Annotated in this window: 56 protein-coding genes, 1 tRNA gene and 4 pseudogenes (2 of these 61 only partly in view); 40 read left to right on the forward strand and 21 right to left on the reverse strand. The window is 51.7% G+C overall.

Annotated elements, in window-relative coordinates; translation table 11 throughout:
• The 22 genes and pseudogenes from H9L05_RS12200 to H9L05_RS12295 form a co-directional block, all read left to right on the forward strand.
• A pseudogene (locus tag H9L05_RS12200) lies at window positions 1-492 on the forward strand (TAT-variant-translocated molybdopterin oxidoreductase); it begins 2,548 nt to the left of the window's first position.
• Window positions 493-563: 71 nt separating this feature from the next.
• Window positions 564-2,030: an NrfD/PsrC family molybdoenzyme membrane anchor subunit gene (gene nrfD, locus H9L05_RS12205; RefSeq protein WP_223284394.1), complete on the forward strand. Its 1,467-nt coding sequence runs from the start codon at window positions 564-566 to the stop codon at window positions 2,028-2,030.
• Window positions 2,023-2,550, forward strand: coding sequence for a DUF3341 domain-containing protein (locus H9L05_RS12210; RefSeq protein ID WP_187310172.1), 528 nt, complete (start codon window positions 2,023-2,025; stop codon window positions 2,548-2,550). The genes nrfD and H9L05_RS12210 overlap by 8 nt, the downstream gene beginning before the upstream one ends.
• Window positions 2,550-3,278 (forward strand): c-type cytochrome, encoded by a 729-nt coding sequence (locus H9L05_RS12215; RefSeq protein ID WP_187731228.1) that lies wholly within the window; start codon window positions 2,550-2,552, stop codon window positions 3,276-3,278. The genes H9L05_RS12210 and H9L05_RS12215 overlap by 1 nt, the downstream gene beginning before the upstream one ends.
• 2 nt (window positions 3,279-3,280) lie before the next feature.
• Entirely contained in the window at window positions 3,281-4,306 is a 1,026-nt protein-coding gene (locus tag H9L05_RS12220; RefSeq protein WP_317174940.1) for a quinol:cytochrome C oxidoreductase, read from the forward strand.
• A complete protein-coding gene (locus H9L05_RS26125) occupies window positions 4,303-4,596 on the forward strand; it encodes a hypothetical protein (RefSeq protein ID WP_317174941.1) in 294 nt (97 codons plus the stop codon). The genes H9L05_RS12220 and H9L05_RS26125 overlap by 4 nt, the downstream gene beginning before the upstream one ends.
• Window positions 4,597-4,692: 96 nt before the next feature.
• Window positions 4,693-5,760 (forward strand): cytochrome c oxidase subunit II, encoded by a 1,068-nt coding sequence (locus H9L05_RS12225; RefSeq protein WP_187731229.1) that lies wholly within the window; start codon window positions 4,693-4,695, stop codon window positions 5,758-5,760.
• A gap of 66 nt (window positions 5,761-5,826) precedes the next feature.
• Window positions 5,827-7,644, forward strand: coding sequence for a cytochrome c oxidase subunit I (locus H9L05_RS12230; RefSeq protein ID WP_187734257.1), 1,818 nt, complete (start codon window positions 5,827-5,829; stop codon window positions 7,642-7,644).
• Window positions 7,645-7,808: 164 nt separating this feature from the next.
• A complete protein-coding gene (locus H9L05_RS12235) occupies window positions 7,809-8,621 on the forward strand; it encodes a COX15/CtaA family protein (protein WP_262892515.1) in 813 nt (270 codons plus the stop codon).
• Window positions 8,612-8,884 carry a hypothetical protein gene (locus tag H9L05_RS25035; protein ID WP_262892699.1) on the forward strand — a complete coding sequence of 91 codons (273 nt, stop codon included), beginning with the start codon at window positions 8,612-8,614 and terminating at the stop codon, window positions 8,882-8,884. Before H9L05_RS12235 ends, H9L05_RS25035 begins: the two co-directional genes overlap by 10 nt.
• Before the next feature lie 52 nt (window positions 8,885-8,936).
• The gene (cyoE, locus tag H9L05_RS12240) at window positions 8,937-9,788 is read left to right on the forward strand and encodes a heme o synthase (RefSeq protein ID WP_187731230.1); all 852 of its coding nucleotides are present in this window, start codon (window positions 8,937-8,939) and stop codon (window positions 9,786-9,788) included.
• A 12-nt stretch (window positions 9,789-9,800) separates the two neighbouring features.
• Window positions 9,801-10,388, forward strand: coding sequence for a cytochrome c oxidase subunit 3 (locus H9L05_RS12245; protein ID WP_187731231.1), 588 nt, complete (start codon window positions 9,801-9,803; stop codon window positions 10,386-10,388).
• Window positions 10,389-10,409: 21 nt separating this feature from the next.
• Window positions 10,410-11,183 carry a cytochrome c oxidase subunit 3 gene (locus H9L05_RS12250; protein WP_187731232.1) on the forward strand — a complete coding sequence of 258 codons (774 nt, stop codon included), beginning with the start codon at window positions 10,410-10,412 and terminating at the stop codon, window positions 11,181-11,183.
• Window positions 11,184-11,257: 74 nt separating this feature from the next.
• Window positions 11,258-11,599 (forward strand): cytochrome C oxidase subunit IV family protein, encoded by a 342-nt coding sequence (locus tag H9L05_RS12255; protein WP_187731233.1) that lies wholly within the window; start codon window positions 11,258-11,260, stop codon window positions 11,597-11,599.
• A 3-nt stretch (window positions 11,600-11,602) separates the two neighbouring features.
• A complete protein-coding gene (locus H9L05_RS12260; protein ID WP_187731234.1) occupies window positions 11,603-12,280 on the forward strand; it encodes an SCO family protein in 678 nt (225 codons plus the stop codon).
• Window positions 12,252-12,808 (forward strand): annotated as a pseudogene (locus H9L05_RS12265) (DUF420 domain-containing protein). The gene H9L05_RS12260 and the pseudogene H9L05_RS12265 overlap by 29 nt, the downstream one beginning before the upstream one ends.
• 40 nt (window positions 12,809-12,848) lie before the next feature.
• Window positions 12,849-13,100, forward strand: coding sequence for a hypothetical protein (locus H9L05_RS12270; RefSeq protein ID WP_187731235.1), 252 nt, complete (start codon window positions 12,849-12,851; stop codon window positions 13,098-13,100).
• A gap of 128 nt (window positions 13,101-13,228) precedes the next feature.
• A complete protein-coding gene (locus H9L05_RS12275) occupies window positions 13,229-13,729 on the forward strand; it encodes a hypothetical protein (RefSeq protein WP_187731236.1) in 501 nt (166 codons plus the stop codon).
• Entirely contained in the window at window positions 13,720-16,953 is a 3,234-nt protein-coding gene (locus tag H9L05_RS12280) for a sensor histidine kinase (protein WP_187731237.1), read from the forward strand. Before H9L05_RS12275 ends, H9L05_RS12280 begins: the two co-directional genes overlap by 10 nt.
• Window positions 16,954-17,078: 125 nt before the next feature.
• Entirely contained in the window at window positions 17,079-18,059 is a 981-nt protein-coding gene (locus H9L05_RS12285; RefSeq protein WP_187731238.1) for a hypothetical protein, read from the forward strand.
• Window positions 17,984-19,468, forward strand: a complete 1,485-nt coding sequence (locus tag H9L05_RS12290; protein WP_187731239.1) for a hypothetical protein — start codon at window positions 17,984-17,986, stop codon at window positions 19,466-19,468. Before H9L05_RS12285 ends, H9L05_RS12290 begins: the two co-directional genes overlap by 76 nt.
• On the forward strand, window positions 19,420-20,628 hold the full coding sequence (locus H9L05_RS12295) for a hypothetical protein (protein WP_187731240.1): 1,209 nt from the start codon (window positions 19,420-19,422) through the stop codon (window positions 20,626-20,628). Before H9L05_RS12290 ends, H9L05_RS12295 begins: the two co-directional genes overlap by 49 nt.
• A 6-nt stretch (window positions 20,629-20,634) precedes the next feature.
• On the opposite strand, the gene H9L05_RS12300 is transcribed toward H9L05_RS12295, so the two are convergent.
• The 4 genes from H9L05_RS12300 to H9L05_RS12315 form a co-directional block, all read right to left on the reverse strand.
• Entirely contained in the window at window positions 20,635-21,291 is a 657-nt protein-coding gene (locus H9L05_RS12300; RefSeq protein WP_187734361.1) for a hypothetical protein, read from the reverse strand.
• Window positions 21,177-22,304, reverse strand: coding sequence for a family 20 glycosylhydrolase (locus H9L05_RS12305; RefSeq protein ID WP_187731241.1), 1,128 nt, complete (start codon window positions 22,302-22,304; stop codon window positions 21,177-21,179). The genes H9L05_RS12300 and H9L05_RS12305 overlap by 115 nt, the downstream gene beginning before the upstream one ends.
• Window positions 22,289-22,735 carry a glycoside hydrolase family 20 zincin-like fold domain-containing protein gene (locus H9L05_RS12310; protein ID WP_187731242.1) on the reverse strand — a complete coding sequence of 149 codons (447 nt, stop codon included), beginning with the start codon at window positions 22,733-22,735 and terminating at the stop codon, window positions 22,289-22,291. The genes H9L05_RS12305 and H9L05_RS12310 overlap by 16 nt, the downstream gene beginning before the upstream one ends.
• Before the next feature lie 138 nt (window positions 22,736-22,873).
• Window positions 22,874-24,412 (reverse strand): bifunctional GNAT family N-acetyltransferase/carbon-nitrogen hydrolase family protein, encoded by a 1,539-nt coding sequence (locus H9L05_RS12315; protein WP_223284946.1) that lies wholly within the window; start codon window positions 24,410-24,412, stop codon window positions 22,874-22,876.
• Window positions 24,413-24,940: 528 nt separating this feature from the next.
• Between H9L05_RS12315 and H9L05_RS12320 the strand changes: the two genes are divergently transcribed.
• Window positions 24,941-25,156 carry a hypothetical protein gene (locus H9L05_RS12320; protein WP_187731244.1) on the forward strand — a complete coding sequence of 72 codons (216 nt, stop codon included), beginning with the start codon at window positions 24,941-24,943 and terminating at the stop codon, window positions 25,154-25,156.
• A gap of 80 nt (window positions 25,157-25,236) precedes the next feature.
• Here the strand turns inward: H9L05_RS12320 and H9L05_RS12325 are convergent, their stop codons facing one another.
• From H9L05_RS12325 to H9L05_RS12365, 10 genes are all read right to left on the reverse strand, one after another.
• Window positions 25,237-25,893 carry a CoA transferase subunit B gene (locus H9L05_RS12325; protein ID WP_187731245.1) on the reverse strand — a complete coding sequence of 219 codons (657 nt, stop codon included), beginning with the start codon at window positions 25,891-25,893 and terminating at the stop codon, window positions 25,237-25,239.
• An 81-nt stretch (window positions 25,894-25,974) separates the two neighbouring features.
• On the reverse strand, window positions 25,975-26,718 hold the full coding sequence (locus H9L05_RS25040; protein WP_262892516.1) for a serine hydrolase domain-containing protein: 744 nt from the start codon (window positions 26,716-26,718) through the stop codon (window positions 25,975-25,977).
• Entirely contained in the window at window positions 26,643-27,308 is a 666-nt protein-coding gene (locus H9L05_RS25045; protein WP_262892517.1) for a serine hydrolase domain-containing protein, read from the reverse strand. Before H9L05_RS25045 ends, H9L05_RS25040 begins: the two co-directional genes overlap by 76 nt.
• A 73-nt stretch (window positions 27,309-27,381) precedes the next feature.
• A complete protein-coding gene (locus H9L05_RS12335; protein ID WP_187731246.1) occupies window positions 27,382-28,077 on the reverse strand; it encodes a CoA transferase subunit A in 696 nt (231 codons plus the stop codon).
• A gap of 66 nt (window positions 28,078-28,143) precedes the next feature.
• Window positions 28,144-29,097 (reverse strand): bifunctional riboflavin kinase/FAD synthetase, encoded by a 954-nt coding sequence (locus tag H9L05_RS12340; RefSeq protein WP_187731247.1) that lies wholly within the window; start codon window positions 29,095-29,097, stop codon window positions 28,144-28,146.
• A 28-nt stretch (window positions 29,098-29,125) separates the two neighbouring features.
• Window positions 29,126-29,938: a tRNA pseudouridine(55) synthase TruB gene (gene truB, locus H9L05_RS12345; protein ID WP_187731248.1), complete on the reverse strand. Its 813-nt coding sequence runs from the start codon at window positions 29,936-29,938 to the stop codon at window positions 29,126-29,128.
• Window positions 29,935-30,723 (reverse strand): undecaprenyl-diphosphate phosphatase, encoded by a 789-nt coding sequence (locus H9L05_RS12350; protein ID WP_187731249.1) that lies wholly within the window; start codon window positions 30,721-30,723, stop codon window positions 29,935-29,937. Before H9L05_RS12350 ends, truB begins: the two co-directional genes overlap by 4 nt.
• 3 nt (window positions 30,724-30,726) lie before the next feature.
• Entirely contained in the window at window positions 30,727-31,050 is a 324-nt protein-coding gene (locus tag H9L05_RS12355) for a DUF3098 domain-containing protein (RefSeq protein WP_187731250.1), read from the reverse strand.
• Window positions 31,051-31,110: 60 nt separating this feature from the next.
• On the reverse strand, window positions 31,111-32,010 hold the full coding sequence (locus H9L05_RS12360) for a cell division protein FtsX (RefSeq protein WP_187310194.1): 900 nt from the start codon (window positions 32,008-32,010) through the stop codon (window positions 31,111-31,113).
• A 122-nt stretch (window positions 32,011-32,132) separates the two neighbouring features.
• Complete coding sequence (locus tag H9L05_RS12365) at window positions 32,133-36,698, reverse strand: translocation/assembly module TamB domain-containing protein (protein ID WP_187731251.1); 4,566 nt, start codon at window positions 36,696-36,698, stop codon at window positions 32,133-32,135.
• Window positions 36,699-37,049: 351 nt separating this feature from the next.
• On the opposite strand from H9L05_RS12365, the gene H9L05_RS12370 reads away from it, so the two are divergent.
• The 9 genes and pseudogenes from H9L05_RS12370 to H9L05_RS12400 all read left to right on the forward strand — a co-directional run bounded on the left by H9L05_RS12370 (window position 37,050) and on the right by H9L05_RS12400 (window position 43,738).
• On the forward strand, window positions 37,050-38,654 hold the full coding sequence (locus H9L05_RS12370) for a DUF4394 domain-containing protein (RefSeq protein WP_187731252.1): 1,605 nt from the start codon (window positions 37,050-37,052) through the stop codon (window positions 38,652-38,654).
• 244 nt (window positions 38,655-38,898) lie between these two features.
• A pseudogene (gene tsaD, locus H9L05_RS12375) lies at window positions 38,899-39,910 on the forward strand (tRNA (adenosine(37)-N6)-threonylcarbamoyltransferase complex transferase subunit TsaD).
• Window positions 39,911-40,066: 156 nt separating this feature from the next.
• Window positions 40,067-40,480, forward strand: coding sequence for a thioesterase family protein (locus H9L05_RS12380; RefSeq protein ID WP_187731253.1), 414 nt, complete (start codon window positions 40,067-40,069; stop codon window positions 40,478-40,480).
• Between the two features lie 28 nt (window positions 40,481-40,508).
• A complete protein-coding gene (gene smpB, locus H9L05_RS12385; protein WP_084446556.1) occupies window positions 40,509-40,979 on the forward strand; it encodes an SsrA-binding protein SmpB in 471 nt (156 codons plus the stop codon).
• Between the two features lie 179 nt (window positions 40,980-41,158).
• A pseudogene (locus H9L05_RS25050) lies at window positions 41,159-41,239 on the forward strand (hypothetical protein); the annotation flags it as partial.
• 380 nt (window positions 41,240-41,619) lie between these two features.
• Window positions 41,620-41,913, forward strand: coding sequence for a C40 family peptidase (locus H9L05_RS23625; RefSeq protein WP_262892518.1), 294 nt, complete (start codon window positions 41,620-41,622; stop codon window positions 41,911-41,913).
• A 127-nt stretch (window positions 41,914-42,040) separates the two neighbouring features.
• Entirely contained in the window at window positions 42,041-42,532 is a 492-nt protein-coding gene (locus tag H9L05_RS12395) for an HNH endonuclease (protein ID WP_187731254.1), read from the forward strand.
• Between the two features lie 142 nt (window positions 42,533-42,674).
• Complete coding sequence (locus tag H9L05_RS26130; protein ID WP_317174942.1) at window positions 42,675-43,028, forward strand: hypothetical protein; 354 nt, start codon at window positions 42,675-42,677, stop codon at window positions 43,026-43,028.
• The gene (locus H9L05_RS12400) at window positions 43,025-43,738 is read left to right on the forward strand and encodes a fatty acid desaturase family protein (RefSeq protein WP_317174943.1); all 714 of its coding nucleotides are present in this window, start codon (window positions 43,025-43,027) and stop codon (window positions 43,736-43,738) included. Before H9L05_RS26130 ends, H9L05_RS12400 begins: the two co-directional genes overlap by 4 nt.
• Window positions 43,739-43,960: 222 nt before the next feature.
• Here the strand turns inward: H9L05_RS12400 and H9L05_RS12405 are convergent, their stop codons facing one another.
• Window positions 43,961-44,626, reverse strand: coding sequence for a hypothetical protein (locus tag H9L05_RS12405; RefSeq protein WP_187731255.1), 666 nt, complete (start codon window positions 44,624-44,626; stop codon window positions 43,961-43,963).
• A gap of 58 nt (window positions 44,627-44,684) precedes the next feature.
• Between H9L05_RS12405 and rpsA the strand changes: the two genes are divergently transcribed.
• The 4 genes from rpsA (at window position 44,685) to H9L05_RS25055 (ending at window position 49,991) form a co-directional block, all read left to right on the forward strand.
• Complete coding sequence (rpsA, locus tag H9L05_RS12410) at window positions 44,685-46,808, forward strand: 30S ribosomal protein S1 (protein ID WP_223284396.1); 2,124 nt, start codon at window positions 44,685-44,687, stop codon at window positions 46,806-46,808.
• Window positions 46,809-46,993: 185 nt separating this feature from the next.
• Window positions 46,994-47,064, forward strand: a tRNA-Cys gene (locus H9L05_RS12415).
• A gap of 288 nt (window positions 47,065-47,352) precedes the next feature.
• Complete coding sequence (locus H9L05_RS12420; protein WP_262892519.1) at window positions 47,353-49,014, forward strand: cyanophycin synthetase family protein; 1,662 nt, start codon at window positions 47,353-47,355, stop codon at window positions 49,012-49,014.
• Entirely contained in the window at window positions 49,011-49,991 is a 981-nt protein-coding gene (locus H9L05_RS25055; protein ID WP_262892520.1) for a glutamate ligase domain-containing protein, read from the forward strand. The genes H9L05_RS12420 and H9L05_RS25055 overlap by 4 nt, the downstream gene beginning before the upstream one ends.
• Before the next feature lie 82 nt (window positions 49,992-50,073).
• On the opposite strand, the gene H9L05_RS12425 is transcribed toward H9L05_RS25055, so the two are convergent.
• Window positions 50,074-51,021, reverse strand: a complete 948-nt coding sequence (locus H9L05_RS12425) for a hypothetical protein (RefSeq protein WP_187731256.1) — start codon at window positions 51,019-51,021, stop codon at window positions 50,074-50,076.
• Window positions 51,022-51,152: 131 nt separating this feature from the next.
• Between H9L05_RS12425 and H9L05_RS26135 the strand changes: the two genes are divergently transcribed.
• From H9L05_RS26135 to kdsA, 3 genes are read left to right on the forward strand one after another with little or no spacing between them, the layout of a single operon-like run.
• Entirely contained in the window at window positions 51,153-51,476 is a 324-nt protein-coding gene (locus H9L05_RS26135) for a class I SAM-dependent methyltransferase (RefSeq protein ID WP_317174944.1), read from the forward strand.
• The gene (locus H9L05_RS26140) at window positions 51,428-51,751 is read left to right on the forward strand and encodes a class I SAM-dependent methyltransferase (protein ID WP_317174945.1); all 324 of its coding nucleotides are present in this window, start codon (window positions 51,428-51,430) and stop codon (window positions 51,749-51,751) included. Before H9L05_RS26135 ends, H9L05_RS26140 begins: the two co-directional genes overlap by 49 nt.
• A gap of 14 nt (window positions 51,752-51,765) precedes the next feature.
• Window positions 51,766-52,590, forward strand: coding sequence for a 3-deoxy-8-phosphooctulonate synthase (kdsA, locus tag H9L05_RS12435; protein WP_187731257.1), 825 nt, complete (start codon window positions 51,766-51,768; stop codon window positions 52,588-52,590).
• A 27-nt stretch (window positions 52,591-52,617) separates the two neighbouring features.
• Here kdsA and H9L05_RS26145 read toward each other — a convergent pair whose 3' ends face one another.
• The 3 genes from H9L05_RS26145 to apaG all read right to left on the reverse strand — a co-directional run bounded on the left by H9L05_RS26145 (window position 52,618) and on the right by apaG (window position 53,921).
• The gene (locus tag H9L05_RS26145) at window positions 52,618-52,872 is read right to left on the reverse strand and encodes a hypothetical protein (protein WP_317174946.1); all 255 of its coding nucleotides are present in this window, start codon (window positions 52,870-52,872) and stop codon (window positions 52,618-52,620) included.
• A 41-nt stretch (window positions 52,873-52,913) separates the two neighbouring features.
• Window positions 52,914-53,351: an O-methyltransferase gene (locus tag H9L05_RS26150; protein WP_317174947.1), complete on the reverse strand. Its 438-nt coding sequence runs from the start codon at window positions 53,349-53,351 to the stop codon at window positions 52,914-52,916.
• Between the two features lie 183 nt (window positions 53,352-53,534).
• Window positions 53,535-53,921 (reverse strand): Co2+/Mg2+ efflux protein ApaG, encoded by a 387-nt coding sequence (gene apaG / locus H9L05_RS12445; RefSeq protein WP_133272011.1) that lies wholly within the window; start codon window positions 53,919-53,921, stop codon window positions 53,535-53,537.
• Between the two features lie 107 nt (window positions 53,922-54,028).
• Between apaG and H9L05_RS12450 the strand changes: the two genes are divergently transcribed.
• Window positions 54,029-54,694, forward strand: a complete 666-nt coding sequence (locus tag H9L05_RS12450; RefSeq protein WP_187731258.1) for a uracil-DNA glycosylase — start codon at window positions 54,029-54,031, stop codon at window positions 54,692-54,694.
• Window positions 54,695-54,778: 84 nt separating this feature from the next.
• On the opposite strand, the gene lepB is transcribed toward H9L05_RS12450, so the two are convergent.
• Both lepB and dapB read right to left on the reverse strand, forming a co-directional pair.
• On the reverse strand, window positions 54,779-55,939 hold the full coding sequence (gene lepB / locus H9L05_RS12455) for a signal peptidase I (RefSeq protein ID WP_187731259.1): 1,161 nt from the start codon (window positions 55,937-55,939) through the stop codon (window positions 54,779-54,781).
• A 149-nt stretch (window positions 55,940-56,088) separates the two neighbouring features.
• Window positions 56,089-56,783, reverse strand: partial view of a 4-hydroxy-tetrahydrodipicolinate reductase gene (gene dapB / locus H9L05_RS12460; RefSeq protein ID WP_187731260.1) — the 3' portion only. Its footprint extends 25 nt past the window's final position; the window shows 695 of its 720 coding nt (coding positions 26-720); its start codon lies beyond the right edge, outside the window — the gene reads right to left on this strand; the stop codon is at window positions 56,089-56,091.

The raw sequence follows: 56,783 nt of genomic DNA on the forward strand, positions 1-56,783 counted from the left end.
GAAGGCTTAAATCAGATGACCTACAACCGTTGTGTAGGGACTCGCTACTGCGCTAATAACTGCCCTTACAAAGTGCGGCGCTTTAACTGGTTCTCTTACTACACAAACGAAAAGTTTGAAGCAGTGAACGGTCATATGTTCACTGACCTTGGTCGCATGGTTCTGAACCCCGATGTAACCGTACGGGCACGCGGTGTAATGGAGAAGTGCAGCTTCTGTGTACAGCGGATTCAGCTTGCTAAGCTTGAAGCTAAAAAAGAGCGTCGTCGTCCGGTGGATGGTGAAGTAGTAACTGCTTGCGCTCAATCTTGTCCTACTCAAGCTATCATCTTTGGTGACTTACGTGATCCAAATTCACGTGTATCACAAGTTACTCGTCGTGAGGATGGGGAGCGTGGCTTCCACGTACTCGATGCCATTAACGTGCAGCCAAACATCACGTATCTGACTAAGATTCGTAATGTGGAGCCAAACAAAGAGCTAACAGTCTAGAAACAGCGAAGGGACAAGGGATTATATCACTGGTAAAATAGCTCGTCTCGCCACTTTTTACATTCAATATTATGCAGCACGTATCGCCAGTAAGAGAGCCGCTCGTTACGGGGGGCAAAACTTACCACGACATCACGCAGGACGTGTGCCGCCAAGTGGAAGCTAAGCCAAACATCCGGTGGATGGCAGCTCTGAGCGTGGCGCTCTTTTTTCTAGGTATCTTTTTCTATTCTGTATACCGCACCTTATGGTATGGTATAGGAGAATGGGGCCTGAATAAAACAGTTGGCTGGGCTTGGGACATCACCAACTTTGTATGGTGGGTAGGCATCGGCCACGCTGGCACCCTGATTTCAGCTGTATTGTTACTATTCCGTCAGAAATGGCGGAGTTCGATTAACCGCGCAGCCGAGGCAATGACCATCTTCGCTGTAATATGTGCGGCCATGTTCCCAGTATTACACATGGGCCGCCCTTGGTTAGCTTATTGGGTATTCCCATTCCAGAACACTTTCGGTTCTCTATGGGTAAACTTTAACTCTCCTCTTCTGTGGGACGTTTTTGCTATATCCACATATTTCTCCGTTTCACTGGTTTTCTGGTATATCGGTCTCATTCCCGATTTTGCTACAATTCGTGATCGGGCTAAAGGACCTATAGCTAAGCGCGCTTATGCGTTGCTAAGCTTTGGTTGGAAGGGATCGGCTAAAGCTTGGTCACGTTATGAGACTGTGTCTCTGATATTAGCAGGTGTTGCTACGCCTTTGGTACTCTCAGTACACACTATTGTATCAATGGACTTTGCCACCTCTGTAGTACCAGGTTGGCACACTACTATTTTTCCTCCTTACTTCGTTGCAGGAGCCATTTTCTCGGGCTTTGCAATGGTGTTAACACTGATGCTGATCACGCGAGTAGTATTTAAGCTTGAAGATTATATTACAATAGAACACATCGCTCTCATGAATAAAATCATGATGATCACAGGTTCCATTGTAGGTGTTGCATATATCACTGAATTCTTCATCGCTTGGTATTCACAAGTTGAATTCGAACAATATGCATTTATCAACCGGGCTACAGGACCGTATTGGTGGGCATATGCATCTATGATGACTTGCAACGTAATTACACCTCAGTTGGTATGGTTCCGTCGCATCCGTTACAGCATTCCGGCAACGTTCATTCTTTCTATTATCGTGAACATCGGTATGTGGTTCGAGCGCTTCGTAATCATTGTTACGTCTCTACACCGTGATTATTTGCCTTCAAGCTGGGTGATGTTCTCTCCAACATGGGTTGATATTGGAATTTATGTAGGTACGCTAGGCTTGTTCTTTACTCTTTTCCTTCTCTTCGCTAAATTCTTCCCAGTAGTGAATATGGCTGAAGTAAAGACTATTCTTAAGTATGGGGTTGATAATGGCCCAACCTACACTGGTCATCATGGTCATGCCCACCAAGTTGCTCCAGCTCATCAACCCGTTGCACCTGCAATACCAGCTTCAGCTCCCGTAAACTATAACAAGCATGACTAAGCGCTTCGCCCTCGGAATCTTTGACGACGAGGACGTGCTATTGCACGCCATCGAGAACATCCGCGCCGCTGGGGTTAAGATCCACGATGTGTTCTCTCCTTACCCTGTTCATGGTATTGACGACGCTCTCGGAATTGAGCGCTCACGCTTACCAATTGCAGCATTCTTCTTTGGTCTGACAGGCTTATCATTTGCTCTGTGGATGCAGATTTATATGCTGGGTTTCGACTGGCCAATGATCATTGGTGGCAAACCTCACATCGCTTTACCAGCATTTATTCCTGTGAGCTTTGAAATGACAGTTCTTTTCTGTGCCCACGGCATGGTACTTACCTTCTTCACAATTAGTAAACTATATCCACGTTGGAAGGTGCCAGTGATGGACGTGCGTGCTACAGACGATAAGTTTGTAATGGCAATAGAATTAAAGGATGATGCTTCTGAATTGAGCCGCTTAACTCAATTACTCCGTGAAAACGGTGCGTCAGAAGTCAACGAAAAAGAAATGACCCAGAAATAATGATGCACTGGCTGAAAGTAAGTCTTCAGGGGTCTACGATGCTCTTTGCTGCAGTATTAGCTACTAGCTGCAATCGTGCTGATGTTCCGGCTATCCAATATGCCCCCGAAATGTATGAGCCCATTCCATATGAAGCGCTCAAACAAACAAACGTCAATGTAATTAACCCAATGGGTACCAACCAACGTGTTCCAGTTGTAGGAACCGTTCCATTGGGTAAACTAGATTACTACACACATATACCTAAGGATAGTGTTGGTATTGCGGAACGCGTGTTACGTAATCCTTATCCTTATTCAAAGGCTAACCTAGAAGAAGGAAAAGCACTCTATACTAGAGTTTGCTCTCATTGCCATGGTGAAGACGGAAAAGGCCAGGGCCCTGTAGGCATTAAGTTTAAGGGTGTGCCGAGTTACTCTGCAGGCGCTTACAAAACAATGAATGATGGGCATATTTATCATGTCATTCAATGGGGACGTAACCGCATGATGCCACATGGCTCCATTGTTAATCCTGAAGAACGTTGGAAAATAGCCATGTACGTTCGTGTACTACAACAAGGTGAAGGCCCTGATGGGTTAGCCAAATTAGTAGACATTAGTCAAGATTCAACTGAGATGACTGATCGTGCTAACCAAAGTCCAATAGAAGAGGCTCAGGCTGACAAAGCATCGAAGACCCCAGGACAAGGTGGTACAGAAGCAAGAAACGGAACGGCGAACCAATAAATATGGCAACTCTGACGCACCAAGACAGTGTTACGGCTGAACATTTACAACTGCCGCCTAGCACTCGTAAAAAATTTATTGCAATAATTGCGGCGGGCATTATCCTGTTGATAATTGGAGCAGTATTAGCTGCTCTAGGAATAGGAGAGGAGCATAGTGCTGCTGCTGGGCATGAAGCTGGGACTGGTGCAGGAGCATCTGCTGAACATCACGAAGGAAGCCCTGTCTGGGTTAAGCGAATCCTTGTTAGCCTATGGCATAGCAATGTTTACTTCATTGGTATTGCTGTGATCGGCACATTCTTCGTCGCACTACAATATGTAGCTTATGCTGGTTGGTCAGTACTAATCAAACGTATTTCTGAGGCATTGAGTGCATGGCTGCTACCTGGCGCTATCATTATGCTTATTGTGTTCTTTGTTGGTCGTCACGACCTGTTTCATTGGACGCATGATGGTATTATGACCCCTGGTCATGAAAATTACGATGCTATTGTTGCTGGCAAAAGCGGCTTCTTGAACCTGCCATTCTATGTTATCCGAATGGTCATATACTTAGGTATTTGGTGGTTCTTCTCTGAAAAACTTAGAAAACTTTCGATTGAAGAAGACCTAAATGGCGGAACAGAATATTTCCACAAAAGCATTAATGTCGGTGCTTTATTTCTAGTTCTATTCGCTGTTTCTTCATCCATGGCAGCCTGGGACTGGGTTATGTCAATCGATGTACATTGGTTTAGTACAATGTTTGGGTGGTACGTATTCGCAAGCTGGTGGGTATCTGGATTGGCAGCTGTAACACTTACCGCTATCTACTTAAAGCAAGCCGGTTACTTACGATTTCTGAATGCCAACCATTTACATGATCTAGGCAAGTTCATGTTTGGCTTTAGTATCTTCTGGACATATATCTGGTTCTCACAATTCATGTTGATATGGTATGCCAACCTGCCAGAAGAGGCTGTTTACTTCAATCAGCGCTTGGGGGCTTTAATGGCCATTACACTTGGATCTTCTATTTCAATTTGATTATCAACTTTGCTTTCCCATTTCTGGTGATGATGACACGGGATGCAAAGCGTCAAATGATCATGCTGAAAATTGTATGCATTGCCATCCTGATAGGTCATTGGTTTGATTTCTACTTGATGATAATGCCTGCAACTATGAAAGGTGAAAGCGGGTTTGTAATTGAAATAGGCATCGCACTGATCTTTTTGGGCTCTTTCCTGTTGTTGTTTACGAAGCGTTTGACTCAGGCTTCGTTGGTGCCTGTGAATCACCCTTTCCTCGATGAAAGTGTGCACCACACGACCTAAAATTGATTTGAGTGTTGGGTGATAAATCACCTATGTAAATAGTGTCATCGCTGTTTACACATTCAAAAATGCTGTACTCACATCTATCCCTAGATAATGATTGCTCTTGGTATCTTACTGGTATTGGTGCTGCTTCTGGTCGTATTCGGCTTGTTGTTCCGCCTCCAGATCCTTACTTCCATCTTTTCTGGTAGCCTGACCCGCGAAATCGGTATGAGCAACCGCGTTAATGCCATCCTAATGATCGTCTTCATGGTGGTCGGCGGAGGCGCTTTCGCTTGGTCGTTCATCGACAACTACGCCAAGATGAATCCTCCTATTGCATCCATTCATGGGTATGCGGTGGAAAATATGTTTTGGACTACGATGATCATTTTGGGCGTAGCGTTTACACTTACCCATCTTATGTTGTTCATCTTCTCATATCGCTATCAGCATAAGGATGGACGGAGAGCCTTTTTCTTTTCTCACAATAACAAGATTGAGATTATCTGGACACTGATTCCGGCCATCGTAATGGCTAGCCTCGTGTTTGCAGGTTGGAAAGAGTGGACTAAAATTACCGGTCCGGCTCCTAAGGATGCCATTGTACTTGAAGTAATGGGCAAGCAGTTCAACTGGCTGGTACGCTATCCTGGACGTGATCAGAAATTAGGTGTTGTTAACTATCGCCTGATTGATGCTACAAACGAGTTCGGATTCGACTTGAATGACAATAATGCCATGGACGATTTTACTGTAAATGAAATCCATGTGCCGAAGGGCCATCCTGTGCTGTTAAAGATTCGCTCACGCGATGTACTACATGGAGTTTATATGCCAAACTTCCGGGTTCAGATGTACGCAGTACCGGGTATGCCAACCAAGTTTTGGTTTACTCCTACGAAGACAACGGATGAGATGCGTGCTCAGTTGGGGAATCCAAAATTCAATTATGAGTTAGCATGTTCCCAGATCTGTGGTCGTGGTCACTTTGCTATGAAAGCAATCATAGTTGTAGATGAGCCTGACGATTATGTAGCTTGGTTTGCTCAGCAAAAGTCATTCGCAGAGCAGAATCCTGATGTTTTAGCTAGCTTCAAACAGAAGTCAGATAAACTTGTTAAAAGCAAGAATACTGATGCTGCCGCTGTCATGAATCAGACTACCAAAGCTTCGCTTTAACTTACCTTATAACGCACGCTCCACTGTATGGCTGCTAATATTCCCACCAACGCTCCAGTGCATGGAATGCCCGTAGTGCCTCATATTGAGCACGACGAGCATATGCATCATGATGAGCATCACGAGCAAAGCTTCCTGACTAAATATATTTTCAGTCAGGATCATAAAGTAATTGCTAAGCAGTTTCTTATAACTGGTATTTTCTGGGCCATTTTGGGAGGAGCGCTTTCTAGTCTCTTCCGGATTCAATTAGGCTGGCCGGAGTCAACTATGTCATGGCTAACACCTGTACTTGGCAAATGGGTTGAAGCTGGTAAGCTCAATCCAGAATTTTATCTAGCACTTGTTACGATGCACGGCACTATCATGGTGTTCTTTGTGCTAACTGCTGGATTGAGTGGTACATTTTCCAACTTCCTGATCCCATTGCAGATTGGAGCGCGTGATATGGCTTCAGGGTTCATGAACATGCTATCGTACTGGTTTTTCTTCGCTTCCAGTATTATCATGTTTATCTCAATTTTTCTTGAGACAGGGCCTGCTTCCGCTGGTTGGACAATCTATCCCCCATTGAGTGCATTGCCTCAGGCAATTCCAGGTTCAGGAGCTGGTATGACGCTTTGGCTTGTGAGTATGGCGTTGTTCATCATATCTCAGTTGCTGGGTGGGGTTAACTATATTACTACAGTGATTAACCTGCGGACTCGTGGAATGTCGATGTCCAAGCTGCCGCTTACGATTTGGTCATTCTTTTTGACAGCGGTATTAGGGTTGCTTTCATTCCCCGTTCTGTTTTCAGCAGCTCTATTGCTGATTTTTGACCGCTCGTTTGGCACTAGTTTCTTTTTGTCGGATATATACATTGCTGGTCAGGCACTAAGCAACACTGGTGGTAGCCCTATTCTGTTCCAGCACTTGTTCTGGTTCTTGGGTCACCCAGAGGTGTACATCGTTATCATGCCTGCCATGGGTATGGTTTCAGAGATTCTTGCAACCAATTCACGTAAGCCTATTTTCGGTTACCGTGCTATGATTGGCTCGTTGCTAGGTATCTCTCTGCTGTCATTTGTAGTATGGGCCCACCATATGTTTGTGACGGGCATGAACCCGTTCTTAGGGTCAGTATTCATGTTCTTGACATTGATTATTGCTGTACCATCCGGTGTAAAAGTGTTCAATTGGCTGGCTACGTTGTGGAGAGGTAATATTCGCTTCACTACGGCTATGTTGTTTTCCATTGGCTTCGTATCGTTGTTTATCTCAGGTGGTTTGACCGGAATTATTCTGGGTAATGCTGCTCTGGATATTCAGATGCACAACACATATTTTGTAGTAGCTCACTTTCACCTTGTAATGGGTAGCTCAGCATTCTTTGGCCTGTTTGCAGGTGTGTATCACTGGTTCCCAAAAATGTTTGGACGCATGCTTGACGAGAAGCTGGGCTACGTTCACTTTTGGCTCACCTTCATTGGCGTATACTTGGTATTCATGCCGATGCACTACGTTGGTATCGCAGGTTTCCCACGTCGCTATTACGCCTTCACAGGATTTGATAGCTTCAGCCAATTTGCTGACTTAAATAAGTTCATCTCAGCTGCTGCCATCTTTGCTTTCATTGGTCAGTTCGTATTCATCTTTAACTTCTTTTATAGCATCTGGCGTGGCCGCCGTGCTACGGAGAACCCGTGGAATTCGAACACCTTGGAGTGGACTACTCCAATCAATCCTGGTCATGGCAACTGGCCCGGCGCTATTCCCGCAGTACACCGCTGGCCTTATGATTATAGCAAGCCTGGCGCTGAGAAAGACTTTATTCCCCAGAACGTACCGTATTCACAGACGCAGTCGTCTAACCTGCCGAATGAGCGGGAGATGGCGGAATAATTGCCCCCAGTAAAAGAGAAAGAGCCGCTGTATTTACGGCGGCTCTTTTTTATTAGAAGGGAAGTTCAGTGTCGGCTGGTCGACCTGAATTTCCCTTCTTTTTTGGGCAAAAACTCAGTTCTGATTGTTATATATCAAAACAGACTCGACAACCTCTGAGCATAATGATTCCTGCTTTCGTGCGCCGATTTCGCTTTATTGGTATCCTGACAGTTGCTGCTGTTTATCTGCTAATTTTAGTAGGTGGAGTGGTAAGAAGTACTGGTTCGGGAATGGGCTGCCCTGACTGGCCCAAGTGTTTTGGCACCTGGATACCACCTACTCACATAAGTCAGCTCCCTTCTGATTACAAAGAAATTTATACTGCCCAACGAGTAGCCAAAAACAAACGACTGGCTGCTACACTGGAGCGATTTGGATTTGCGCAGGTAGCCGGCGACATCTTCGCGCACCCAACACAGTACATTGAAACGGATTTCAATGTTACGAAAACGTGGATTGAGTATTTGAACAGATTGTTGGGAGCCCTGATTGGAGTGTTTGTCTTTATAACAGTAGTTTTTGCCTTGCCTTATTGGCGACTCGATAAAACTGTGTTATGGCTTGCCTTCGGAAGTTTTATTCTGGTAGGGGTGCAAGGATGGTTGGGTTCATTGGTTGTCTCCACGAACTTGCTGCCTATAATGGTGACTATTCATATGGGGTTAGCACTCGTGATTGTGGCTATGCTCCTGTATGCTGTCGATCGTTCTCAGCAATCCGCTGAACGAACGGAAACAATACCATTCTCTCCTGTCTTAGCAGCTGGGCTATGGGTAGTGGTTTTGCTCACATTTGGCCAGATTGTACTTGGTACGCAAGTGCGTGAAGAAGTAGACTTGGTAGCGTCATCGATGAACTATAGTAATCGTGAAGGCTGGGTTGAGCAACTGGGGGCATTTTTAAGGTACACAGGACGTTCTCCTTGGTGTTATTGATTCTTAATATCTATGTCGCTTACCAACTGTACCAGTTACCATCTAGGCGGATACATACATTAACTACCGCAATGCTTGGCTTCTTGGGTTTGGAGATTCTGGCTGGTATTATTCTCGCTTATTTTGCGGTGCCCGCCGCTGTGCAGCCTGTACACCTTACAGTAGCTACATTATTGTTTGGGGGGCAATTTCTGTTGTTGGTGGCTTATCATAGAAGGGCTAAATCAGTAGTGAAGCCCGCTTATCCGCATGTTGTTGCGTAACTTTGCGGCCCCGTTTGACAAAGTTCAGGCGGACGTTTTGTACCCATCCTTGATGACGAAACTCAAAGCTTATTTTCAGCTGCTCAAATTCCGGCTTTCCATCACTGTTGCCTTCTCAAGTGCTATCGGTTACCTTCTTGGGGTACACGAATTAGACTGGAGTCGGGCCTTGCTGGTAATGCTCGGTGGGTTAGCTGTAACAGGTTCGGCCAATACAATTAACCAGATTCATGAACGGGACCTAGACAAGCTCATGAAGCGCACCGCTAAGCGACCTTTACCAACGGGAGTACTCAGTATTCCGGAGGCTTGGGTATTCGCATTGGTCTTAGGAGTGGCAGGTTTAGGCCTATTGGCTTATTATTTCAACCCATTGACTGCGGCCCTCTCTCTGCTGTCGCTCATCTTATACGGCTTCATTTATACGCCCCTTAAAACCATTTCACCAATCTGTGTTTTCGTGGGGGCCATTCCAGGCGGTATGCCGCCACTCATTGGTTGGGTCGCCGCCACAGGGGTGTTAGGGGTAGAGGCTTGGGTGTTATTTGGTATCCAGTTTATGTGGCAGTTTCCGCACTTTTGGGCCATCGCCTGGGTTCTAGATGAGGACTACAAGCGTGCGGGATTTAAGATGCTTCCTACTCCGGGGGGCAAGGATTTGCGCACCGCTTTCCAGATAATGACCTACACGCTTCTGCTGATTCCACTAAGTCTATTGCCTCTTCAGTTTGGGATGGCCGGCAAAGTATCAGCCATGATTGCGGTTGTGTGTGGAGTATTATTTCTCATGCAGACTTTTTACCTGATGCGCACCTGCTCCAAAAAAGCGGCGATGAACATCATGTTTGGGTCTTTTCTGTACCTGCCAATCGTTCAGATTGCGCTGGTATTCGACAAACTATAAAGCTTTTGCTGTATGCATCCTTCTGAAACGCTTACCGACAAAGAGACCGGCACCGGCTTGCATCCGCTGCGCTTACTTCTCATTCTGCTAATCATCAGTATTCTTATGATGTTCGCAGGCTTAACCAGCGGCTATATTGTGCGCCGCGATGAGGGTAACTGGCTGGAGTTCGATCTGCCTACCGGACTATTATTTAATACGATCGTTATTGCCATTAGCTCTGCTACCATGCAGTGGGCTTGGTTTTCCGCCCGCAATGACAATTTGCGTCAGGTCAAAATCGGAATGCTGATCACCCTGGCTTTAGGGATACTTTTTCTGATTGGTCAGTGGCAGGTATGGAGTGAATTAGTGAGCAATAGAGTATACTTTGGTGGGGCTGATTCCAATCCGTCGGGCTCTTTTATGTATGTGCTCACAGGACTTCACGGATTTCACTTAATCACTGGACTTATTTTTCTCGTATTGGTAGTGGTTAAGAGTCTGCGCTATCAGGTGCATTCTCGCCAAATGTTAGCCATTACGAATGGAACTATCTATTGGCACTTCTTAGGAGCGCTTTGGTTGTACTTGTATTTGTTCCTACTTTTGAACCACTGATTTCGTCCTTACCCGCTTTATATGGCCACTACCTCCACGACACAGACTCTATCCTCGCCATCTACCCAAGAGCAGCCACGCACTGGCACCTGGGACGGGGGCAATGAGCCCTTCAAGGCTAGCTATGGCAAGCTGATGATGTGGTTCTTCCTGTTGTCGGATGCCTTTACGTTTGCTGCCTTTCTGACTACCTATGGCTTGATGCGTCATCGCCATTTGGCCTATACCGGCACCAACGAGGCGTTTGAGTTCTCAACAGCTTATTGGCCTATTCCGGATAAAGTATTTAATGCTTTTCCTGGACTCCACGGTATAGATCTACCTCTTGGATTCGTGGCTCTAATGACCATGATTCTTATTTTTAGCTCTGTTACAATGGTATTAGCTGTTGAGGCTGGCCATCGTATGGATAAGAAGGATGTTCAAAAGTGGCTGTTATGGACCATTTTGTTCGGTATCACCTTCATAAGCTGCCAAGCTTGGGAGTGGTCTCACTTTATTGCCGGAACAGATGAAGGTACGTTAATGGAAGATGGGACGCGGTTCTTTGGAGCTAACTTGCAAAGAAATCAGTATGGCCCAGTGCTTTTCGCCGACTTGTTCTTCTTTATTACCGGCTTCCATGGTACTCACGTATTTAGTGGGATTTGCTTACTGATCTGGTCATTTATTGCTACTACTAACGGTACCTTCGAAAAAAGAGGCCATTATGAGATGGTAGAAAAGATCGGTTTGTACTGGCACTTTGTAGACTTGGTATGGGTATTCGTGTTTACCTTCTTTTACCTCGTTTAATACCTCAGAAGCTAAAACCCTAATAAAAACGATTTGCGTTTGATCGTTTGAGTTAAGATCTAAATTCAAAAGTTATGGCTCAACATAGCAGCAACCAGCCGCCACAGCTAGGCGAAATCCCAAAGCCTAATACAGGCTGGATATGGAAGACATTCTGGGTACTTGTAGGTATTACAGCGCTTGAGTTCGTGTTCGTGTTTCTTATGGATCCGGGCACTCTGCGGAATACAATCTTCATTATTCTCACAATTTTCAAGGCTTTCTTTATTGTAGCCGAATTCATGCACTTGAAGCATGAAACTAAAGGACTGATCTGGACTATTCTTATTCCAATGGGTCTCCTGATTTGGCTATTAGTAGCTTTAGTCAGTGAAGGCTCTTATGTCGGAGAGTCAATTCAAAACGCGCTCAACTAAGTAATGAGGCCCAAACAAACATTGTTTCTGGGCCTTATTCTTTTGGTACCGGTACTGGCTTTCTTGTTCCTCAAGTCATTCGGTACAAACCGTTTCGCGCTGCCAACTTACCTGCCCGACAGTGTTGATTCAACACAGGTCGACGGTAAGTGGCAGCGCGATACTGTTTTTCACCAATTGCAGGATTACAGCTTTCCTTCTCAAACGGGAAGGATTATAGGCCAAAAGGATCTGAAAGATGGTCTTTATGTAACCAGTTTCTTTTACACAACCTGTCCCCAAGACTGCGCACAGCGGAACAGCCAGCTTACGCGTGTACAGGAGAAGTTTCGCCTTGAGCCAAGAGTTCGGCTGGTTTCTTATACCGTAAACCCAGCGCAGGATTCAGTATCTGTGTTAGAGCGCTATGCCGAGCGATATGGAGCTATTGCGGGCAAATGGTTTTTTCTAACTGGTGACAAAAACCAGCTCAACCGGTTATTGACGGAAGAGTATCGACTTCCTGCTCTTACGGGAGTGGCGCCTACAATACAGCATAGTCAGCAGTTGTTCCTAGTAGATCGCAACCACCGGGTACGGGGCATTTATGACGGTACGAAAGCGAGGGAGATTGACCGCCTGATCACCGAAATTACCGTGTTGCTTTACACCTATGACCACAACAACGAACCCCGCACTTAAACCGGGCGATTTTACTAAGTACAAAATCATCCTCGGTATTCTGGCGGCTGTTGTACCTCTGCTAGTCGCAGTCCTGCATTATTTCCCCAATGCTTTCCGTATTCCAGGCGCAGAAGTAAAGTTTTTGCCTGCCCTAAATGCCGTACTTAATTCGCTAACGGCGTTATGCTTATTACTAGGTTTCTACTTTATTAGAAACAGACAAGTAGCTCGTCACCGAGCCATGATGGCTACTGCTTTCACGCTGGGGGCATTTTTCTGCTCTCTTATGTGGTATACCACTCTCAGGTAGATTCTACTCGGTTTGGGGGAGTGGGGACTATACGATATGTGTACTTCTTTCTTCTGCTTACACATATTGCTTTAGCAGTCGTAACAGTAGGGTTAGTGTTGTTCACGCTTTACTTTGCTTTGACGGAGCAGTTCGTCAAACACCGTAGGATAGCTCGCTGGGCTTTTCCAGTTTGGCTGTATGTATCGGTCACGGGCGTTATCGTGTACTTTATGATCTCGCCTTATTACACCTAGCAATAAAGAAACTTTGTCTTCTTAAATGTGTTGAAATAGTATGAAAAAGGCAGCTATTACCGGTTTGTTTACCTTCTTATTGGGCTTATTACTTTGTATAGCCCCAATTTCCGCACAAGCTCAATGCTCGATGTGTAAAACGCAAGTTGAGTCGGCGCGGGGCGATAAAGATGAGTACGATGCTTCTGGCTTAAACAAAGGAATATTGATGCTTATGACGGTGCCCTATGTGCTGATGGGGGTTGTCGGGTTTATTTGGTATCGGCATAGCCAAGCAAAAAAACAGGGCTAAGAAGCACTGATAATCTAGTGTTGATAGAGAGCATAGCTTTTAATAGAATAGGAAATGCCGCCGAATGGCGGCATTTTTGTTGAAACCCTATTCTCATCTGTGGTGGTGCTTTAGCATCCTGATTGCCTTTGAAGCTAGTTCGTTCCTCCCCGCTGGTTTTGCTGTTAGCTGCCACGCTTTGCTTCGTAGCGGCTTATCTGAGCAATCGATATGGCCAAGTGCCGGAGGTGTTATTGCGTGCCGAAACGACGCGTCTGCAAAACCTGGTAATTGAAGCCCAGCGCACTGCCGAACGCGAAGCCGACGAAGTGGCTGAGCGCTTGCAGGGTCAAGCACTCAATTTTAACTCCCTTATTGGATTAACGACTTACCCTTGCTTCGTATTTGAGGGCGAGAAGCTATTGTATTGGTCGGACCATACGATCCGGCCGGAGGTAGCCAATGCAGGCCAGGACTTCCGCGAGAAGCTGGTAGATATGCGCTTTGGGCAATATCTGGTATTGCGCCGCTCCGTTGGGCGGCACGTTATTCTCACGTATGTTCCTCTGGAAAAGCGGTATGGCATCAGCAACCGTTACCTGCGCGAGGGCGCCGAGCAAGCTCTGTTCCGGGGGCAAATGTGCGGTTAGTTGTCAATAACAATCCCCGATTACCGCGCCTGTTTTCTGAAGAAGGTGATTACCTCTTCTCGATAGAAAGCTCTGCGCCCGATCCTGTAACGGGTAAATACCTGCCGGTAGCTTTTTTGCTATTGGGTTTCGGGTTGTATCTGGCGGGTTGTCTCCGGTTGGCAATCGGGTTGTTCTCCACCGGTCGGGTATTTGCCGGCGTCGGTTCCGTCGTACTGTCGCTCATGGCAATGCGAGCGGCTCTGCTGTTTTTAGGGCTTCCTTTCTCATTGGTAGAAGTGCCCTTGTTCGATCCACGCTTGTATGCGGCTTCGTGGCTTTCACCCTCACTAGGCGACTTGCTAATCAACGCCTTCCTGTTTGTGGCCTTGGCGTATTATGCCCTGTTGTTGTTTCGGCGCTTTGGAATAGTGCGCCGGGTGCGGCAAATCCGCCGTTTTTACTTGCTTTTCATCATTGGTACCGCGGCAGTACTGAGCTTCTATGGCTTATTACAGCTACTGTTTAGTTTCTATTCCAATAGCTTCAATAACTCTCAGCTAGTACTCGATGTGACCCAAAGTATCGATGTATCGGTATTCAAGGGGTTGTTGTGTCTGGCTATCATTCTGCATACCGGCAGCTATCTGGTTGGGTTTTATATGCTGTCGCAGTTGTTCATAGCAGCAGTTCGGCCAGCTACACGCAGTGCAGGTATTATCTTGTTAGGGCTCGCTACGCTTACAATTCTGCCTTTGGGGCTTGCCTTTGGCCTGACCAACGGGATCCTGTTTGGGCTCACCCTGCTTTTCTTCTTCATCGTACGGCTAACGGGTCTGCGCCAAGTAGCGTCGGTGGTGCCTTATCAGGTCTATCTGTTTATCTTCCTGATGCTGGGGGTGAGCTCGGTAGTAGGTGCTTTGGCTTTATATGAGCATTTTGATCGTCAGCTGGTTATTAATAAACAGCGTATTGCTAGCAATCTTCTGGTCGATAATGACTTGCAGGGCGAGTACCTGTTAGCAGAGCGCTCCCGGCAGATGGCCGCCGACCCATTGATTCAGACCATGCTGGCGCGCCCCTTTGCCAACCAAGATGTGGTGCGTCAGAAGATCGTTAAGTATTATCTCCGTGACTATTTCGATAAATATGAAATTGTAGTCACGCTCTTCGATCCTGCGGGGCGCTCGTTGGATGGGAACGAGGAAACGCTGAATCTGCCTCAGCTGCGGCGGCGCCTTTTGCGCACGGCGCTATCCACTGACCATCCCGACCTGTATCTGATTCACAACAGCAACTCCTTTAGCTCGCGCCGCTATGTGGCTTTTGTGCCGGTAGTTACTTCCACAGGCGGTACAAGCACCGTGCTGCTGGAGCTTTCGCTTAAAAAGCTGACAGCCTATAGCGTGGTACCTGAGTTGCTGGTCGATCAGAAGTTTTTCCAGCCTGGCCTGGGCTCTGACCTAAGTTATGCCGGCTACGAAAACGGACGGCTAGTATATAAGGAAGGCGACTTTGACTACGTAAATCAGCTTACCCCAGCTCAACGGCAGGATCCGCGCCTGTTTAGTATAGGATTGTCTGTTGAGGGCTTCCATCATCTGGCTGTTCGTGGTGCACAGCGTCGCATGGTAGTCGTAACGACGGCCACTTATGCTTTCAACGACTGGCTGGCCAATTTCTCCTTTCTCTTCCTGCTACACACTTTCTTTAGCTTGTTGGTAATAGGAGGCTACATGCTGGCGCGCGGGCAATACTTTCAGGTCTTTCGTACCACGTTCAGCACCAAGATTCAGCTGTTTCTCAACTTCGGTATTCTCGTTCCGCTCCTCATTGTGAGTATCGCCACGGCTAGCCAGGTTACGTCGTCGTATCAGCGGGATTTGCGGCGTACGTATGAGCGCAGGGGCAAAACGGTGCAGGAAAACCTGCTGAAAAATCGGGCGCTGCTGGCCGACTCCTCCGGCCGGGCCGCCCTTATTGATTTGGCCGAAAACGTATCAGATCTGACCGAAACGGATCTTAACCTGTATGGTGCCGATGGCAGCCTGCAAGTGAGTAGTCAGCCTTTGATTTTTGAGTCAGGATTGCTGAGCACCTTAATGCATCCGCGGGCGGTAGCCGAATTGGCAGAGAAGGGGCAGCCACAAGTGCTACTCACCGAAACGGCTGGTTCCCTGTCCTTCAATACGCTGTATCTGCCACTGCGAGCAGTAGTGCGGCCCGGCCGCCCCGACGTGGTCGTTGGCTACGTCGGTATTCCATTCTTCGATTCCGAGAAAGAGCTTGATAATAAGCTTATTGAGCTGATTTCGACCATTCTGAACATCTTCACGGTGATGTTCATCATCTTTCTGGTGCTGGCTTTTGTCGCTTCCCGTATTCTGACGGCTCCGCTCAAGATCATCACGGAGAAGCTTAAGCAAACCACGCTTACGGGGCAAAATGAGATGCTGGCCTATGAATCGTCGGATGAGATTGGGCTGCTGGTACGGGAATACAACGCCATGCTACTGAAGCTAGAGGAAAGTAAGCAGGAACTGGCAACCCAAGAAAAGGAAGCCGCGTGGCGCGAAATGGCCCGCCAAGTAGCTCACGAAATCAAGAATCCGCTGACGCCGATGAAGCTTTCCCTGCAGTATTTGCAGAAAGCCATTGCGGAGCGCCGCCCAAATACGGAGGAGCTGATTGGCAAAATATCCCAAACGCTCATCACCCAAATCGACGTGCTCAGCGACATCGCTACGTCATTTTCTACCTTCACCAACCTGCCAGCTATGCGCCCCGAGCGGCTGGATGTAGTGCCCATTCTGCGGCGTTGCGTGAGTTTGCACAAAGGCGGAGTGGGAGAAGGCAGCATCCGGTTGAAAGTGCCCGCCGACGCGAAGAACGGCCGGTATATTGTTTTTGCCGACGAAAACCTGCTGGTGCGTACCTTTAACAACTTGCTGATCAACGCGCTGCAGTCGGTGCCAGAGGGACGGAAGCCGCAGATAAATGCCAGCTTGGAGCCGCGCGGAACCGACCGCATCGTGATTTGTATAGCCGATAACGGGGCCGGTATTTCCGAGGAGGTGCAGGCGAAGGTATTTGTGCCCAACTTCACTACCAAGACGTCCGGGTCGGGAATTGGCCTAGCTGTTGCCCGGCGAGGAATTGAAAGCGCTGGGGGGCAAATTTGGTTTGAAACGGAGGAAAATGTGGGTACGCGGTTCTGTATAGAGCTACCGTTGGCACCGGAATAAACGTTGGTTGTAGTCCTCCACTTCTTTTGCCCGCGCGTTACGCCCTATTCTGGTTTAACGGCACGAATCTGGCGGCTTCGCACGTTGTGGAGCTGAAAAAAGCCCCCGCTTGAAACATATCTAGCATGAGTAGCAGCATTACGCAAAGTCTTCCGCGTTTCAGCCTGCTACTCACGTTTTTACTGTTGGCTCAGGTGGTAGCGGCTCAGCAAATTGGGCCGCCGTCTACGCGCCGCTGCCGCTGGGTGCGCCTGCTACCCAACCGCGACACCACCAACTTTTCGTTGCCCGATACCCTAACGATTGTTCCGGCGTCGGTAACAGCGAATGGGCGCTCCGTCGGCTACAACCCAAACACGGATCAGTACCGCATTATCCGGTCTTCCCGTCGGTTTCCAGCCCCCGATCCTGGCCAACCAGATATTGTGTTTCAGCCCACTGGGCCCGATTCGGTGCTGGTCTGTTATCGGGTACTGCCGCTACGGCTGGCGACGCCGGTAGCTCGTCGCCCGCGAACGCTTATTGACAGCGTCAATTTTGCCCCCCGGTCATTCGGCTACAACGATTTTGCGGTGAAAGAGCAGATTCTGGCAACGCCAGGCATCAACAAAACGGGTAGTCTGGCGCGCGGCATTTCCTTCGGCAATACGCAGAATGTCTTTGTGAACTCGGCGCTGAATCTGCAGCTGGAGGGCAAACTCACTGATCAGATTAATCTCACGGCCGCTATTTCAGACCAAAATGTGCCGTTTCAGCCCGAAGGCAATACCCAGCAGCTGCAAGAGTTCGACCGCCTTTATATTACCCTTACGCATCCGCGCTGGAGCCTGACAGCCGGCGACGTAGTGCTGCGCAACCGCCCCGATTATTTTCTGAGGTTTTACAAAAACGTGCAAGGGGCTGCTGTGGAGGCGAAACTAACCCAAGGTGCCGGCAAGCGTAGCGTAACCACTGCCGCGGCCGGCGTGGCCAAGGGCAAGTTTGCCTCCATCGAATTGCCCCCCTGGAAAATGTTCAGGGCCCATACCGTTTGCGCGGCACGAATGGCGAGCAGTTTATCGTGGTTCTGGCTAATTCGGAGAGGGTATACCTCGATGGTCGGCTGATGACGCGGGGCTTCGATTTCGATTATATTATTGACTACAACCAAGCTGAAGTCACGTTTTCGCCCCAGCACCTGATTACCCGCAACTCGCGCATCCGGGTTGATTTCGAGTATTCTGATTTCAACTACGCTCGCTCCCTATTCGATCTGAGCCATTATCAGGAGTTGGGAAAGCTGAGCTTACATCTGAATTACTACCGTGAGTCCGACAACCCCGACAACTCACCTAACCTGATTCTGAACGAAACCGATCGTGAGCTGCTGCGCAATATCGGCGACAACGTGAGCTTGGCAACCACTCCCGGCGCCGACTCAGTTGCCTACGACCGCCGCCAGGTGCAGTACCGCCGTGAAGTGCTGACGTTGCCCGGTGAGGAGCCCATTCCCATATTTGTGTACAGCACCGACTCCACGCGCGGCGTGTACAATGTGCGTTTTACAAGCGTGACTCAGAACGAAGGAGATTATATTCTGAGCACCAGCGCGGAGAATATCAACGCCAATGGCCGCGTATTTCAATACGTAGGAGCGGGAAGGGGAAACTACAGGGCAGAGCGACGTTTGCCCACCCCCCTGCAAAAGCAGCTCGTGACGGCCGGTGCCAGCTACCGCCTCGATTCGACCAGTACCGTGTTCATGGATCTGGCTTCATCCGAACTGGATTTGAACCGGTTTTCGCCCCAGTCGGATCAAGGCCGCGCTTTCCGGGTGGGCTACGCAGTACTGGATAAGCCTGTAAATCTGCCATTTATGAAGCAATACAAGCTGCGCTCTACGCTAGACTATGAGTACAGCAGCCGGCAGCTTGCTCCTATCGACCGCTACCGCGATATCGAGTTTGACCGCAACTGGAGCACCGCAAGCACGGTGCAAGGCAATGCCGCTTTCAGGCCCGCCCGCGAGGATAATATTTTTAACTTCTCGGCTGGCTTAGTAAAGAATGAAAAGAATGCTTTTTCCTACCGCCTAAGTCGGCGCTACCGGGCAGGTGAGGTGAGCGGAGTGCAGCACTGGGTGGACGCAGCCCAGCAAATTGGCGACGTGGAGTTGCGTGGGGGGCTTTTTGTGTTGAACTCGCAGGCGGGAGCGCGCCAGTCCAACTGGGCGCGGGGCGAGGCAACAGCCCGATTTGTTCGGGGGCAATTGTGCCGGGCTACGCGTATCGTTTCGACAAAAACAGGGTGTCGCTGCCCGATGGCACTTCGCTCACGTCGGCCAACTACTTCGACGAACATTCTGTGTTTGTGCAAAGCCGCGATAGTGCCACCACGCGCTTTCGCCTCGACTATACCTACCGCCGCGACCAAGCGCCACTCAATGACGAACTGCGCACCCGCGGCCGAGCCCAAACGTGGCAAGGAATGTTTGCGAGTCGCTTGGGCAAAAACCAGGATTTGTCGGTGCTGCTAACCTACCGCGACCTAGCCGCCCGCGACAGTGCTCGCCAACGCACCGTGCTGGGTAAGCTCGACTGGAACGCTTCTCTCTTCAATAATCTGCTGCGCTCAGAGCTAAGCTATAGTGTAGCTACGGGTCGTGAGTTGCGGCGCGATTACTCTTTCTTGCCCGTACCCAACGGCCAGGGCACGCACTTTTACGCGGGCGATGCCAACGCCAATAACCGGCAGGATAAGGAGGAATTTTTTGAGGCCCAAACGCCTGATGCGCAGTATCGGACGCATATCAAGGTGTTTTTGCCCACCGATGATTACATCATCGCCTTCACCAACCGCTTCAGCTACCGTCTCACTAGCAGTTTGCCCCGACAATGGCGCGATCAGCCAGGCATCCGCGGTTTCGCTGCCCGGTTTACTAGCATCAGCACTGTATCGTTGGATCGGCGCACTACCGAGCGCGACCTGAGTTCTCGTCTCAATCCATTTGCCTTTCAGACCGAAGATCAGTTTTTGCTCTCGCTGAATAAGCTTCTGCGTAATACGCTGTATTTCAATCGTTCCAATCCCATTTTTGGGGCTGAGTTCACGGTGCAGCAAACCCAGCAAAAGGCGCTTCTCACCCAAGGCACCGACATTCGCAATCTGGCCAGCCAGTCGGTGTTGTTGCGGCGGACGCTGGCGCAGTCATTCACGAGCCGCCTCATCACCACCCGCAGTATTCGCGAAAACACGTCTAACTACCTCGAAACCCGTAATTTTCGGGTGCTGCTCTATGAAGTTGCGCCCGAGCTGAGCTACCAGCCGAGCCCGGCCCTGCGCTTTACCGGCACCTATCTGCATTCCAACAAACGCAACACCTTTGCCGGGCCTGATGAGAATACCCGTGGCGTTTTCGACGAACTAGGAGTGGAAACCCGTCTGAGTCAGGTGAGTAAGCGCACCCTTACGGCGGCCACGCGGTACGTGCGCATCGATTTTGAAGGCAATCAAGCTTCGGTTGTAGCTCTGGAAATCCTGAATGCTCTGCGCCCCGGCAACAATCTGACGTGGAATGTGAACGTGGAGCAGCGGCTGAGCAATGGTCTGAACGTGACGTTAGCTTATGATGGCCGCAAGCCCAATGGGCTGAGCGCCGTGCATACGGGTCGGATGCAGGTATCGGTGCTGTTTTAGTGCAGCTTATTTGCTTTCAATCAACTTTCGTACGCTTGCTATCATTGCCAGTTCCGCTTGTCCGGCCGGTGCTTTGGCAGCATCGAGTTGCTTGAGCGCTGCGGTTTGCCAGGCAGTTGAAGGCTTTTCGCCTTTTTCCATTTGCCGTAGCCGCACCAGAGCCAGCGCCGAAATACTACTTAGCTGCGCCGACAAAGGCGCGTATTCCTGCAAGCTAGGCTGAGCCAGAAGCATCGGGCGCACAAGGGCGTCATTCAATTGCCATTGGCGCAACGATGTCGCAACGGCTACGGCGGCCACTTTAGATTCGGCAGTAAGCGCAGAACCAGTCTGGGGGGCATTTTGACGCAGCTGCAACAGTTTATCGACTGCCACGCCGAACTCGCGAGCCGCATCCGACTCAGCTGGCGCGGCATCGACCAGCCGGTTTAAGGGCGTCTGGGTTGTGTACTTCATACCCTGAAAGTGACGCTTATATTCCTTCACGGGCTCCAGTACGCTGGCAAATGTGCGTAGCGGAGCCACCTCCCGACCTGCGGCCAACTGAGTCAGGATTTTCTCCGGCGCACGCTTATGCTGGAGGCCCAGCGTTTCGAGCAGGGTAGAAATGCCCCCAGCCGCCGGTACATATCCGGTACATCCTTCACCATAGCCGGCGACCAAAGCCGTTCAGCAATAGCGGCCGCGCGTGGCCAAATGCGACTATCGACAATAACTGAATCCGCAAACTCGGCCCACATTGTGGCCTCACCGCCCAGGATGCGCTGCTTTTCAACGGCCGTAAGCGGCGCGTCGGCGGGCAGCGGATCGTTGAGGTAATGTGAAGCAGCACTGTAGTTTAGGTCGATGTAATAGCCATTGGATAGGATAGTGGCGTGGCCGGCTTTTGCGGCTTCATAAAGACCCTTGCGGCCACGCCAGCTCTGAATAACGGCGCTGGGGGGCAAACCCGGACCAAGTATCTCGTCCCAACCCACCATCTTCTTACCCCGCGCCGTTACCGATTCCAGAATGCGCCGATTAAAATAAGTCTGTAAGGCATGTTTGTCGGGCTGGCCTTTGGCGGTCATGAAGCCTTTCTGCTTCATAAACTCCACGATGCGCGGGTTGCGCCGCCATTGCCGGCCGTCGTTCTCGTCGCCGCCAATGTGAAAATAAGGGTCCGGATAAAGCGCTCCCATTTCCCCAATTAAGGTGTCAAGAAGTTGGTAGGTCGTTTCCCGGGTGGGGTCCATAGCAATGTTAAGCACTCCCCAGCGCTGCGCCACGCCATACGTTGAATCGTTGCTGGCCAGCACGGGGTAAGCGGCCAGCCAGCTGGTAGCGTGGCCGGGCATATCGAACTCCGGGATAACCCGAATGCCGCGGGCCGCGGCGTAGCGTAATACTTCTCGCACTTGCGCCTGGGTATAATACTGCCCTTCGCTTCCTACTTCGTGAAGGCGGGGCAATGTTTTGCTTTCCACCCGAAATCCTTGATCATCTGATAGATGCCAGTGCATGACGTTGAGCTTCACCGCCGCCATACCATCCAGGTTGCGCTTAATCACAGCTACCGGCATGAAGTGTCGGGCAGCATCGATGAGTAGGCCACGCCAACCAAATCGGGGCTGATCGGTGATGTCTACTTCGGGGAAATAGAAGTTCTTTTTATCCTTGGTCAGCAGCTGACGCAAGGTTTCCAGCCCCGCAAGGCACCTAAGCTAGTAGGCGCGTCCAGCGCAATGCCCGCCGGAGTTACGCGCAGACTGTAGCGCTCCTCATCGCCGGCCTCCATATGCCCCACCTGACCGTAGCGGATGGTAAGATCGGCGGCACCGGAAGAAGTAAACTCAGGAGCTAAGCGCTTTGCATCTGTTTGCTGAATTAGCCAGGTGCTCATGCGCTGGGCAGCGGCTCGTACAGCCGAATCGGGAGTAGCAGGGGCGTTAAGCTGTATGCGCCAGGTATTTTTCAGGGCGAAACGGCTTGCTCCCCATTTTACCTGGGCGGGCACTGGCAATAAGCTGCGCGTCTCCGCCGCCGACGGTTGGGCGTAGCTATTATTGCTGAAAAGCAGTAAGAGACAGGTAAGGAAAGCGAAAGATAAAGAGTGGTGACGAAGCATATGGACAGTAGCAGATAGGTGTCAAAATTAACCAGCTTATTTTATCTCAGCTGTTTGTTACGCATTCTAAGCTTTTTGAATAGAAAAAGCCCCCACATAGTATTGTGGGGGGCTTTTTCTATAAGTATTCAACGGTAGTTACCCAGCCGCTATAGCCTTGCGCTTGCCTGTGCGGGGCGCACGCTCTTCGCCTTGGCTTAGCAGTTCGTCATCACGATCGGCTTTCTTTACCACCCAACTCACGGAGTACAAATCCTTGCGACGGTCGCGGAGGTTACGCACGGCGCCGCTGCTGTTCAGGTCCTTAAGCAAGTCCAGGTCGAGGTCAGCAATGAGGGTCATCTCCGTATTCGGCGTGGCCTCGGCCACAATGGCGTCGTGGGGGAATGCGAAGTCGGAAGGGCTGAACACGGCCGATTGCGAGTACTGAATGTCCATGTTCTCGACGCGCGGCAGGTTACCCACCGAACCCGTAATAGCTACATAGCACTCATTCTCGATGGCGCGGGCCTGGGAGCAGAGCCGCACACGCTGGTAGGCGTTCTTGGTGTCAGTCCAAAAAGGAACAAACAGGATTTTCATGCCTTCATCGGAGAGCATGCGGGCTAACTCAGGAAACTCCACATCGTAGCAGACGAGGATACCGATTTTGCCAAAATCCGTTTCAAAACACTTGAGCTTATCACCACCGCGCATACCCCAGTAGCTGGCTTCATCGGGCGTTACGTGGAGCTTGTATTGCTCGTCCATGGTGCCATCGCGGCGGCAGAGGAAAGCCACGTTGTGCAGCTTGCCATCTTCATACACAGGCATGGAGCCGGCCACGATATTGATGTTGTAGCTTACTGCCAGCTCCATCATTTTCGCTTTGATGGGCTCTGTGAAAGCAGCCATGGCCCGGATAGCTACCGAGGGCGAATCCTCGTTGGTAAGCGCCATGAGCGGGGCATTGAAGAACTCCGGAAACATCACGCAGTCCGACTTATAGCCACTGACGGTATCTACGAAGAACTCGATTTGCTGCAATAGGTCTTCGAGGCTGCGGGTGGCGCGCATTTGCCACTGTACAATGCCAATGCGCACATTGCTTTTCTGATTGCCAATCAGCTTCTCTTCTTCCTCATAGTACACGTTTAGCCATTCCAGAAGCGTAGCAAAAGCTTTCGACTCAGAATCATAAGGCAGGTAGCCGCGAATGATTTTGCGAACGTGAAACTCGTTGGAAAGCTGGAAAGTCAGGATTGGGTCCGTGATTTCCTTGTTACGCACCATTTCCACGTACTTGGCTGGGGTCATTTCGTCGGCGTAAGCCGCGTAGCCCGGAATTCGCCCCCCAGCCACCATCGCACGCAAATTTAGGTTCTCACAGAGTTCCTTGCGAGCATCATAAAGACGCCGACCCAGCCGTAGGGAGCGGTACTCAGGGTCCACGAATACGTCGACACCATAAAGGGTGTCTCCATCAGGGTTGTGGGTGTCAAACTTACCGTTGCCAGTGATTTTGGCGTAGGTATGGCGGTCTCCAAAGTCGCTGTATTGCACGATAATAGCCAAAGCGGCGGCTACTAAAGTGCCGTTGTCTTCGATGCCAATTTGTCCCTCTGGAAACTTGCGGATCAAAGCGGAATACTCGTCAGATGACCAAGAGCCCTCCATGTTGGAGTACACCTTATCCATGATGCCTTTCACTGCCTTAAAGTCGGAGCGGCGCAAGGTCCGGAGTACCAACTTGTGAGCTGGTACGGCTGTCGGCGTAAGCAGCTCGGGAATTGGCAATGATGGTTTGTCCGTAATTTTTTTGGCGTGGCTGCCACCAGTGCCAGCCTTACCGTTTGAACTTGTTGCCATAGGTATTATGTGGTTTTGTAAACGCAATCGAAAGGCCAGTATCCTATTGGAAATATACTGTTAGAACGTGGCTTGTGGGTAGGGTACTCTGCTTTGGGCCCTAAGGTTTATAGAAGGGCCTTCCAAAACCGGAAAGATTGCCACTATTGCTAAGGCTCAGCTTGGAAGTAAGCCTACTTCCTTATCAGTGCAGCTTAATAAATGAAAGCGGAGTTAAGAACAGCCAATGGCCTAAAGAAAGATAAGCAGATGCCGCGGGAGATAACTACAAGGTGCAAAGATTCGTTTCGGGTAGTAGTGATTCACTCTTAGCACCCTAGCCTTATGCGCGCTGTCCGCTTCCTTCTTCTGTTCTTTGTGCTTGCGTCCGTTGGGGCGTGTACTTCAGATCCTGCCGCTTCCGATGCGCCAACAAACGGCGCCGATATGACGCCAGCTGCCACTTCCAACGATACATCAGCCGTTGCTGAACGCGTTGATTCAGCCGGGCCAGTGCCCGACATGCCCCAGAATGTACGTTCCGAGGAATATTCTGCCCCACCCCGCAAAACGACGACAACTGGAAACCAGTAACGCTACACGTTGGTAGTGCGATAAATAGCAAAAGCGGGCTTTACCCGCTTTTGCTATTTATCGCACTACCAGTTATCAGACTATAATTGCATTTCCGGCACGCCGCCCTCGGGTACTACGAGTTTGCCGGCTGTTGCAGCTTTAATTTGTTCTACACTCACGCCGGGTGCTCGTTCACGGAGCACAAAGCCATCCGGCGTAACATCGATTACGGCCAACTCCGTTACAATTTTCTTCACGCAGCGCAAACCAGTAATCGGCAAGGTGCAATCGGGCAATAGCTTGCTACTGCCATCTTTGGCCACGTGCTGCATGGCTACAATGATGTTTTTGGCGGAGGCTACCAGATCCATGGCACCGCCCATGCCTTTCACCATCTTGCCCGGAATCTTCCAGTTGGCGATGTCGCCGCGCTCGGATACTTCCATAGCTCCCAAAATGGTCAAGTCCACGTGCTCGCCGCGAATCATGCCGAAGCTGTCGGCGGAGCTGAAGAGGCTGGAGCCGGGGAGCGTGGTTACGGTTTGCTTGCCTGCGTTGATGAGGTCAGGATCTACTTCGGCCTCGGTAGGGAAGGGGCCCATACCCAGCAAGCCATTTTCGGACTGTAACTCGACGTTGATGCCTGCCGGAATATAATTCGCTACCAGCGTGGGAATGCCGATGCCAAGATTGACGTAATATCCATCGCGCACTTCCTGAGCGATGCGTTTAGCGATGCCGTGTTTATCAAGCATAAGAAGTGTCATGAACCACTGATTCGACGGATGAGTCGGAGTCGCGGATTATGTGGGTGGGAAAGTGGGAGGGTTACAGAATTACTTCGCTGCGGGAGCCGCCACCGCAGCGGGAGCCATCTGCTGCGGTGCCAGCGACTGATAAACAGCCGTTTTGAACTTGTCGGCCAGGGCGCGGGCCGTACCGCTGGGATACTTCTGGGTATAAATCAGGGCCACTAGTTTTTCTTTAGGGTCGACCCAGTAGGTAGTGCCAAAAATGCCCCCCCACTCGTATGAGCCTTCCGATAAGCCGGGCTGTTTTGCAGCCGCGCTCTGGGCGGTAGTGACGCTGAAACCCAGGCCGAACTTATTGCTGCCTTGGTTTATTTCACCCATTTGGTTCTGAGTTATCAAGGCCACCGTGGCAGGCTTGAGCAGGCGGCGGCCGTTGTGCGTGCCGTTGTTCAGCATCATTTGCAGAAAGACAGCATAGTCATCTATGGTTGATGAGAGGCCCGCACCGCCTGAAAAGTACGTGCCTGCCTCTTTGGGATAATCTGGTATCATGCCTTGGCGCGGACGCATAGGCACGGTGGTTTTCGTGGCTGCATCCTCGGTGTAGAGCTTGGCCAGCCGCGCTTGCTTACTGGCCGGCAGGTAGAAATAGGTGTCCCGCATACCCAGCGGCTCGAAAAGTCGCGTGCGCAGGTATTGGTCCAGCGACTGGCCCGACAGTACCTCAATCAAGCGGCCCAGCACGTCTACGCTCAGCCCGTAGGTGAACCGCTCGCCCGGCTGGTGCATGAGCGGCAGCGGCCCCAGCGCGTCCATGGACTTAGCCAAATTGCCCCCGGCGTGCCGATGCCGCTTGGAATGTTTGCCTTTGCATAAATGGCTTGTGCTTCCTTGCTGCCGATTACCGGATAGCTGATGCCCGACGTGTGCGTAAACAACTGCCGGATGGTGACTTCGCTTTTGGCCGGTACGGTGGTGTACGTGGAGTCCTTCTCATTGAATGTTGCCAGCACTTTGGGGTTGGCGAAGGCTGGCAAATACTTCGAAATGGGGTCGTCGAGCTGAAACTTGCCTTCGTCATAGAGCAGCATCAGGCCCACGCTGGCCACTGCTTTGGTTTGGGAGGCAATACGCATAATGGCATCGGGGCGTAGTGGGGTTTTGGCCGCCATGTCGTCCACTCCGAAAGCTTTGCGGTAGACTACTTTGCCGTCGCGCATCACCAGCGCAATTGCGCCGGGCACGCGACTGTCGGCCGTGTACTCCTGCAGTAGTTGGTCAATGCGCTGGAAGTTGGCCGGCTTGGGCGCCATCATCGCCTTGCTCGGGCGAGTGGTCTTTTTAGCCGGTGCCGCAACCTGAGCAAAAGTGCCGTAGCTGCTTAGCGCCAACAACAGAATAAGGGAAGTCTTTTTCATAGTACCGTCTAAATCTTCAGTCAACGCTAATCAGATGGGCTGAATCACAACTTCCGCAAATCAGCAACTAAACTTAGCTGCGCACGGTCCGTTGCTCGATGCGCTTCTCGTAGTTCTTACCCTCAAATATGCGCTGCACGAAGATGCCGGGCGTATGAATCTGGTTGGGGTCAAGCGCGCCGGCAGGCACAAGTTCCTCTACTTCGGCCACAGTAATCTTGCCGGCCGTGGCCATCATGGGGTTGAAGTTGCGGGCGGTGCCTTTGTAGATGAGGTTGCCGGCGGTGTCGCCGCGCCAGGCCTTTACGAAGGCATAATCAGCGGTGAGGCCGGTTTCGAGCAAGTACATTTTGCTTTTAAACTCCCGACTTTCCTTGCCTTCGCCTACTTCAGTACCATAGCCGGCAGGCGTATAAAATGCTGGAATACCGGCTCCGCCCGCTCGAATGCGCTCGGCCAGAGTGCCCTGCGGAATTAATTCTACCTCCAGTTCACCTGTTAATAGCTGCCGCTCAAACTCTGCATTCTCACCCACATAGCTCGATATCATCTTGCGCACCTGCTTGGTTTGCAATAAGAGCCCGATACCAAAATCGTCGACGCCAGCGTTGTTGCTGATGCAGGTCAGCTCTTTCACTCCGAGGCGCAGCAACTCCTGAATAGCGTTTTCGGGGATGCCACAGAGGCCAAAGCCGCCGAGCATCAGCGTCATGCCGTCAGTAATGCCGTGCAGGGCCGCCTGGGCGTCGGCTACAACTTTATTTATCATATCGGGTGGGGTAGTTGGGAGCGGAAAGTTAAAAGGATAATGGATTCCGCGGAAGAGGACGGCAAATTAGCCCCCCACCAAATGCTGGCGGGCTGCATCGGCGTCTTTGGCCAATTGTGCCTTCAACTCATCTAGGTTCGCAAATTTTTGCTCATCGCGGAGGCGGGCTATCAACTGAATGGTCAGCGGCTGCTCGTATATGTCATCCGAGAAATCCAGCAGATGTACTTCAATGGTTTGCGCCAAATTGCCCCCTACGGTAGGACGCACGCCAATATTGAGCATGCCCTGCTGCACATCCCCGTCGGCGGTGGTAGCCAGTACGGCGTACACGCCATGAGCCGGCACCAGCTTAGAGGCCTCCTCCAGTTCCAGATTGGCGGTAGGAAAACCGATAGTGCGGCCGAGCTGCTGTCCGCGTACCACTTTGCCAGTCAGTGAGTAAGGATAGCCGAGGTGGCGATTGGCCGTGGCAATGTCGCCGCTAAGCAGAGCGCGACGGATGCGGGTGCTGCTCACCCCAACCGCGTCTACGTCTTCGCGCGGAATCTCTTCTACTTCCAGGCCGTAGCGGTCGGCATGTTTGCTAAGGTATTCAAATCCTCCTTCGCGGTTTTTGCCAAAACGGTGGTCATAGCCTATTACCAGCTTTTTTGTTCCTACCGTGCGTAGGAGCAGCTGCTGAATATATTCCTCGGAAGAAAGCTGCGCGAACTCGCGGGTAAATGGAACAATCAGCAGATAATCGACACCAAACTGTTCAAGGCGCTCAATTCGCTCATCCAAGGTAGAAAGCAGCTGCAAATCAAGCGGCTCCGGGTGAGTAGGTGGTGGGTCGAGCACCAGGCGCGGGTGCGGCCAATAGGTAATGACTACGGCCGGGCCACCGCTTTGCCGGGCCACTTCCAATAGCCGATGAAGGATTTTCTGGTGCCCTACATGTACGCCATCGAAGGTGCCGCTCGTCACGACAGCTTGACCTAGAAACGGGAATTGCGCCGGGTCACGGAAAACTTGCATCTGCTTGGGTGGCTAAATGACGGGAAAACTATTCCTGGGGGGCTTTTTCGTCGGCGGCGGAAGCTGCCGCGGCGGTAGAAGCGTCGTAGTAAGCTAAGCCCTGGCGCACAGGTCGCCGCCGGTTATCGGCTGGCCGCGCTTGCTTGGCTAGGTCAGCTTCTGAGCGGGGTGGGCGCAGGGCTTCAATATCAGCTATAGTAAGTGCATCCGATAATGAGTACTCCCCAATACGAGTGCGAGCGAGCTGGGTAAGATGCGCGCCACAGCCAAGAGCCACTCCAAAATCCCGAGCGAGACTGCGGATGTAGGTGCCTTTAGAGCATACCACCCGAAACTGAATATCAGGCAAGGAAATGCTGGTTAGCTCAAACGCGGTAATAGTAATTTGCTTACTCTTGATTTCGGCAGTATCGCCACGGCGGGCTACTTCGTAGGCTCGCTCGCCATTGATTTTTACGGCTGAGAATAGCGGCGGTGTCTGCTCAATAAGGCCCACGAAAGGCGCAGTAGCTGCTTGCAGGTCGGCCTCGGTGAGGTGGGCATAGGGCAGCTCCGCATCGACGGGCGTTTCCAGATCGAAGCTAGGCGTGGTCTGGCCGAGGCGAAAGGTGCCAGTATATTCTTTCTCCTGCGCCTGAATCGAGTCGATGTCCTTGGTTTTCTTGCCCGTACACAAGATGAGCAAACCAGTTGCTAACGGATCGAGTGTGCCCGCGTGGCCTATCTTTTTGATGCGCAGCATGTTTTTCACCTTGCGCACCACGTCAAACGACGTCCAGGTAAGCGGCTTGTCCAGTAACAAAACCTCGCCGGCCTCAAAGTCAAATTCCTTCTGCTTCATATCAATTGCAGATCAATACCCAACCCTATCATTAGCAGAATAATAACGCCGATGCCGATGCGATATATGCCAAAGGACCGGAAGCCAAAGCGCGACACAAAGTTTACAAACGAATTAACCGCCAACAGCGCCACCACAAACGCTACCACATTACCAAACGCCAGCACTTGCAAATCGCCGGGCTGTAGCGGCGTGATTTTGTAGGCTTTATAGAGTTGATACGCAGTAATAACAAACATGGTGGGCACCGCCAATAGAAACGAAAAGTCGGCGGCGGAGCGGCGGTCGAAGCCCTGGCTAAGACCACCTACGATGGTGGCCGCCGAGCGCGACACGCCCGGAATCAGGGCGATGCACTGAAACAAACCGATTTTGAACGCCTGCTTGATGTTGGGTGTGGTCACTTGCTTGCGCTCCCCATCAAACCACTTATCAACGAACAGTAGAATAATGCCCCCCAGGACCAAGGAAATGGCTACCACCGTCACGCTTTTCAATAATTCGGTGATTACGTCTTTCAACACGAAGCCCAGAATTCCAAACGGAATAAAGGCAACGGCCAGCTTTAGGTAAAAATCAAAGCTCTGCAAAAAGCGGCGCCAGTACAGCGCAACTACCGACAAAATAGCCCCAAACTGAATAGAGGTAATGTAAACTTCCGTAAACGGAGCTTGCCCGATTCCGAGCAGATTGGCCACAATAATCATGTGGCCGGTGCTGGATACCGGTAAAAACTCCGTCAGACCCTCCACAATTGCGAGGATCAGCGCATGCCAATAATTCATCTATTAACGCTTGTAAGTAGGGCGTGCTGCCGGGGTAGGGGCAACCACTGGTGGCGAGACGCTGGCAGTTGAGGCTGCCTCCACTGAAATAGTCTCGGCGGGGGTTGAACTTTGCCCCCCAGGCTTAGCCATAATGGCAAAAAACTCAATAATGAACCCAACAACCAATAAAATGGGACCAAGTGTGATGCCCAGAAACCCAAGGCCGTAGTCCGCAGTGTCGAGGGTCATGGTGATAAACCCTGCCACCAACATGGCCAAGCCTATAAACATGAGCCGATAATTGCGTGGCCCGAAAGCGAAATGGGAAGTGGGGCGTTGTTCCATGGAATCCAAATGGGGTTTCAAGCTATGTATTCGGCACAGCTTGATAGAGGTGAGTTAATGTTAATATAAATCGTCGAGCGACATGCCTAGGTACTTCCGCACGGCGCGGTAGGAGCTGAAAAAGCCAATGACGCAGCCTAGCACGACCATCAGTACCAGCAAAGCGCCAATTAACCGCTCATCGAGCAAAAGCCGAAGCTCATCTACCTGCAAGTAAGCGTATTGCTGCAAAGCCAGGAGAATAAGGGCCGCCAAGGTTCCGCTAACAAAGCCTTGCCAGGTAGCACGTCGCAAAAACGGGCGTTGAATAAAGAAGGAAGTAGCCCCAACCAGCTGCATACTCCGAATCAGGAAACGCTGGGAGAATAGAGCCAACTTGATGGTATTGTTAATGAGTATCGTCACGACGAGCGTAAGTACCACGGCAAAGCCAAGCAGCACTAGGCTGAGCTTGCGTACATTCTGGTTGATGCTGGTAATCAGGCTTTGTACGTATTGCACTTCATGCACGCCACTTTCAGCGCGTAGCTCCTGCTCTATTTTGCGCAGGTTGAGCGAGTCAGTGTACTCAGAATTGATGCGCAGAATATACGCGTCGCGCAATGGATTATCGCCCAGAAACTGCTGGAAATCTTCGCCGGTTTGCTCGATGAACTGCCGGGCTCCTTCTTCTTTTGATAAGAATCGCACTTGGGGCTGCCGGTCGCGGAAGGCAATATAGGGCTTACTCGAAAAGGCTTGCTGCAAGCGTAGGAGCTGGGCTTCGGGCAGGTCGCGGTCTAGATAGACCTGCATTTCCAGGTTCTCTTTTACTAAGTTGGAAAGCTTGTGGGCGTGAACCAGCAGCAGCCCAAAAAGCCCAATAACCAGCAACGCCAGCGTGATACTAAACACGACCATCGTGTGCGGGTAATTACCCAGCTTTTTCTTACGAGTGGACGAACGGGGAGGTGATGCCATGCCGCAAAGGTAGGATTAGCAATTAGCAATGAACGCAATTACCAGATTTGAATTAGAAAAAAGCCCCCCAGCACCGTCAAAACGCAATTCTGGCCTCCCCACAAACACAGCATAGTGGTCGACTACATAATGGTGCGAGGATCATCGTCTACGATGAGGGCTTCGCGGGCTTTGCGAGCGGCTTCGTCGCGGCGACGAACGCGCTTACGTGCAAAAAGCTCTTGCAACGAATCGAACTGCTCCGTATGCAGCAAGCTGACGGCCGCGCGCGGCTGATTGATGGTTTCTAGGTCGCGGGGCGTGGTCTGGTAGCGTAAGCGCGCCCGAAAACGGCCATCGGGCTGGAGGTAGTATTCCAGACTCAGGTCGCCGAGCAGGGACGTTTGGGCTGTCTGGTCGATGTCGGAACCGGGAACGGTGCCCAGGTTGGTGGAATTGGTAAAGCCGCCTTCGCGGGTCACACGCAGGCGGCCATTCATGAAGCTGTAGCTCAGACGCACCTGCAACGCTTGAAGCTGCTCCTGGGAAAGGCCGTTGAGGTTGAAGTCAATTTCCAGGTTTTGGTCGATCTGGGAAGTAAGCAGACCTAGCTGCGTAGAGAGAACCTGCCCCAGGCTATTGCCGACTGTGTTATTGCTGCCACTCAACGAAAGCTGAGCGAAAGAGCCAAGAGGTGAAAGTTGTTTAAAGACCAATAAACTGAAAACCTGGCGATTGAGCTCTTGCTCGTCGTTGCGAAGAGAGTTAGTAAACGCGGCTAACTCACTTTCTAAAGCTGAAGGGGCGTCATTAAATTCCAATCCTAGTTGAATGGCCGGCAACAACAACGGACCCGTCAGATTCATCACGGCCGTAACGGGAACTACTGCGCCTCCGCTTGCAGTAACTGTGCCTAGTACCGGCGCCAAAGAGGTGCGCTGCGTGTAAGCGGCCGTTACGTTCATCTGACCATCCAGCGGGTTGCCATTCCAAGAAATGGTGCCGCCGGGCCGCACCACAAATTCCTTGTTAATCAGGCCCTGCAAGGTGAAATTATAAGCCCCCCGCACGATTTCGATCTGACCGTACATATTGAATTCGCCGCGTGTATCCACGTTTAGGCGCAACTGCCCCACAGCCGTACCACGAATTACGTCGCCGGTGCTTTCGTCGAGAATAATCTCCACGTAAGCATCCTCAGTCACCGTGAGGTTGAAGTTGAGTTGCAAGCCCGACAAATCAACCCGGCCGGCAGCGGACGCTACGATGGGCACGGTGGAGGTTGTATCGGTGGGCAGGTTGCGATTTACAAACTTGATATAGCTGGCCTGTTCGGCTTTGGCTGCATTATCCAGGGGAAGTGAAACCCGGGTGCCCGCCTCGCTACGCGCCGTCACGTTCACGGTTAGGTTATCGACTGGGCCAAACACACGCGCCTCGCCTGTGCCGTAGGCCCGGCCGAAGTAGAGCTCGTTTTCCTTGCGCGTAGTATTAAGCAGCTGGAGCTTGCGGAAATCGGCGCTCAGATTAAGCACCATATTCTGAAAGCCCTGATGTCGGATTTCCCCGTCGAGCGTGCCTGTATTGCCGAACACGTCGCGCAGCGTTACCTCCCGGAAAACGATACGATCTTCGCGGAAGGAAATACGGTCGGTGAAGCGGTAGGTGGTGCCCAGGTAAATAAACTTGAAACGACCATTGCTCACATCCACGTCGCCCACAAGGTTGGGGCCGGCCAGCGGACCAGTCAGCCGCAGCCGACCCACGGCCGTGCCGCGCATATTGTCGAAGAGTGTGCCTAGCAGGGGTTCCGCTATTTTCACCGGCGCACTGTCGAGCACGGCGGTAAGGTCGAGCTGGCGTATAGGCTCGCGCGGCGCTACGGTGCCGGTCACCGTGAGCACGCGCTGCTGGCTGTTCATCACATCCAGGTTCACACCCAGCTTACTGGTGGTGTTATCCCAGTCGCTGCTGCCCGTAACGTTACCGATCAGGATATCATCAAAGCGAAGCGAATCGACGACCAGCGAGCTGTTCACAACCAGGGCGCCAAAAACGCCGCTCACGGTTCCCTGCGCATTGGCCACGCCCGTAATATTCTGTTTGGTCAGTGAGCTTAGCGTAGCCAGCTCCAGGTTCTGAACGGCAAGCTGTAGCGTTTTGGCCGGATCGGTGGAAATGAAGCCTTGAGCACTTACCTGTTGAGCACCATTCGATAGAGTCAGGCTGCGGATATCAATCTCTTTGCCGGCGTTAGAAATAAGAACTACGTTTTCAGGCGCCAGCGTCCAGTCTTTTCCCAAAAGGTTGAGGCCCGACTGCCGAAATACCACTTGCACGGCCTGCGGCAAAAAAGCTACTGAGCCATTAATAGCACCCCGGTTGGTGGTGCCGGTTTGGGCGAGCGAGGTCGAAAAATTGATTTTGTCCTGATCCCAAACCCCTTCCACGTAGAAGTTTTCTGTCTGATTCAGAAGGGGAAGCTTTTGCTTTTCGGAAGTGATGTTAGCTTGTGCGAGTATTTCGGGCTGATAGGGCAACTTGGAGGTGAGCAACTCCATCGACGTATTCACGGCCCGAATGCTATCGTAGCGCAAGCTGTCAAATTGCCCGGCCAGAGTGAAAATAGAAGTAGGGCCATTGCGGAAAGAACCCTCCACCCGCGAGTAGTCGGATATCTCCAGCTTGGGCACGAATAGCTGAATCACCGGATTAGCGTGCTTCAGATGAAGATCTAAGTCAATAGCATACTCAGAAATTGCCCCCTGGCGCTTGCGGCGGTAGTAGTTGGCGGTCGTAGTCTCGTTGCTTTCGAAGTTGAGCTGATATTCCTTGATGAGCGTCTGCACATCACGGGCTACAGTAGTGAAGTCGAAGTCGCCGTTGGCCGTAAGGTTGAGTACTTCGGAGCGCACAGCCACGCTGCGCTGCCCGTTCTGGCGCTGGCTTACAATATCGAGAGTGTCGATGGCCACGTTGCGGCCGGCGTAGCCCACCTTGGTTTCGCGCAGAATAATGCGGCCAATCAGATCGTCAAGCTTCAATCCCTGAAACCGCAGATCGGCTTTGGTGGCAACGGTAACGGCCTGATCGGTGAGGCCAAGGGCCCGCAAATCGGCGCGACGCACCTGCGCCCGCAAATCGAAAGCCTGCCGCGCCTTGTTCAGGTCTACGCGGCCGTCGGCGGATATCTGCAGGGCGGGGTCATTAATGGCCAGCTTGCCCTCAAAGGTTTCGCGGCTGAACTGGCCGTTGGTGGTGATGTTGCGCAGGCGGTAGCCTTTCAGCCAAATGCTTTGCACGGTGGCATTGGCCCGCAGGCGGGCACCTTCGGGCGTAAAGCCTACGCCTTCCACACGCCCGCTGAAGGCAATGTCGCGCACGGTGCTTTGGTCGCCCAGAAACTTGCCCAGCTGGAAGCCAGTGGTTTTTACCTGGCCTTCATAATTAGAATAGCGCGGATCGGTTTTGAACTTGATATTAACGTCCGAAACCACATCACCCAAAGCAGTATTGAAGGATCCATTGGCGACGAAGTCGTTATAGAAGCCCAGAAATTGCCCTTTGAGCTTCACCGTACCCAAGCGCTGCACATAAGCCCAACCCTTGGCCGGCACGAATTTGCGAATGTCGCGCCCATCAATCACGGAGGGCTGCAAGCGCATTTCCACGAAGCTTTCCTTCAGATTTGGCAGCCCTTCCACGTTTATGTTGCCTACTACGTGCGTGTTTTGCCCGTAGCGCACGTCGAGGTTGCGGGTGGTAAAATTGGTGACGTAGCCTTTGGCCTCACCTGAAAGCAGCACCGTTTCGTTCAGGTCGCGGAGCTGGGGGGCAAAATGAGCGATATCGTCGGAGAAAAGCCGCGTGGGCCCTAGCCGCGCCGTGACGCGCACCGAATCGTTGAAGTGCGTGAAGTTGAGAAAGCGCTTATAGTCAAAGCGAACGTAGTCCTTGAGGTAGCTGCGGCCCACGCGCAGGTCGGTATTGGCAAACTCCCAATAGGTGGGCGCAAACGTCATGTCGGTGTCCCAGTGCTGCACGCGGGTTTTCGAAGGCGTTTCTACGGCGCGCATATCCCGAATGCGGGTGATGATAGTGTCGCCGTGCATTTTGATGCCCGAGAAATCAGCATAGATGCTGTCGACTTGCATGTGTGCGTAGTCGATGCCGTATTTGACGCGCGGCTGGTTTTGCCTCTCTAACACGAAGCGGCCATTGCGCAGCCCCACGCTTTGAATCTGAAAATCGAAGGGCTTTTTAACTTTGGTGGTGTCGGTGGGGCCGAGCAGGCAGCGCACAGCAGACACAAACTGACTTAAATTGGTAGAATCAGGGGCATCGGCGTACGTGACGAGAGCAAAGCGCGGCTCATTCAGCACCAGCTGACCTACATGCAGATGGCGCGGATTCAACAGCGAAAACAGCTGAATATCCGCCTCCGCCTGCCCGATGTGAAACAGCTCGCCGCCGCGCCGGTCCTGCACCTGCACATTCTGGAGCAGCACCCGCGAAAACGGCCGGATATCCACCCGTCCAATACTCACGCGCTGGCCCAGCTTATCCGACAAATAAGTGGCTGCCCGCTGCGCCACTCTCGTCTGTACGCTCGGTATCCGCAGCGCTACCAACACCGTGCCCACCGCCAGCACCACAAGCAGGAGCAGCCCCAGCAGGATTTTGAGCAGAACGGAGATAAAACGGGGCACGGGAAGAGGATGAGCAGAAAGGAATGTAACGACGAAGATGCTGCTTTTCGCCTAATCGTTGGCTGACGTTGCCATAAGTACGAATCAGGGACTTAAACGTGGCCTCAAGATTTCATCATTTCCTTAGAGAGTCGATTAAACCTGTTTAGTTTAATCAATAGCTGAGTTTTTTGATTTTAAAGTAGAAAACATACATAGCAGATTCCTCAAAAAGCCCTCCGATAAGCCTAATTGGTGCTTTTAATATATTATTTAAATAAGACTATAAATTACGCATCCATAAAGAATCCCCCTACGTTAGAAACCATATAACTTAAATTTTTATTGTTTAAATCCTAAAAAATTAGATGAATGAAAAAAACTGTATACTTCAAGAAGCTTGGTATGTGTTTGCTGCTATTGGCTTCTCTGACTAGTTGTGAGGATATTCTGGAGCAGTACTTTCCTAAACCCACTCCACCACCTTCTTTTCCTAATCTAGGCTTAGACATTCCGTTTTATACCTTGTCTGGTGGTACCAAATTAGACGCGTACTCTACTAAGGCTCCGGCCGTTCGCACGGCTTCGGTCGACATCACAGGTTTGCAGGGTGGTGAACGCATCTTGGCTATCGACTTCCGCCCCGCCTCGGGGCAGCTCTATGGAGTAAGCAGCGCCAATCGCATTTATATAATTAACCATCTGACGGGCAGGGCCCATGCCGTTGGTTCGGGTGCTTTTATGCCTGCATTAGAGGGCAGCCTAGTGGGCTTTGACTTCAATCCCACGGTTGACCGCATCCGCATCGTGACCAGCACGGGGCAGAACCTGCGGCTGAATCCGGAGACTGGGGCCGGAACTATCGTTGACGGAACCATCAACGGTGCTGCCGGAGCCATAATCACGGCTTCTGCCTATACCAACAACGTAGCTGGTGCCAGCGCCACCGTGCTCTACGACCTCGACCCAGCCACCGATAAGCTCTACCGCCAGGATCCGCCCAACAATGGTATGCTGGCGGTCGTGGGCGACCTCAAGCTCGGCATCAGCGGCGACGGCGGCTTCGATATTGACGCCAAAAGTGGTACCGCTTTGGGCTTATTTGATGTAGCCGGCAAACCAACCTTATTTACGGTTAACCTGAATACGGGCGATACCCAACCGCTTGCTCAATACAGTCAGAGCCTAGGGTACTCGGGAGTGGCTATTCCAACTCAACCGGTAGCCTATGCTGTACTGGCAAATTATAGGAACACAAATCCCATTAAATTCAACGATTTAGTAATTTTTAATCCTACCAATCCCACTGCTCGCGTCAGTAAGCCTATTACAGGACTACTCACCAATGAGTTTATTCAAGGGATAGACTTTCGTCCGGCGAATGGACAGATTTATGCAATTACAACTAATTACCGGCTTGTTACGATCAACGCAGCTACAGCTGCGGCTACGTTTGTTGGCTCCTTAGATGTGGTGTTTGCTGATTTCTTTCTTGGCTTTGATTTTAATCCTGTAACAGACGAGATCCGCATTGTGGAGGGTTACACTAACGCTAACCTGCGTGTAAATCCACTTGACGCAACTGTTACAAGGGATAGAGGTCTCAATCCGAATTTCAATGGTTTCAGGCCATTTGTCGGTGCGGTAGCCTACGATAACAACTTTGTGGGTGCGACAACTACTAATTTGTATGTCATCGACGCTAACAGCCTTTATCTGCAGAATCCCCCTAATGCGGGCACGTTGGTAGAAATCGGACCCTTGGGTATGCGAGCTGGCAGAACTGATTTCGACATTGGTAGCACCAGTAATAGTGCCTACGCTATTATGAATAGGAGTGGTAGCAGCAACATTACGACCGGGCTCTACACCATTAATCTATCGACGGGCAGGGCTACATTAGTAAGCGATGTTAGCTTATTTGTTCCTAACTCTGATAGAGATATTAGTGGCTTCACGATGGGTTTAGGCTTTTGAACCTAACCATCCTTATCGTTGAACTCTGACACAAAAAGCCTTGGCCTGTAAGCCAAGGCTTTTTAAGTTTCTCAATCAATTGTCGAGTCAGGAAACGCAGCCTCAAGCGTCGACAGCAGGGCAGAAATTTAGGTATTTAAACGACCTTTGGGTTATAAATCTGTGGCGGTTGGTTAACGAAATGCTAACTGCTGTTTACTCTCTTTTGACGCCAGTAGTACTAAGGCACATTGGCTTGCATCCTATGAATCCGTATCCAATCATTCTGGCCATCGAATCATCCTGCGACGACACCTCGGCCGCTGTGCTAGCTGGGGGCAAATTCGCTCCAATGTAGTGGCCACGCAGCGTGTACACGAACAATACGGCGGCGTGGTGCCGGAGTTAGCTTCGCGGGCTCACCAACAGCACCTGATTCCGGTGGTGCAGGAGGCACTGCGCCAAGCTGGCGTAACCAAAGCTGAGCTTGATGCAGTGGCTTTTACTCAAGGGCCGGGGCTGCTGGGCTCGTTGCTGGTCGGCAGCATGTTCGCCAAAACCTTTGCGCTGGCGCTGGGTAAGCCGCTACTGGCTGTCAATCACATGCGGGCACACATTCTGGCGCATTTTATTAATGAGCCGCGCCCTACGTTTCCCTTTCTCTGCCTGACGGTGAGTGGCGGCCACACGCAACTGGTGGTCGTAAAAAGCCCCCAGACATGCAGGTAATCGGCCAGACCATCGACGATGCGGCCGGCGAAGCTTTCGACAAAACCGGCAAGCTGCTTGGCCTGCCGTATCCGGCCGGTCCGCACCTGGATAAGCTGGCCAGCACCGGCAACCCCACCCGCTTCCCGTTTCCGGTGGGTGCCATGCCCGGCTACGATTTCTCGTTTAGCGGCCTCAAGACGGCTGTGATGTATTTTCTTCGTCAGCAATCGGCCAAGAACCCGGACTTCATTCAGGAGAATTTGCCAGACCTCTGCGCCAGCATCCAGTACACTATTATTCAGACCCTGCTGCGCCAGCTTCAGCGCGCCGCCGCCGACTTAGGCCTGACGCAGATTGCGCTGGCTGGTGGCGTGGCCGCTAATTCCGGTCTGCGCGCCGCTTTGCAGGAATTAGCTTTAGAAAAAGGCTGGGCCGTATTCATTCCCGAGTTTCAGTACTGCACGGATAATGCTGCTATGGTCGCCATGACAGCGCATTTTCAGTTCGAGGCCGGCGATTTTGCCCCCCAGCTCGTCAGCCCTGACCCACGGTTGAAGTTGGGATAGGAGGGGTGATGACAAAAAACAAAAAGGCAGTCATGCCGAGGCGGAACCGAAGCATCTCACGTGTTTAGTAAGATTAGTAATCCAGCATTAGCACGCGAGATGCTTCGGCTCCGCCTCGGCATGACCGCCTTTATTGCCATTATCCGTTAGCGTTTCATGAAAAGCCCCTTCCACCCCGGCGACGTCAAAACCTATTCCTTCGTCGTGACAGCAGCTGACTTTGCGACGATGGAAGGCCATACGGTGCATGAGGTGCTGAGCACGTTTGCCTTGGGGCGCGGGATGGAGTGGGCAGGGCGGCTGTTTGTACTGGAAATGCTGGAAGCAGGGGAGGAGGGCATCGGGACGATGCTGCAAGTGGAGCACCACGCTCCAGCCTTCGCGGGCGAAACCGTGGAATTTCGCGCTACTTTTGCCGCCCTGGAAAATCGCGAGCTGACTTGCGCCGTAGAAGTACGGGTGGGCGAGCGGCTGGTAGCTACCGGCCGCACCGGACAGCGCATTGTGAGTCGTGAAAAACTAGCGGCTCGGTTTGCCGCCTTGCGCGCCGGTTCCCCAACATCTGCTTAATCAGCGCCTCAGCGCGCTTTCTGTTATTATGGCCAAAGAAAAAGACGCACCACGCAAAGTCAATATTGTTAATCGCCGGGCCAGTCACGAGTATTCTTTTCTGACGAAGTACGACGCGGGCATGATGCTGCAAGGCACCGAAATAAAAAGCATCCGCGACGGCAACGTGAACATGCAGGACGGGTTCTGCATCTTCCACCCCGACGGTAGCCTGTGGGTGCACAATCTTTCCATCTCCAAGTACACCGAAGGCACTTACAACAACCACGAGCCCACCCGCGAGCGGAAATTACTGCTCACCAAGCGCGAGCTGCGTCAGCTTTCCGACAAAAGCCAGGAGCAGGGCCTCACCATTGTTCCCATCCGCTTGTTTGTGAGCGACCGGGGCTTTGCGAAGCTCGAAATTGCGTTGGCCAAAGGCAAAAAGCTCTACGACAAGCGCGAAGACATCAAGGCCAAGGATCAGAAGCGCGAAATGGACCGGGCGCGCGATTATTAGGTGAAGTGGTGAAATTGCGAAATTGTGGAGGATGGCTTGGTGGCTTCAATTGAAAGGCGGAGCTTCGCAGCGTGAATAGGTAAGCAAGTCAGAGTGAAAGCTGTTCGTATTCCACAAACTCACAACTTCAAAATTTCACCATTTTGGAATACGGAATTTGCCCCCTGAGCGTGGTACCGGTGCGGGCCGAGCCTACTGATCGGGCCGAAATTGTCACCCAGCTCATTTTCGGCGAGTGCTATACCATCGTGCTCACGCAGGGCAATTGGTGCCAGGTCCGCATTGCGGCCGATCAATACGTGGGCTGGATGGATGTGAAGCAACACCAACCCGTAACCAGCACCTACTTCACCGAATGGGGCGCACATGCTCACCCTCGCAGCCTCGACGTGGTGCAGATGGTAAGCGATGCGGACACGCGCCAGCCTATTTCGCTGGGTGCCCGCCTGCCTTTTTTCGATGGCATGACCTTGCGCCTGGGCGAGCGGCAGCTGTTTTATAACGGCGCCGCAACCAATCCTACGTCCAATGGTGACCCTGGCCGCAAGGCCGCACTGCTTCAGAAAATGGGCCAGGCCTTTCTGAAGGCACCATATCTGTGGGGGGCAAAACGCTGTTTGGCGTCGATTGCTCGGGGCTTATGCAGCAGCTTTATGGCTTGGTTGATATTCAGCTGCCCCGCGATGCCCGCCAGCAGATTGACCATGGCCGCACTGTGCATTTCGTTTCGCAGACCCAGCCCGGTGATCTGGCCTTTTTTGATAACGCCGAAGGCAACATTGTACACGTAGGCATGCTGCTGGAAGACCAGCAAATTCTGCACGCCAGCGGCGAGGTCCGCATCGACCCGCTCGACCACAACGGCATTTACAACCGACAGCGCCAGAAATATTCGCACAAGCTGCGCCTGATCAAGCGGTTGCTGCCCGATTAAAGTATCGCCGGGCCATACGACCAAAAAAGCCCCCCACAGCCCTGAGCTAAAGGAAACTTAACCCGGCGGCTGTTGTTAATGCGCTAAGAATCACCTAGCTTTCGCTAACCCGATTCTCCCTGAGCGTATGGATCAAAAAGTGCTTGTCTTGAACGGTGACTACACCGCGATTACGCTTTGCAGCGTGCAGAAGGCTTTTGTGCTGCTTTTTTTGGACAAGGCTGAGATGATTGCCAGGTCAGACGGAACATTGCGCTCCATCAGCCAGGCTTTCCCCAAGCCCAGCATTATCCGCCTGCAGCGCTATGTGCGCGTGCCCTACAAAGGCATTGCCCTGAGTCGGCACAACATTATGAAGCGCGACCATTTCGAGTGTCAGTACTGCGGATCAACTAAAAACCTGACCCTGGACCACGTGCTGCCCCGCTCCCGCGGCGGCGAATCGTCGTGGACCAATCTGCTGACGGCCTGCGCCCGCTGCAACCACGCCAAAGGCCACCGCACACCGCACGAAGCAGGCCTCACGGTACGACAGCAGCCCAAGAAGCCAACGCTAGCCGGCTTCCTGAAGCTCTCGGCCGGCACCATAGATCAGAACTGGCACGATTACCTGAATTGAGCTACAACTGGGGCGGTAAACCAAGGTTTGCCGCCCCAGTTTTTTCTACTAACCCAAGGAATTACTGCTCGGCTTTAAACTAACCATCGCTGGTTGAGGTTAGAGGCATACCTTTGCCCCCCGTTCCACCCAACCAGCGTTCATGTCAGTTCCCAAGTTTGCGGCTTCCCGCTCTTTTCACACCGAGCTAAAGGCTCGGATCAACGCCTACTTCGAGGAAGCGGGCAAACCGCAAACCGGCAACTCCGGGCTTTTCGTCAAAGCGCTTATTCTGACGACGGCCTTTGTGCTGGTGTATCTGCACCTAGTGTTTTTCACGCCAAGCGCCTTACTCGGTATTCTGGAGTGCATTCTGCTCGGCCTTATCGGCGCAGCCATCGGCTTCAACGTCATGCACGACGGCGCCCATGGTAGCTTCAGCAAGTCGAAGTGGCTCAACCAGTTTGCCGCTTTTACCCTGAACGTGTTGGGGGCAATTCTTTCATGTGGAACATGAAGCACAACCTCATCCACCACATGTACACCAACGTGGACGGCGTGGACGACGACCTCGACGTGCAGCCCTGGATGCGCATGAGCAGCACTCAGCCGCGCCGCAAGCTGCACCGTTTTCAGCACCTCTATTTCTGGTTTCTCTACGCCCTGCTTTACATCGCCTGGATCTTCTTCATGGATTACCAGAAGTATTTCAAAGGCAAAATCGGGGGTATGCCCATCAAGAAAATGACGGCCACCGACCAGTCAGTTTTCTGGGGCTTCAAGGTAATTCATCTCTTATTATTCGTGGCCCTGCCCATTTACACGGCCGGTTTCGTAGCCTGGCTGGTAGGGTTTGTGGTGTTTGCAGCCATAGCTGGCTTCACGCTTAGCTTGGTGTTCCAGTTGGCGCATACCGTAGAACACGCCGCCTTCCCCATGCCCGACGAAATCACGAATAAGCTGGAAGACGAGTGGGCCATTCACCAGATCAAAACCACCGCCAACTTCGCTACTCACAATAAAGTCATTAGCTGGCTCGTGGGCGGCCTGAACTTCCAGGTAGAGCACCACTTGTTCCCGAAGATTTCGCACGTGCACTATCCCGCCATCAGCAAGATCATCAAGCAGATGTGCGAAGAGTTCGACATTACCTACAACGAGTATCCGAAGATGCGCTACGCCGTAGTCTCTCACGTATCTTATCTGCGGGAGTTAGGCCGCAAGTAGGTTATTCAATGCACAAAAAAGCCCCCAGAAATGTTTCTGGGGGCTTTTTTGTTGGTATTTAACCTCTGTCAGCAAATTAGCCCGATAAATAAGATGGGCAGCTGTGGTGGGGCAAGCCGATTATCTGGTCACCAACGTCGCTCATTTTCGGGCGCTGCTGCAAGTGAAGTTTCCCAGCATCCGGCTGCTCACGGCGCGTGAGTTTCTGGCAGAGTTGAAGAATTAGTCTGCCTGCTTCATTAGCTCTATTCGTCGTCTGATTATCGGTAGAATAGCTTCTTTAAACTCGGTTAAGGCAGGGCTTGCCTCTTTCCACTCCACTTGACGCAGGACTGAGTCCGACTGTAACGCGTTAATGCTTTCAATTCGGAGGTCACAGTTGGGACCGATCAATCCTTCCGGTGACACCACTGGCTCGCCACAGTTATATAAAGCCAAACTGTAAAAAACCTGATTGTTTGAATGAAAAATTACGAATGATTTCCTGTTTCGGTGCCCAATTGCGTGAGTGCTGTCAACCCATGTACCTGCAAGCCGAACCTCTCCTAGCGCTGCTCTTTTAGCAAGTAGAAACTGCCACAGTTGATTTCTGGTTTGCAGGGTGCCATCCTGAATCAAGCTGATGATAGCCTTTTCCGTTAAAGCTTTGCTGCTGGCTTTAATTCTGTGATAACTACCAAATTGCTCCTGGTAGAAGCCGCAGCCGCTTAGAAGCATAAGAAATGATAGCACCGTTCCTTTGTATAGAGTCGGGTGCAACAGATGTGATATCAAGTAGATACTACGAAAAAACAATCTGTTGCCACAAATATCCTGCTGTAAAACCTGTATCTTTGCCGCCCCGTCAGGGTGGCGGGTCTGGAGCCTCAGCTTCAGGGAGTTACTCATAACGCGTTCCGGTAGGTGGCCCTGAGCCGGACGTGTAGATAAGGGCCAAACAGTAACTATGGCAGAAGTAGCAGATAACTTCGACTGGGACAACGTCGGAGCGACCGGCTTTGGTGGCAATTATAGCCCCGAGCAGCGCGCCGAGATGGAGAAAATGTACGGCGACACGCTGACCACCGTCCAGGAGGAAGAAGTAGTGAAAGGCACCGTAGTCGGCATCACCGACCGCGACGTGATCCTGAACATTGGCTTCAAATCCGACGGCCTCGTGCCCCTGTCCGAATTCCGCGACCTGGTTGACCTGAAAATCGGTGACCAGGTAGAGGTATTCATCGAAGACCAGGAAGATTTGAACGGCCAGCTGATCCTTTCGCGCAAGAAGGCGAAGATCAAGCAGGCTTGGAAGTCGATTTACGACGCTCTGGAGTTCGATAACATCCTGGAAGGCGTAGTAAAGCGTCGGACCAAAGGTGGTCTGATCATGGAGCTGGACGGCGTAGAAGCTTTCCTGCCCGGCTCGCAGATTGACGTGAAGCCCATTCGCGACTTCGACATTTATGTTGGTCGCCGCATGGAAGTGAAAGTGGTAAAAATCAACGCCGCTTTCGACAACGTAGTTGTTTCGCACAAAGTCCTGATTGAGAAGGACCTGGAGAAGCAGCGCGAAGCCATCCTGAACAACCTTGAAAAAGGTCAGATTCTGGAAGGTGTTATCAAGAACATGACAAACTTCGGTGTGTTCATCGACCTCGGCGGTGTCGACGGTCTGTTGCACATCACCGATATCTCGTGGGGCCGCATCGCTCATCCGAGCGAAGTATTGCAGCTTGACCAGAAACTTAACGTGGTTGTTCTTGACTTCGACGAAGCCAAGAAGCGTATCTCGTTGGGCCTGAAGCAGCTGACTCCTCACCCATGGGATTCACTGCCCGCCGATATGGGCGTAGGCTCGAAAGTAAAAGGCCGTATCGTGAACGTAGCCGACTATGGCGCATTCATGGAAATCGTGCCTGGCGTAGAAGGCCTAATCCACGTTTCGGAAATGAGCTGGAGCCAGCACCTGCGCAATCCGCAGGATTTCATCAAGCAGGGCGACGTAGTTGAAGCGCAAATTCTGACGCTGGACCGCGAAGACCGCAAGATGAGCTTGGGTATCAAGCAATTGAGCGAAGACCCGTGGACTCGTGGCGACTTCGGCGGCAAGTACGCCGTAGGTACCAAGCACAACGGCCTAGTGCGCAACCTGACCAACTTCGGCCTGTTCGTAGAGTTGGAAGAAGGTGTAGACGGCCTAGTACACGTGTCTGACCTGTCGTGGACCAAGAAGATCAAGCACCCATCCGAAGTGGTGAAGGTGGGCGACCGTCTGGACGTGTTGGTGTTGGAGCTTGACGTAGCTAACCGTCGTTTGGCCCTTGGCCACAAGCAATTGGAGGAAAACCCTTGGGATACGTTCCAGACTGTATTTACTCCTGGCTCGGTGCACAAAGCCACTATTACGGAGAAAAACGACCGTGGTGCGGTACTCGAGTTGCCTTACGGCATCGAAGGTTTCGCTTACCCCAAGTCATTGGTGAAGGAAGATGGTTCGAACGCCGAAAACGGCGAAGCGCTAGACTTCCGTGTGGTTGAATTCTCGAAGGATGATCGTCGTATCGTGTTGTCGCACACTGCCGTGTTCAATCAGGCGCAGCAGGAAGAAGACACTCGTGCTTCGAAGTTTGCTAAGAAGAAGCCAGCCGCTGGTGCTGCTGCAGCCCAAGGCGAAGGCAAGCTGAGCGACCTTAAGAAGCCGGCAACGGCTGACAAGTCGACCCTCGGTGACCTGGATGCTCTGTCGGCTCTGCGCGACAAGATGATGGGCAACGAGCGTGACGCTGGTGTGCAGAAGCTGGAAGCGAAGGCTCCTAAGGCTGCTAAAGCCGAAGAAGCACCTGCCGCTGAAGCTGACACTACTGAAGAGACTCCGGCCGCTGAAGGTGGAATCCTGGCTGCCGTAACTGGTGCTGCCTCCGCTGCCTTCGATAAGGTATCGGAAGTAGCTGGCGACGTAGTAGACACCGTAGCTGATTCAGCTGCTTTCGCGAAAGCGAAAGAAGTAGCTGGCGATGTGGTTGAAAAAGCCAAAGATCTGCTGCCCGGCAACGAAGATGCTGACAAGAAGGACGGAGAGAAAGCATAGTTTTCTTAGTTTTTGAGTAATAAAAAGGCCCTGACAGTTGTCAGGGCCTTTTTTGTGAGCTTTAAGCACGAGTGATTTCAAACTACTTCGCACGTAGCCAATAGCTTAGGACGCTAATGGTTGAAAAAAGCCCCCCAGGTTTGGCGAAGGTCAGATAATGGCGTAAGTTTGCACCCTCCTAACCCGGTGACGTGACCGAGTGGCTAGGTAGAGGTCTGCAAAACCTCCTACGGCGGTTCGAATCCGCCCGTCACCTCTTTCCTGTTCCTGTTTTCTTTTGCTTAGTACCCCGGTTGATTAGCCCCAACCGGGGTTTTTTGCTTTTAAACCCTGCTGTAAGGGTCAATGAAGACTCTTGTAGCAATCTTTTTTCAACAATACATACAATCAAGTTCAAAGTGTAGGTCATTTCAAGTCAATATATTGACTATAAGCTCGTCTGGGCAACTTTACACTGGCTGATCCTTGGGTTTACAATCGCATTATCCCTACATTTCATTTGTGCGTACAACCGCTAGCTTACTTTTTTCCGCCCCAACTTCTTATGAAAATTATTGACCTCCGCACTATGCGCGGCCCGAGCTACTGGTCTGTCAAGCACCTAAAGCTCATTGTGATGAAAGTAGACTTGGAGGACCTGGCGGGCAAATGGTCCAATGCTATTCCAGGGTTAGCAAGTCGTCTCACAAAGCTGCTACCCGGAGTAGGGCAGCCGTGCCCCACTCCCGATTCATCAAAACAAAAACTTAAGTACCCGCCTCTAACACTGGAGCAGCTTACCGACGGTGAGCCAATGTGCCATGTGATTCAGCACGTAGCATTAGAGTTACAGCGTTTGGCGGGGATGCCGGTGTATTGGGGCAAATCTTACCCTTCAGCGCATGAGGAAGGAGTGGAGTTCGTCGTGTTTTCTTATCAAGAAGAGCGAGCTGGTCGTGTAGCCGCCCGGGCCGCGGTGGAGATTGTAGATGCCTTATGCCAAAAACAAAAGGTAGATATTAAGCCCATCATCACAGAACTGCACAATATTCGGGAGGAGGAGTTCTTTGGGCCCAGCACCTATAGTATAGTGGCGGAAGCCGTTTCGCGTAATATTCCGTATATCCGCCTCAAGAATACGTCTGTTATTCAATTGGGCTACGGTGTAAATCAAAAGCGAATTCAGGCTACCACTTCTACTAATACAGCGTTTTTTGCAGTAGACATTGCAGGTAATAAAAACCGCACAAAGGCAATGCTTGCTGATGCAGGTATTCCGGTACCTCGCGGTACCACGGTCTACTCTATCGAGGAATTGCGCACTGCCATTGAAGAGTTAGGGTTTCCTATTGTGACGAAGCCCTTGGATGGAAATCATGGTAAAGGCGCCAGTATTAACATTACAGATTGGAAGACAGCTCAAACGGGCTTTAAGGAAGCCCAGGTATATTCGCGTGCCGTCATCGTAGAGCAGTTTATAGAGGGTTTTGACCATCGACTACTGGTTGTTAATGGCCAGCTTGTGGCAGCAGCAAAACGCAAGCCTGCTTCCGTCCTAGGCGATGGGAAAAGCACAATTCAGGAGCTTATTGACCAGGTTAACCAGGATCCACGCCGCGGCGAGGGCCACGAGAAGGTTCTTACCAAGATAACGGCTGATAAGCATACGATGGCCATTCTCGAAGCCCGCGACCTGACGTTAAAATCAGTACTGCCGGAGGGAGAAGAGTTGTTTTTGAAGAGTACTGCTAACATCAGTACGGGTGGTACAGCTACTGATGTCACCGATTTGGTGCATCCTTACAATGTGCTATTAGCGGAGCGAGCAGCCGGTATAATTGGCCTTGATATATGCGGCATCGATCTGCTTACCTCAGATATTGCCATTCCGCTTAACGAATCTCGCGGGGCTGTGATTGAGGTAAACGCGGCACCAGGATTCCGGATGCATATTTCGCCGGCTGAGGGCCTGCCTCGGAACGTAGCTGCACCTGTGGTAGATATGCTATTTCCGCGTGGTACTCCTTCGCGTATTCCTATTATGGCCGTCACGGGTACTAATGGCAAAACTACCACTACCCGCATGTTAGCCCACATGGTAGCTGCACAAGGCTACAAAGTAGGCTTTACGACTACCGATGGTATCTATATTCAGGGTAACCAGCTAGAGCAAGGCGACTGTACGGGGGGCAAAGCACAGAGTTTGTACTGCGTGACCCCACGGTGAACTATGCTGTGCTGGAAGTAGCGCGAGGCGGCATGCTCCGCTCCGGTCTGGGATTTGACGTCTGCGATATCGCTATTGTAACCAACGTAGCGGCCGACCATCTTGGCATGCGCGATATTAATACGGTAGAGGAAATGGCCGCTGTAAAAGGGGTATTGCCTCGCACAGTATGCAAAAACGGCTGGGCTATTCTCAATGCCGATGATGACTTGGTATACGCTATGGCCGAACGACTGCACTGCCGCGTAGCATTTTTCAGCATGAACGAAAAAAATCCTCGCATTCTCGATCACGTTGAAAATGGTGGTGTGGCAGCCGTGTACGAGGAAGGCTACGTGACTATCTATCAAAATAGCTACAAGCTGCGCATAGATCGGGCCGTTGAATTTCCTATTACCCTAGGCGGACGCGCTACTTTCAACATCGAAAATAGCTTAGCAGTAGCGCTGGCTGGCTATGTAGCCGGATTTACGAAAGATTCTATCAAGACTGCATTACGAACCTTCGTACCCTCAGCTGCCAAGACTCCAGGTCGTATGAATGTGTTCAAGTTTCCGGAATTTGAGGTGATTGTGGACTATGCGCATAATACGGCCGGAATTACCAAGTACGCTGAGTTTTTGAATAATACACCAGCCACGCACAAGGTGGGTATCGTATCAGGGTTGGGCGACCGTCGTGATGAGGATACTATAAGCTTTGCACGCGTAGCAGGAAAAATATTCGATGAAGTGATCCTTCGCCAAGATAAAGACCTGCGGGGTAAGTCAGGGGAGGAGATATATGCTCTGATGACGCGTGGCCTTCGTATGGACAAGCCTGATCTGCCGATTACGTACATCGAAGACGAGACAGAAGCCATCCATCACGTACTGCATACTGCCCGGCCAGGCTCTGTCATTAGTGTTTTTACAGAGAAAATACCTTCTACAATCAAGCAGATCGAGGAGTTTGAAGCACAGATCGTGCAAGCGTAAAAGCTGTCTTGGTTCAATATTCACTAAAAAAGCCCCCCAGATACTTTCTGGGGGCTTTTTTGTAGGTGAAATGATCTGCGGCTTACTTCAGGGTGAAGGTCGATTTGCCGATCATCACGCCTCCTTCATACAGCTCAACGGTGTGAAGACCCGTTTTGTAGGCTGCGCCTTTCGCGTACACAAACTGCACGGGCTGACGGGTATTATCATACACGATGTCCTGCTTGGCCGTGTAGAAGGCCTCGGAGCCATCAATCATGAAAGTGCCACCGCCGGTGCTTAGGTTATACAGCGCCGAGCCGTCGGGCTCCACGAGGCGCATCATAATCTGCTTGGTTTCCTTAGGCGATACGTCGTTGCGGGCAAGGTTGAAGGTCACCTTGATTTTCTCTACACGCTTGGCTTTGAACTCGTTATCGTCGTCGTCCTTCTCTTTGTTCCGAGCGTTAATCACGTTCACGCGAATATTGTCGGCCTGAAGGCGGGAGGCCACCGCTACTTTCTCCGAAAGCTCCTGGTTGGTGCGAGCGATAGTCGAAATGGTGTCGGTGAGCTTGTTCTGACGCTCTTTCAGCGTGGTAGTTTCCGTGTACAATACTTCGTTGTCGGCTTTCAGCTGAGCAATTTCCTCGTCCTTTTTGCGAAGTTGCTGCTCCAGGTTGGTGGCGCGGTTGCGGAAGCGGGCTTGCTCGGCCAGCGAGAAGCTGCCTTTGCGGAAGGAGCGAAGCTTCAGCAAGTCAGAGTTGATGGTAGCAATGCGGGCTTCCAGCGAGTCATTGGCAAGGCCCATGGCCTGTACTTCCTGGCTTTGACGCTCAAAATCGGCTTTGAGGGTCTCGTATTGTTTGATTTGTTCTTCAAGCCGGACATCCTTTGCCTTTACCTCGGCTGTCAGCTGTTCATTTTGCTTGCCTTTCTGATTGTTCATGTAGAAAAGCAGGGCATTGATACCGGCCAGAACCAGAAATAGAGCCACTATCAGCAAAAGACGGCTCTTGTTTTTAGGCTCCGTGTTTTCGTTTTGTTCCATTGAGGAAGGGGATTGGTTAATTAATGTGGAAGTACGCGGCTAGTTAGGACGGTACGCTACCTTTACGCACAAAAATAAAGGACTTACCCACGTGGGCAAGTTTCGGCACTAAATACTCCATTTGCACGAATATGGATTTACTGCTTGATGAGACCTATTGGCGTACCCGGTATGCTACCGGCCAAACCGGCTGGGATGTGGGAGCCATAACGCCCCCATTACAGGATTATTTTAAGCAGTTAGGGCCACCCGATAATCGGCGTATCCTTATTCCAGGCGCGGGGAGGGCGTATGAAGCCGAATACCTGCACCGCCAAGGCTTCAGCGAGGTGTTCGTAGCCGACCTGGCGCCGGAGGCACTGGAAGCGCTGCAGCAGCGTGTGCCCAGCTTCCCTGGGGGCATTTATTGCAGCAAGATTTTTTTGCGCTGTCGGCTGAGCCCCCTTATGATTTAATTGTAGAGCAGACGTTCTTTTGTGCATTGCCCCGCACGCTTCGTCCGGATTATGCTCGGCAGTGCGCGCATTTATTGCGGCCGGGGGGCAAATTAGTGGGCTTGCTATTCGAGGCAGATTTTGGCCCCTCATCCGAACCACCTTTCGGTGGCACCCGCTCGGAGTACCGAGCGTACTTTGAGCCGTATTTCAAGTTCATTCACTTCGATACTGCGTACAACTCCATCCGGCCCCGGCAGGATAGGGAGTTGTTTATTTGTTTGGAGAAAAAGTAATCAAAACCCTGCTCATGTTTAATTCTCTCGCCAACGCGCTCCCCCATTTTCGCAACACCAACTCCGGTCAGTTCTTTTTGATGGCTGGTCCCTGTGTCATTGAGGGTGAAGACATGGCCTTGCGCATCGCCGAGCGTGTGCGCCACATCACGGACAAGCTGCAAATTCCTTACATCTTCAAAGGCTCTTACCGCAAGGCAAACCGGTCGCGCCTCGATTCTTATACTGGTATCGGTGACGAAACGGCGTTGCGCATCCTGCAAAAAGTAGGGCGCGAAATCGGGGTGCCGACCGTCACGGATATTCACGAGTCGGATGAAGCGGCTCTCGCGGCCGAGTACGTGGATGTCCTTCAGATTCCCGCCTTTCTGTGCCGCCAAACCGATTTGCTCTTGGCTGCGGCCAAAACCGGCAAGGTGGTCAACATTAAAAAAGGTCAGTTCCTGTCGGGCGAGGCCATGCAGTTTGCCGTGGATAAAGTGCGGCAGTCGGGCAATGAGCACGTGGTGCTCACCGACCGCGGCAACTCTTTTGGCTACGCCGATTTAGTCGTTGACTTTCGCAATCTGCCCGTGATGCAACGCTTCGATGTGCCCGTGGTGATGGACGTGACGCACTCACTGCAACAGCCTAACCAAGCCAGCGGCGTGACTGGTGGTCAGCCGGCCCTCATCGAAACCATCGCCAAAGCCGCCATTGCTGTTGGCGCCGATGGCTTGTTTATCGAAACGCACCCGACGCCCGCCACTGCCAAATCGGATGGCGCTAACATGCTGCCTCTGGATCAGTTGGAGGCATTGATGGTGAAGCTCACACGAGTGCGGGATGCAATTCGGTAATCAAAACGACTCAGCGTGCCGTTAAGCTTAGGCCGAAAGGCGGCGAGCCCGGTCTAACAGCTTATCCATCACATGATCGAAACGGAGTGAGAAATGCTGCTTCGGCTGGTTTTTCCTGAAAAATACCAAGCCCATAAAAAACAGGTCCACGGTCAACATCACTTCCGGGTGCGCTTTGATGGCTTCCCAGGCCTTCTCCATCTCTGCTGACCAATGAATGTCGTCGAGGACGAACACGCTTTGGTCGGTGCGGCAGGCGAGGCACTGCTCGAAGTAGCGCACCGTAGGCTCGTAGCGGTGGTTTCCGTCGAAAAAGGCAAAGTCTATGGGGCAGATAGTGCGGCTAGGGTAGGGGCAAGGGTATCATCGAGGTTGCCTTCGATAAGCTCCACAGTGCGCAGACCTAAGCTATTGAATGTTTCGCGAGCTACGGCAGCGGTGGCCGGGCAGCCCTCAAACGTAATTATTCGGCTTTTGCTGTTTGCCGTAGCCAAGTATGCAGTAGTCAGGCCCAGCGACGTGCCCAACTCCAGCACCGTGCGCGGCTGAAAATGATTCACCAACCGAAACAGAAGCTGCCCGAGCTGCCGCGGCTTGGCGGCGGTGCGGGCAATGTCGCGCACGCGGCGCTGCCGACCGGCGCCCGTATGGGAGCCGGCCCCGAAGTCGGTTACGGTTATAATCTGCTCACTGGCTAGTAATTCGGTGCGGCAGTGCTCAACATCCTCGTAGCGGGCAAAAAAGCCGGTATGGCGCACCACATTATTATATAACGCAAAAACGAACGGGGAATGCAAGCCGTGCGCATTCCCCGAGCGGAGCAAAAATCGGATGTAACTGAATGCTTGGTAAAGCAAGAAGTTGAATGGCTAAATGGGTGGATAGCTACATGGCTGGTCGTTGAACGATTAACCATTTAACCACTCAGCCATTTGACCTGAAGTCTAATTTAGGCGATACGGCACAACCAGCGTAAATTCTGGTATCTCAACCGTGAATTCGCGGCCGTCGGCGAGGCGCTCCATTTGGTAGGTGCCGCGCATTTTGCCAAGGCCGGTTTTGAGATTACACCCTGACACGTACTGATGAGCCTCGCTGGGTTCTAATACAGGTTGCTGACCTACAACACCTTCGCCCTCCACTTCGCGTACGACGCCGTTAGCATCATAAATGTACCAATGGCGACGGAGCAACTTTACGGTGTACTCGCTGTTGTTGCGAATATCAATTTTATAGGCAAACACGTAATGTTCCTGGCCGGGGCTGGAATAATCGGGTAGATAGTTGGTCGTAACACTAACGGTCACTCCCTGCGTAGTGGTAGTATTCATGGCGCCTGTGCGGTTCGGTGGATAACTAACAGCCGTTCTTGGAATTTGGTTTATCTACGCAAGCCGCCTGCAGAAAGGCTTGCCGAACCCGTAAAAATCTTTTCCCTATGTCCATAAAGATAGAAGAAAGCTGGCGCAAAGTACTACAAGACGAGTTCGAAAAGCCCTATTTTCAACATCTTATCGCTTTTGTAAAAGGCGAGTACGCCACAACTACCGTGTATCCGCCTGGGGGGCAAATTTTTCATGCCTTTGAGGCCTGCCCTTTCGACCAGACCAAAGTCGTGATTTTGGGCCAAGACCCGTATCATGGCCGGGGCCAAGCGCATGGGCTGGCCTTTTCGGTAGCAGATGGCGTGCGCACGCCGCCTTCTTTGCAAAACGTTTTCAAGGAGCTCCAGGCCGATCTGCCCGAAACTCCGCCGGCTCCCAACGGCAACCTCGACCGCTGGGCCGAACAAGGTGTGCTTTTGCTTAATGCTACGCTTACTGTTCGGGCTGCTGAGCCGGGCTCCCACCAAAAAAAGGGCTGGGAGCAGTTCACAGATACGGTTATTCAGCGCGTTTCAGAGCAGAAAGAGCACCTGGTATTCATTCTGTGGGGCGCTTATGCTCAAAAGAAAGTGGAGCTGATTGATGAGAAAAAACATCTGGTTCTGAAAGCTGCGCACCCTTCGCCCTACGCCGCCGACCGTGGCTTCTTTGGCTCTCGGCCCTTCAGCAAAACCAACGAATATCTGCGTCAGCACGGCTTAGAACCAATTAAGTGGTAAAGTAGCGTTTGATGTTTGCTCTCTTAATCAAAAAAGCCCCCAGAATTGTTCTGGGGGCTTTTTTGATTCCAAATCGAAATTGACTTAGTGGATAATATCGAATAGACGGCTCCAACGGATTTTACTGAAGAAATCAGCGTAAGGATCTACGGAGAGCCAAATCAGAACGGCCTTGCCTACGATGTGATCTTCGGGCACAAAGCCCCAGTAACGCGAGTCGAGCGAGTTGTGGCGGTTGTCGCCCATCATGAAGTAGTAGTTTTGCTTGAAGGTGTAGCTGGTGAGCGGCTTGCCATTCTGCGACAACACTCCATTCGCGTACGTCACGCCTTCATTGCGCTCGTAGCGCATGATGATTTTCTGATAGATAGCCGTGTTCTGCGGCGTAAGCTCCACGGTCTGGCCTTTCTTCGGGATTTGCAGCGGACCGTAGTTGTCGCGGTTCCAAGGAAAAGCAGCCGTAGGCGTGCTGTGTGGGTAGTCAGGGTTGTTCGGGAAAACTTCTGATTCAGCTTGGCCCGGCTGCGCTACTTCTTCCACCACACCTTTAATGAAGGGCTGCAGCTTGAAATAAGCTGCTATTGTAGAAGTAGTATTTACCACGTAAGCCGGTCCAATAGCTGTTGTTTGCGCCTGGGGCACACCGTTAGGCGTGTTGGAGTCCGTTACACCCAAATCCTGGAATACCTTATCGCGCACAGGCTCAGCTACCTGTAAGTAATAGCTGGATTGCATTTGTGGCGGATTCTCAAGCGGCTGACCGTTGATATGCACCTGCGTTTTCTTTATTTCCAGTACATCACCGGCTACAGCTACGCAGCGCTTAATGTAATTGGTACGCAGGTCGGCAGGGTGCTCGCTCTCGAAAGGAATGTTAAAAACGACAACATCACCACGCGTTACCTCCGAAAAACCGGGCAAGCGGTAGGAGGGAAGCTGAATGGCATCGGAATAGCTCTTAATGTTCGTGCCCCAGATAGTTTGGTGGGTAAGTGGCACCTGCAGAGGTGTTTGGGGCGTGCGCGGACCGTAGTGCAGCTTGCTCACAAACAGATAATCGCCGACCAGCAGGGAGCTTTCCATGGAAGGCGTCGGGATGGTGTATGCCTCAAAAGTGGCCCAGCGAATAAGCGAGGCTACCACCACGGCAAAGAGAATGGCGTCGCCCCACTCCCGCAAAAAGCCCTTCGGCTTTTTTGGTGCTGCTTCGGTAGTGGAGGTTTTCTCCCAGAATTTTACGGCCATAAATCAAGACGAAAACGGACAGCACGCTGCCCAAGCAAAGCAAGGATACAATTGAATGATTAAATATCCGAATTAATGAAGGAATGTGCTTTGTATAGGTCAGACACTGAATAATCGACAAATAACACGCATCATAATATAGTGCGTTCCTACAATCCGAGTAGCTCCTTCATGCCAAATACACCCTTGCGGCCTGGCAGCCATTCGGCGGCTAGCAACGCTCCCTGCACGAATCCATCACGCGTGTGCGCCTCGTGCTTTAGCTCAATGGTGTCGGCGGGGGATGAGTACGTAACAATGTGTGTACCAACTACTTGGCCTGTCCGCTCCGAAAGTACAGCCAGTTCTTGCGGAGCAGAAGTAGGCTCGTTGCGCCAGATGGTCTTGGTCGGAAAGTGACGAATGATAGATTCGGCGGCGGTAAGAGCGGTGCCGCTGGGCTGATCTACTTTCTGCGTATGATGAATTTCGCGCACCTGCACATCGTAGCCCCCGAAGTGGTGCATTTTGGCGGCGATGTATTCGTTGAAATGGAAGAACAGGTTCACGCCCACACTGTAGTTAGAAGCGTAAAAAAGCCCCCCACCCGTTTCCTTGCATAGGTCGCGGGCTTCCTGAAAATGGTGCAGCCAGCCCGTGGAGCCACAAACAACTGGAAGTCCCTGGCGCAGGGCAGCACTCACATTGGCGAAGGCAGCATCTGGATGGGTAAACTCAATGGCGGCGTCAACGGTTGTAGCGTCAAAGTCGGAGATGCGCGCGCCGGGCCGCGAGGGGTCCACGATGCCAGCAATCTGGTGGCCTCGGGCAATAGCCTGGGCCTCAATGGCCTGGCCCATTTTGC

The organism is Hymenobacter qilianensis, from assembly GCF_014489555.1.
GTDB classification, from domain to species: domain Bacteria; phylum Bacteroidota; class Bacteroidia; order Cytophagales; family Hymenobacteraceae; genus Hymenobacter; species Hymenobacter qilianensis.

What these genes read in the sequence shown, in the direction of transcription:
- H9L05_RS12220 (WP_317174940.1), top strand. Translation starts at nt 3,281, where the DNA reads ATGGCAACTCTGACGCACCAAGACAGTGTTACGGCTGAACATTTACAA.
- H9L05_RS12355 (WP_187731250.1), bottom strand. Translation starts at nt 31,050, where the DNA reads ATGGAACAACGCCCCACTTCCCATTTCGCTTTCGGGCCACGCAATTAT.
- H9L05_RS12420 (WP_262892519.1), top strand. Translation starts at nt 47,353, where the DNA reads ATGAAAATTATTGACCTCCGCACTATGCGCGGCCCGAGCTACTGGTCT.
- H9L05_RS12250 (WP_187731232.1), top strand. Translation starts at nt 10,410, where the DNA reads ATGGCCACTACCTCCACGACACAGACTCTATCCTCGCCATCTACCCAA.
- truB (WP_187731248.1), bottom strand. Translation starts at nt 29,938, where the DNA reads ATGAAGCAGAAGGAATTTGACTTTGAGGCCGGCGAGGTTTTGTTACTG.
- kdsA (WP_187731257.1), top strand. Translation starts at nt 51,766, where the DNA reads ATGTTTAATTCTCTCGCCAACGCGCTCCCCCATTTTCGCAACACCAAC.
- H9L05_RS12235 (WP_262892515.1), top strand. Translation starts at nt 7,809, where the DNA reads ATGATTCCTGCTTTCGTGCGCCGATTTCGCTTTATTGGTATCCTGACA.
- H9L05_RS12360 (WP_187310194.1), bottom strand. Translation starts at nt 32,010, where the DNA reads ATGGCATCACCTCCCCGTTCGTCCACTCGTAAGAAAAAGCTGGGTAAT.
- cyoE (WP_187731230.1), top strand. Translation starts at nt 8,937, where the DNA reads ATGACGAAACTCAAAGCTTATTTTCAGCTGCTCAAATTCCGGCTTTCC.
- H9L05_RS26135 (WP_317174944.1), top strand. Translation starts at nt 51,153, where the DNA reads ATGGATTTACTGCTTGATGAGACCTATTGGCGTACCCGGTATGCTACC.
- H9L05_RS12380 (WP_187731253.1), top strand. Translation starts at nt 40,067, where the DNA reads ATGAAAAGCCCCTTCCACCCCGGCGACGTCAAAACCTATTCCTTCGTC.
- H9L05_RS12260 (WP_187731234.1), top strand. Translation starts at nt 11,603, where the DNA reads ATGAGGCCCAAACAAACATTGTTTCTGGGCCTTATTCTTTTGGTACCG.
- H9L05_RS12255 (WP_187731233.1), top strand. Translation starts at nt 11,258, where the DNA reads ATGGCTCAACATAGCAGCAACCAGCCGCCACAGCTAGGCGAAATCCCA.
- smpB (WP_084446556.1), top strand. Translation starts at nt 40,509, where the DNA reads ATGGCCAAAGAAAAAGACGCACCACGCAAAGTCAATATTGTTAATCGC.
- H9L05_RS12450 (WP_187731258.1), top strand. Translation starts at nt 54,029, where the DNA reads ATGTCCATAAAGATAGAAGAAAGCTGGCGCAAAGTACTACAAGACGAG.
- H9L05_RS12340 (WP_187731247.1), bottom strand. Translation starts at nt 29,097, where the DNA reads ATGCAAGTTTTCCGTGACCCGGCGCAATTCCCGTTTCTAGGTCAAGCT.
- H9L05_RS12395 (WP_187731254.1), top strand. Translation starts at nt 42,041, where the DNA reads ATGGATCAAAAAGTGCTTGTCTTGAACGGTGACTACACCGCGATTACG.
- H9L05_RS12405 (WP_187731255.1), bottom strand. Translation starts at nt 44,626, where the DNA reads ATGAGTAACTCCCTGAAGCTGAGGCTCCAGACCCGCCACCCTGACGGG.
- H9L05_RS12295 (WP_187731240.1), top strand. Translation starts at nt 19,420, where the DNA reads ATGTTTGCGAGTCGCTTGGGCAAAAACCAGGATTTGTCGGTGCTGCTA.
- H9L05_RS12210 (WP_187310172.1), top strand. Translation starts at nt 2,023, where the DNA reads ATGACTAAGCGCTTCGCCCTCGGAATCTTTGACGACGAGGACGTGCTA.
- H9L05_RS12225 (WP_187731229.1), top strand. Translation starts at nt 4,693, where the DNA reads ATGATTGCTCTTGGTATCTTACTGGTATTGGTGCTGCTTCTGGTCGTA.
- H9L05_RS12370 (WP_187731252.1), top strand. Translation starts at nt 37,050, where the DNA reads ATGAAAAAAACTGTATACTTCAAGAAGCTTGGTATGTGTTTGCTGCTA.
- H9L05_RS12315 (WP_223284946.1), bottom strand. Translation starts at nt 24,412, where the DNA reads ATGGATAAGGTGTACTCCAACATGGAGGGCTCTTGGTCATCTGACGAG.
- H9L05_RS25045 (WP_262892517.1), bottom strand. Translation starts at nt 27,308, where the DNA reads ATGAAAAAGACTTCCCTTATTCTGTTGTTGGCGCTAAGCAGCTACGGC.
- H9L05_RS12270 (WP_187731235.1), top strand. Translation starts at nt 12,849, where the DNA reads ATGAAAAAGGCAGCTATTACCGGTTTGTTTACCTTCTTATTGGGCTTA.
- H9L05_RS12325 (WP_187731245.1), bottom strand. Translation starts at nt 25,893, where the DNA reads ATGCTTGATAAACACGGCATCGCTAAACGCATCGCTCAGGAAGTGCGC.
- H9L05_RS12285 (WP_187731238.1), top strand. Translation starts at nt 17,079, where the DNA reads ATGAGTAGCAGCATTACGCAAAGTCTTCCGCGTTTCAGCCTGCTACTC.
- H9L05_RS12230 (WP_187734257.1), top strand. Translation starts at nt 5,827, where the DNA reads ATGCCCGTAGTGCCTCATATTGAGCACGACGAGCATATGCATCATGAT.
- apaG (WP_133272011.1), bottom strand. Translation starts at nt 53,921, where the DNA reads ATGAATACTACCACTACGCAGGGAGTGACCGTTAGTGTTACGACCAAC.
- H9L05_RS12350 (WP_187731249.1), bottom strand. Translation starts at nt 30,723, where the DNA reads ATGAATTATTGGCATGCGCTGATCCTCGCAATTGTGGAGGGTCTGACG.
- lepB (WP_187731259.1), bottom strand. Translation starts at nt 55,939, where the DNA reads ATGGCCGTAAAATTCTGGGAGAAAACCTCCACTACCGAAGCAGCACCA.
- H9L05_RS12425 (WP_187731256.1), bottom strand. Translation starts at nt 51,021, where the DNA reads ATGGAACAAAACGAAAACACGGAGCCTAAAAACAAGAGCCGTCTTTTG.
- H9L05_RS12400 (WP_317174943.1), top strand. Translation starts at nt 43,025, where the DNA reads ATGAAGCACAACCTCATCCACCACATGTACACCAACGTGGACGGCGTG.
- nrfD (WP_223284394.1), top strand. Translation starts at nt 564, where the DNA reads ATGCAGCACGTATCGCCAGTAAGAGAGCCGCTCGTTACGGGGGGCAAA.
- H9L05_RS12215 (WP_187731228.1), top strand. Translation starts at nt 2,550, where the DNA reads ATGATGCACTGGCTGAAAGTAAGTCTTCAGGGGTCTACGATGCTCTTT.
- H9L05_RS12245 (WP_187731231.1), top strand. Translation starts at nt 9,801, where the DNA reads ATGCATCCTTCTGAAACGCTTACCGACAAAGAGACCGGCACCGGCTTG.
- H9L05_RS23625 (WP_262892518.1), top strand. Translation starts at nt 41,620, where the DNA reads ATGCAGCAGCTTTATGGCTTGGTTGATATTCAGCTGCCCCGCGATGCC.
- rpsA (WP_223284396.1), top strand. Translation starts at nt 44,685, where the DNA reads ATGGCAGAAGTAGCAGATAACTTCGACTGGGACAACGTCGGAGCGACC.
- H9L05_RS26130 (WP_317174942.1), top strand. Translation starts at nt 42,675, where the DNA reads ATGTCAGTTCCCAAGTTTGCGGCTTCCCGCTCTTTTCACACCGAGCTA.
- H9L05_RS12335 (WP_187731246.1), bottom strand. Translation starts at nt 28,077, where the DNA reads ATGATAAATAAAGTTGTAGCCGACGCCCAGGCGGCCCTGCACGGCATT.
- H9L05_RS12310 (WP_187731242.1), bottom strand. Translation starts at nt 22,735, where the DNA reads ATGCTTCGTCACCACTCTTTATCTTTCGCTTTCCTTACCTGTCTCTTA.